Raw genomic sequence first — 57,671 nt, 5'->3', positions numbered from 1 at the left:
CCCATTACCGGAGGTACGTTTGAAGGGCCACGCATCAAAGGCGAAATCCTACCCGGCGGTGCCGATTGGCAAATCGTCCGGAAAGACGGAGTAGCCGAACTGGAAGCGCACTATCAACTCAAAACCCTTGATGGAACCACAATTTACATTACCAACACCGGTCTGCGAGTGGCAACGCCCGAAGTAGCTGCGCGTATTGGTCGTGGCGAACAGGTAAGTCCGAGCGAATACTATTTCCGAACGGTACCCAAGTTTGAAGCGCCAGCCGGTAAATACGACTGGATGAACAACGCCATCTTTATCGCTACGGCGATTCGGAATCCAGACAACGTACAGATCACGGTCTGGCAGGTAAAGTAATAGGAGTCATTGATAGCCATTCAGTGGTCATTTATCGATTTAGAAGCTGTTTAAACTTTTGATAATAAGCGAATGAATGCTTTTGTCATGCTGACGCAGGAAGCATCTTAAAGACTGCGTACCTGAGAGTAAAGAAACCTCAAGATGCTTCCTGCGTCAGCATGACAAAAGCACCCGTTTTGAGACTAGCGTCAATAATTTAAACAGCTAATTAACCGCAAGCAATGAATGACCATAAAATGACAACCTAATGACCACTTAATGACTATCAATGACCACAAAAAAATGGCTGCATTATTGGAAATAGAGCAGGACAACGAACTGTTTTTTGTCAAACTGAACCGTCCACAAAAACGGAATGCCGTCAATGATGCGCTCCTTCTGGCATTGGAATCAGCCTTTTCCAACATTCCAGACGGAGTAAAATGCGCTGTACTGCATAGCGAAGGCGACCATTTCAGCGCTGGTCTCGACCTGTCCGAATTACAGGAGCGGGACATCATTGAGGGACTGCATCATTCACGCATGTGGCACCGGGCGCTCGATAAAATTCAGTTTGGCAAGGTTCCGGTCGTGGCCGTACTGAAAGGAGCTTGTGTAGGTGGTGGGCTGGAAATTGCGTCGGCCTGTCATATTCGGGTGGCCGAAGCCAGTACGTTTTATGCTTTACCCGAAGGGCAACGGGGCATTTTTGTGGGTGGTGGAGCCTCAGTGCGGCTACCGAAGCTGATTGGTACGGCTCGTATGGCCGATATGATGTTTACCGGACGAACCATTTCGGCTGAAGAAGGCGTCTGGATGGGATTTTCACAGTACGTGACTATGGCTGATGAAGGACTGGCAAAAGGAATCGAACTGGCAAAAAAAATTGCACAGAACGCCCCCATGACCAACTACGCCCTGATGCACGTACTCCCCCGCATTGCCGATTCATCCCAATCGGAAGGACTATTAATGGAAAGTCTGATGGCCACCATTGCCCAGTCATCCCCCGAAGCCAAACAGCGACTGACCGATTTCCTGGAAGGACGCGCCAAAAAAGTTGGACAGTAAGCAAACCCTAACTCCTAAACCCAATGACATCTCCTTATAAAACCATCGCGTTCGGGCCGACGACTACCCGAAAACAGGTTGATGCCGATGGCTCCATCCGGTTAGAACTGGAACAGCCTTTGGGTTCTTACCCCACTAAACCGGGTGAAAAGTTGTTGTATTGGGCCACTCACCGCCCGGAGGCTACTTTTCTGGCTCGTCGCGCAGCAGATGGGGAATGGATTCGTCTATCGTATCGGACCACGCTGGAGCAGGTAAAAGCCATTGCCCAATATCTGCTTGACCAGAATATTAGCCCCGACGAGTCGATCGTCATTCTGTCGGAAAACAGTCTCGAACATGCCTTACTGGCGTTGGCAGCGTTGCACATTGGCGTTCCCTACAGCCCTATTTCACCACAGTATTCGCTGTTGTCGACGGATTTGGGACGGCTGAAGCATTGTTTGCAGGTGATGAGGCCCAAAGTCGTTTTTGTTCAGAACGAAACAGCGTATGCACGAGCCATTGCCTTAGCCAAATCGCTTTTCCCTGAAGTTCTCATCATCACAGCCACGCCCGGCAGCGAGACCGACTTTTCTGAGCTATTGATCACGCAACCGACCGAAGCTGTCGATCAGGCATTTGAGCGTGTCACCGCCGATACGGTTGCTAAAATTCTGTTTACGTCTGGCTCAACGGGACTGCCCAAAGGTGTAATCAACACAAACGGTATGTGGTGCGCCAATTTGCAGCAGATTACGCAGACGTTTCCCTTTATGGCTACCGAGCCACCCGTTTTTATCGACTGGCTTCCCTGGAACCACACCTTTGGCGGCAATCATAACGTTGGTTTGGCGCTCTACAATGGCGGTTCGCTCTATATCGACGATGGCAAACCGACTCCCGCCGGTATTGAAACGACGGTGCAGAACCTCCGGGAAATTTCGCCAACCGTTTACTTCAATGTTCCGAAAGGTTTCGAGATGCTTATCCCCTATTTTGAGCGCGAACCCGAACTACGGAAAACCTTTTTCGCCCGGCTCTCCATGCTGTTTTATGCCGGAGCCAGTCTGGCACAACCCATCTGGAATCGGCTGGAAGAACTAGCCGTCGAGACGATTGGTGAGCGAATTCCGATCATTACGGGTCTGGGTTGTACCGAATCGGGGCCATCGGCCCTCTTTGCCAACTGGGGCGGCAGCTTTTCGGGGCTTCTGGGCGTACCGGTTGCGGGTATGAGCGTAAAACTGGTACCCGACAATGGTAAACTGGAAGCCCGTTACAAAGCCCCAAACGTTACACCCGGCTACTGGCGCAATGAAGAAGCTAGCCGAAAAGCGTTTGACGAAGAGGGGTATTACAAAACAGGCGATGCGGTAAAATTTCTGGATGAAGCCGACCCCAGCAAAGGACTCGTCTTCGACGGACGGATTGCGGAAGATTTCAAACTATCGACCGGCACCTGGGTCAACGTGGGCATACTTCGCATGAAAATCATTGCCGCTGGCTCGCCCATTGTGCAGGATGCTGTCATCGCCGGACTCGACCGGGATTATGCCAGCGCCATTCTTTTCCTGAACGCCGACGCCTGCCGAAAACTAGCCAAGCTTTCTTCCGACGTTCACTACCGGGACGCTTTTCAGGCAATGGCTGTAACTGACTTTGTTGACCAACTGCTTGGCAAGCTTAACGAGACCGCGATGGGCAGTGCTGACCGACTGGGGAAAATCATTGTCGCCCACGACCCACCTTCCATCGACACGGGCGAGATAACCGATAAAGGTTCCCTGAACCAGCGAGCCATTTTAGCCAACCGACCTCATCTGATCCACCAGCTTTACAGCCCTGAATACAGTCATTCCATGATGGATAATGGATGATGAATAATGGATAATGTAAAATGAACAATGACTAATTGACCTTACACTCCATTATCCATCATTCATTATCCATTATTCATTTACATAATTTCCAACCTACAACATTATTAAATCACCTATTTCCGAATGAAAACTCCTCCTTTTCGTGCCGACCATGTGGGTAGCCTACTGCGCACCCCGGAAGTGAAAGAAAACCGCCTGAAATGGAAAAAAGGCGAAATTACGGCCGACGAGCTACGGGCCATTGAAGACCAGGCTATTGCCGAAACCGTTAAAAAACTGGAATCAACCGGCATGCGCTCCATTACTGATGGCGAGTTCCGCCGGGATTATTTCCACCTCGATTTTTTGAAAGAACTGGCTGGGGTGACAGTAACCGGTGGTATTGACGCGAATCCGAATGCGAAAGTGGCTGAAGATGGATTTAAACCACCCGTACTGAGTGTAACAGGCAAGCTCAAACACGTTAAAGACATTCAGGTAGCCGATTTTAACTTCCTGAAGTCCGTAACGACTCAAACGCCGAAAGTATCGATTCCGTCGCCCACGATGATTCACTTCCGGGGTGGCCGCAAATCCATCGACATCACATCGTACCCCGATATGGACGAGTTTTTTCATGACCTCTCCGTGGCTTACCGCGAAGAGATCGACCATCTCTATCAGGCAGGGTTACGGTACCTGCAACTGGACGACACTAACCTGGCATACCTATGCGACCCCAAAATGCGGGCTGCGGCTATTGAACGAGGTGAAGATCCCAACCTTCTTCCCAAAACCTACGCAGCGCTAATCAACTCCGTGATCGATGGGCGACCCGACGATCTGACGGTAGGTATTCACCTTTGCCGGGGCAATTACCGCAGCACCTGGTTTGCCGAAGGAGGTTATGAGCCGGTGGCCGAAGTGCTGTTCAACGAAATCAACGTCGATGCTTACTTCCTCGAATACGACGACGAACGCTCAGGTGATTTCGCTCCGTTGCGGTTTGTACCGAAAGACAAGATGGTAGTGTTGGGTATCATTTCATCGAAAGTGCGGGAGTTGGAAGATATTGACGATCTCTGCAAACGCATTGACGAAGCTGCTCAGTTTATGCCGCTGGATAACCTCTGTGTGAGTCCACAATGCGGATTCTCGTCAACGCACCACGGCAACGACCTGACCTACGACGACCAATGGCGCAAAATTGAATTGGTCGTTAGCACCGCCCAAAAAGTCTGGGGGACAGCGTAAAAACGGCTTTTTGTCATCCCGAGGAACGAGGGATCTTCGGGCGAGCCGATACAGTTACCCGAAGATCCCTCATTCCTCGGGATGACAAAAAAGCTTCTAAAGAAACTATGAAAACTGTCCTGAACTTTCTGATAATCTCAATCTTTTCCACCCAATCGTTTGCGCAAAGTTTGGTTGCGAAAGTCGATACGGGACGTATTAGCGGGGCGCGGTATGTGATTCTGTTTCCACAAGACTGGAAAGGGAAGCTGGTCATGTATGCGCATGGGTATGAGTTTATGGGTGCTCGCCCGTTGCAAAGCCAGAATCCAGATTTTGCCAACCGAATGAAACCCTTTCTGGAACGAGGTTTTGCGGTGGCTGCGTCGGATTATCAGTATCAGGGATTTGCCTTACCGCAAGGCGTAGATGATACGGAAGCCTTGCGACAACACTTTGTCAAAACCTACGGGAAGCCCGATTCAACGTTCATGGTTGGCCATTCGATGGGGGGCGGGGTTGCGCTGGCTACCATCGAAAACTTTGGCGCTACTTACAACGGGGGCCTGTCACTCTGTCCATTTGCAAGTCGACCGTATTTACAATGCCGCAAAGAGTTCGATATGTATGCTACCTTCAACGGGTTGTTTCCGGGCATCGTTACGTCATTAGCCGACATTTTTGACCTGTCGAAACCCTATCAGGCGAAACCCATACAGGCACTGGGCACAAAAGCAAAGGCGATTCGATCGGCTATTCTGGCTAAAGATTCCGCTCTGGCCGTTGCCTTTGCCAAACGCTTCGACTTACAACTTGACGACCTGCCCTCCTCGCTGTTCTTCAATGAAAATGTCCTGCGCGATCTGGCTCAAAAAGCAAAAGGTAATCCATTCGATAATACCAACACCGTCTACAGCGGTTTCCCGAACGACCTGGAAGTGAACCAGAAAGCAGAACGGCTAGCAGCAACGGCGGACCCCAATACGGTGTTCGCCAAATACGACCGGACGGGCAATATCAATAAGCCCGTACTATTGATGCATACGATTTACGACCAGTTGATTCCGCCCACGTATGGGGTCGTCAATTTCGAAAATATGGTGCATCAACAGCAGAAAGACGCCTACTTTACAGTTAAATACACCAACGGACGAGGTCATTGCCAGTTTACCCCAAAACAAACCGCTCAGGCTTTCAATTCACTTCGGAAGTGGGTAAAAACAGGCCAGAAACCGGCCGCAGGTTTTATAAACTAAACAGCGAAAGAGTGAATGAGCGAAAGAGTGGCTGACGCATCCCTTTCTCTTTTCGCTCTTTCACTCTTTCATTCTTTCGCTCTTTTATATGATCGATACACGTAAAATCGTCGCCATTGATGTCCATACACATGCCGAAGCCTCCTGCTGGCATCCGCATGACGACTTTCGGCCGGAACTTGATGAGGCTTTTGCCAAATATTTCAAATCGGATAAGCGCCCAACCATCCAGGAAACGGCCGACTATTACCGGTCGCAGAACATGGCCTTTGTTATGTTCACGGTCGATTCGGAGTTTAATGTTGGTAAGCGTCGGATTCCGAATGAAGAAGTGGCCGAAGGCGCTCGCAACAATCCTGATGTGATGATTGCCTTTGCCAGTATCGATCCCCACAAAGGCCGCATGGGCGCCCGTGAAGCCAGAGATCTGATCGAAAACCATGGCATTAAAGGCTTTAAATTTCACCCAACGGTACAAGGGTTTTACCCAAACGACCGAATGGCCTATCACCTCTACGAGGTCATTGCCGAATATAAGCTTCCAATGCTGTTTCATTCGGGACATTCCGGCTTCGGTTCGGGCGTACGCGGGGGCGGGGGACTGCGGCTGGAGTATTCGAATCCAATCCATCTGGACGACGTAGCCATCGATTTTCCCGACAACCCGATCATCATTGCCCACCCAAGCTGGCCCTGGCAGGACGAAGCCCTTTCGGTGGCCATGCACAAACCGAATATTTATATCGACCTGAGCGGCTGGTCGCCCAAATATTTTCCGAAACAGTTGGTCCAGTATGCCAATACGCTACTGAAAGACCGGATGCTGTTCGGCACTGACTTCCCCCTCATTACGCCTGAACGCTGGATTAAGGATTTCCACGAAGCGGGTTTCCGAGACGAAGTAAAACCCCTGATATTGAAAGAGAATGCCATAAAGCTATTAGGTTTAACCTGAGCGAAATCAGTTTCCATGGCCTGTGAGAACACAGGCCACTCTGCCAAAGGAAACACCTGGCTGTCGCACAAGTGGCCTGTGAGGATACAGACCACGGGAGTCGCCACAATGGATACCCTGAATCGAATGCCCTAAACCCCTCTAACCAATGGAAGTAAGCACTAAATCTCTGCTCGACCATCAGCCCCTCACGCGACTTCAATATACTACCATATTGATCTGCTTTCTGATGAACATGCTCGACGGTATGGACGTGATGGTGATTTCGTACGCAGCCCCAGCGATTGCCAAAGGCTGGAATTCCAGTCCCGAAGCTCTGGGTATTGTCTTCAGCTCGGGCTTATTTGGAATGACCTTTGGCGCATTGCTACTGGCTCCCCTGGCCGATAGTATTGGCCGCAAAACCATGATTCTGATCAGTGCGGCCATTATGGGATTCAGCATTTATTTGACGGCCCAGTCAACGGCAATCATCCATTTAATCGCGTTTCGGTTTGTCAGTGGATTAGGCATCGGTAGTATGCTGGCCAGTACGGCAGCGTTGGCGGCTGAGTACACGCCCGACAAAACAAAGGATTTCTGGGTAAGCTTCGCTATCGGCGGCTATCCGGTTGGGGCTGTGTTGTCGGGGTTGGTAGCCGCTCGGGTTATTCCAGAATCAGGTTGGCAAACCATGTTCCAGTTAGCGGGTTTGGCAACCCTGGGGGCTCTTCCCATTATCCAGTTTTTCCTGACCGAATCGCTGGAATTTTATTTGAAGTCGCAACCAACCGATGCTTTGGTTAAGGCGAATGTCATTCTGGACCGAATGCGTCTGAACACGCTGTCGGTACTGCCACCGAAGCCCACTCGACGACAGGGTATTCCGCTTACCTCGGTTTTAGATGGCGAATATAAAACCCCAACAATCCAGTTGTGGATTGCCCTGTTTCTGGCTTTTGCGACACTTTATTTTCTGACTAGCTGGATTCCAAAACTTGCGTCCAACGCAGGCCTTTCCATCGAATTAGCCATTTATGCCGGAACGGTGTTCAACGTAGGGGCCTTTTTCGGAATCATTACCCAGGGGTACTTTTCGAGCCGGGTCGGCCTCAAAAAAACGATTGGTATCTTCCTGATTATGACGGGCGTGCTGATGGCAACCTTTGGTCTGTTTATGGGTTCATCCTTACTATTACTCTTATTTGCTTTGTTAGGTTTTGGTATACAGGGGGGCTTTGTGGGGCTGTACGCCGTGGCCGCCCGTATGTACCCAACCGAGTTTCGCACGACGGGTGTAGGCTGGTCGATCGGTATCGGTCGGCTGGGAGGTATTATCGGGCCAGCCGTTGGTGGCGTCCTGATCGGCATGGGCCTGTCGATGGTCACTAACTTTCTGATTTATGCCGTTCCTACCATCTTCGCCGGTATTATGACGTTGTACATTTCGTCGAAAAAAATTCGTTAACGCGGGTAACTCGGGTGGAAACCCGTAATTTGGTTAAAAATCACGCGTTTCCACCCGAGTTACTAAAAAGCTGATTATCATGTCGATTCATGACTGCAATCATCGTTGAAAAAATCGCGCTCTGTACCTTTACAGTTGACTAATCAGCACCCGAAAAGCGTTGTAATACTATCATGAAAACCATTTTAGCACCGGTCGATTTCTCAAAAAATTCGGAGAACGCTCTGCATTTTGCCAGCAATCTCTCACAAAAACTACAGGCCCGGCTTATTATTTTTCATTCGTTCCATACCCATCATACGAGCGCCTATGTATCAGCGAACTCGTTTGACCATGAAATACGTACGATAAAAGAACATACCGACCAGAAATTAAAAGACCTGTATACGAGTGCCGGTTCCAGCGCCTATTCAACCCCCGAATATATCAGCAGTGATCATGAGTTTCATGAGGAACTGCTTCATCTGGTAGCTGAAAAAAACGTTGACCTGATTGTGATGGGCACGCAAGGTTCGGGCAGCAAACTGGAAGGAAAACTGTTTGGTACCACTACGTCGTGGGTGGTCGAAAAAGTGAAATGCCCCGTGATAGCTATACCAGAGAACCTACGGCTGCAAACCCTACAGAACATAGTGTATGCCAGCGATTATCTACCGGGAGATAGTAGTAATCTGCAAAAACTAGCCCCGATTGCCGAAGCATTCAAGGCTACCATCACGGTTATTCACATAGCCAAAGACGAATCGGAGGACGCTGTACAGACGCTGGAGAGTTTTGAACAGCAGGTAAAAACCGAAACCAATCTCTCCAACATCACTTTTCAACTCGTAAAAGGCAACAGCGTAGAAAAAACACTGGAGCAGTATCTGGACGAGAATAAGGTAGACTTACTAGTGATGTCGGCTCATCAACGCAGCTTAACCGAAAAGCTCTTTGGTAAAAGCATGACAAAGATTATGACGCTTCACTCCCATATTTCCCTAATGATTTTCCATCAACAGGTTAGCTAAAATAGCGCTGATCACTTAACATGTTGTGCTGTCAGATGAAAGCATCTGACAAGTTAGGTTTTGAGAAACCTAACTTGTCGGTTACTAATAACCGACATCACGAGACATCACGAAGACGCTTGTTAGCTAAAACCTCATAGTTCGAACGTCAAACTAACTCCGATGCCGTTTTTTAAACTGTAGCGGGTTTTCGCCCGTAACGCGCCGGAAAATCTTAGTAAAGTACGACAGGCTTTCGAAACCACAGGCAAAACAGGCTTCCGACACAGTCTGATCGACCAGCAATAATTTCTGCGCCTGATTGACCCGGTATTGGTTCAGAAATTGCGTGAAGGTCAGGTGAGTCATACGTTTAAAATACCGACAAAAGGCCGCTTTGGTCAGGTTGGCCACGGCCGCAACTTCATCGATCTCAATTTTGCGGGTGTACTGCTCCGCAATAAACTGATTTACCTTTTTGAGTCGCAACTGTTCCGTCAGGTTATACGCATTGGTCACGGCTTCGCCTTGCAGCGATGTCCATTCGGTACTGGTAGCCAGTTGCTGAAAAATAGTCAGCAGCTTCATCAATCGCTCAAATGGCGATAACTGAGTTAGTTTCTTCAATTGCTCACCCACGTCCTGCTTGGTCTGCCCGTAAAACGAAACCCCTGACTTGGCCCGCTCAAACAGGGTAGTAATGGCATTGAACTCGGGAGCCTGCCAAAGCGTATCGCCCAGAAAATTCTGCTTCAACTGCACAACCACTTTCTGGTGCTCTGTCTGAACGCCGTAGTCGAAATTGAGGTGCGGAATATTGGGCCCGATAAACACCAGATCACTGCCTTCGTAACGCGAAATATGGTCGCCCACATGGCGGGTCCCACTGGCTCCTTCGATATACACGATTTCGTATTCGGGATGATAGTGCCAGAGAAACACCTCACTCAGATGGGGCGTCAACAGCAGGTGGAATGAACTGTTGACATCGGGGCTGATCTCTTCTAAAACGACTTTCAACGTAGCCTTCTTTTTGCCAATAAATATCCAAACAAGGTGATAATACGGAAGCTAAGAGCAATATAGTACAAAAACTGGCAATTTCTGTCATAACACGTCTCCTATCAGCGACACTAACTTTGTTACAACAAAAAACACTAAAAATACAAACCGACTATGGAAGCGACGCAGACAATGGCCCCGACGATGATTCTGAACAACGCCCATAAAGACATTCCGGGCAATCCATCGACGGCTACCAGCAGCAAACTCAAACTAAGCGACCGTTCGAACCGTGGCGACGGACCGGGTCAACCGTTACGAGTACTTTCGGAAGAAGACTGGCAATTCTGGATCACGAACGGCTATGTGGTGATTAAACAAGCAGTCCCGAAGGAAAACGCTGAGCGTCTGGCAAAACTTCTATGGGAATTTGAAGAGAAAGACCCCACTGACCCAACCACCTGGTATGCGCCACCCCGCGCTGAAATGAAGATGAAAGAGCTGACGGGCAGCGGCATGGTCGAACTCTACAACCATCAATATGAGTGGGATAACCGGCAGTACCAGCGTGTTTACGATGCGTTTGTCGATATATGGGGCACCGAAAAACTTTGGGTCACCATCGACCGGGCCAATCTGAACTTCCCGCTACGGCCACAGGACACCTTCAAAGGCTTTATTCACTGGGATTACGACCCCGAAACTCGTCCACAAAATGTGCAGGGCGTACTGGCGCTGGCCGATCAGACCGACGAAAACATGGGCGGCTTTCAGTGCATTCCCGAACTGTATCGAACCTACGACACCTGGAAACTAACCCAACCTGATGATCGCGATCATTTTAAGCCGGATACAACGGGGTTCGAACTAGTAAAAGTAAAAATGGAAGCGGGCGATCTATTGATTTTCAATAGTACCCAACCACACGGCATTCGACCTAATCGCTCAGCCGACAAGGTGCGGATAGCGCAATACATCTCGATGATGCCTGCCGAAGAAGATAACGAAGCCCTGCGTCAGTGGCGAATCACCTCCTGGCGTGACCGCGTAGCCCCCGAAGGTTATGCTTTCCCCGGCGACCCACGCGGCTGGGAGAAAACCCGTTACCAAACCGCCGAACTGAGCCCGCTAGGCCGGAAGTTGCTGGGGCTGGATAAATGGGAGTAAATACTAGTCAGGGATGGTCAAGAGTGGACAGGGATTGTCCTCTCCGTGGCCTGTGTCCTCACAGGCCACTTGTGCGTCAGCCAGGAATAACCATCCGGTAGAGTGGCCTGTGTCCTCACAGGCCACGGAGAGACAAATTATTAATTCCTGACAATGCTTGTCAACCTTTGACCATTTCTGACAATACCCGGCCATTCTTGACCACATCTGACCATTTCAAACCGTCTGCGAAAATAGTCGGGTTTGTGGCTTAGCGTAGTTCAGTCGTTCATCGAACGCCATGCAGATATTCCGTAGAAAGGGGCGGCCTTCGGGCCGAACCTGTAAGCCTTCGGCATCGTAATCGATCAGGCCGTCGAGCCAGAAAGCCTCCAGCCGAGTTTCCAGCGCTTCCCACTCGCGCTTCGACCAGTTGCCCAGGTGCCAGCTCGTTTGTCCTTTGCACATAATGTTCAGAATCTGCCGACGCAGAAACTGATCCTGATCGTCCAGAACATGCCCGCGAAGGAGTGGCAATTCTCCAGCTAATACCCGATTCATATATACGTCCACATCTTTCTCGTTCTGGGCAAAAGCCGTCCAGACATCGCCAATGGATGAGGCACCCAGGCCAATCAACACCTGCGTTTGCGCGGTTGTGTAGCCCATAAAGTTTCGGTGGAGCGTACCGGCTTCCATTGCTTTGTACAGTGCATCGTGCGGACGAGCGAAGTGGTCCATCCCAATTTCGACATAGCCGCCCTCTTCCAGCAATGCCCGTCCGGTTTCGTAGAGAATACGTTTTTCTTCACCCGATGGCAAATCCTCGTCCCGAAATCCTCGCTGACCGTTTCCTTTTAGCCAGGGCACATGCGCATACGAGTAAAACGCAATGCGGTCGGGACGGAGAATCAGCGTCTGGTAAATCATGTCGATGATCGAATTAGTAGTCTGGAAGGGTAATCCAAACACCAGATCATGACTGATGGATGTATAGCCAATCTCCCTTGCCAGCTCCGTTACGCGTTCTACGTTCTCGACGGGCTGAATCCGATGAATGGCCTTCTGTACAACCGGATCGTAATCCTGAATGCCAAAACTCACCCGCCGAAAGCCGAAGTCGTATAATATCTGTAGGTGTTCGCGGGTTGTGTTGTTTGGGTGGCCTTCCCAGCCATAATCGGGCGATTCGGTGGAGGTAGCCTGATTAAAAATGCCAGAAAGCAGTCGTTTTAGTTGATCGGGCGAAAAGAAGCTCGGCGTTCCACCACCCAGATGTAACTCGGCAATGCGTGGCTTTTCGGGAAGCAGATCGCAGTAGATGTTCCATTCCGCCAGCAGCGCATCGATGTAGGGGTTTTCTACGCCATGGTTTTTGGTAATGCGTTTATTACAGCCGCAAAACGTACAAAGGCTTTCGCAATAGGGCAGATGGATATATAGGCTGATGCCCGTTTTGCTATTGCTCACCGAAAAAGCCCGATGCAGGTTACGTATCCAAGCGGTTTCACTAAATGTTGTTTCATCCCAGAAGGGCACGGTCGGATAGCTCGTATAGCGCGGACCGGGAACGTTGTATTTCTGAATGAGTTGCATAGGGGCTGGGAGCGAGGAGCGTGGTGCTGGGAGCAGGGTGCATGGAGTAAGTATACAGGTTTCAATGATGAACATCCCACCTAGCACCCAGCACCCAGCACCCTGCTCCCAGCACCACGCTCCTCGCGTTTTTGCAAATTTCTCTCCCCAATAACTCCAAAATCCTGAGCCCTATCAGGCTGATTCCTGATGATTATCAGGGTGCGCATCCTATCGCCGTGCCAATTTGCGTCCAAATTCTGAACGATGAGTACGGCAACGATTTCCCCAACGGTCTGCTACCACTGTGGCAATGAATGTCTGGACGAAGACCTTGTGTTCGATGATAAACACTTCTGCTGCGATGGCTGTAAAACGGTATACTCCATTTTGAGCCAGCATCAGCTTTGCCAGTATTATGCCATTGACCCAGGTGCCGACGGCCTTCGGCCAGGGAATACACAAACCAACGTTGCTCAGCAAACCCGTCTGGAATTTTTGGACCACCCCGACATCATCGCCCAATTACTGGAATTTTCGGGCGATTCTGTCGCGAAGGTCACGTTTTACGTACCCACTATTCACTGTAGTTCGTGCCTGTGGCTGCTGGAGCATTTGTACCGGATCAATCCGGCTATCCAGCAGTCGCGGGTCGATTTTTTGAAAAAGCAGGTTTTCGTAACCTACAATCCATCCGAGATTACGCTTCGGCAGGTGGTCGAATTATTGAGTTCGATTGGTTACGAGCCGCTGATCAGCCTGAACGATGTGGTGAAAGAAGGGCAGAAAGCTTCTAACCGACCGTTTCTGTACCGACTGGGTGTAGCCGGATTCTGCGCGGGCAACATCATGCTGTTCAGCTTCCCCGAATACCTTGGCCTCGACGATGTATCGTTTAAGCATATGTTCGGCATTCTTAACTTGCTACTGGCTATTCCGGTCGTTTTCTATTCAGCATCCGGCTATTTTGAATCCGTTTGGTCGAGTCTCCGCAAAGGGATTATCAACATCGACCTCCCGATTTTGCTGGGTATTCTGGTAGCTTTCTTCCGGGGGTCTTATGAAGTGCTGTTTCTCGATGGAGCCGGTTATTTCGACTCACTTACAGGGCTGGTTTTCTTTCTGTTATGTGGCAAATGGTTTCAGCAGCGTACCCATGAGTTTCTCTCTTTCGAACGAGACTACAAGTCCTATTTTCCACTGGCAGTTACGGTAGTTGGAAGCAAGGGGCAAGGGGCGGGGAGCGGGGAGCGCGTGATTCCAGTGGCCCAACTTCAGAAAGGGGATCGGATTCGGATTCGTAATCAGGAGTTAATCCCTGCCGACGGTTTACTCTACAAAGGCAATGCCCTAATCGATTATAGCTTCGTAACAGGCGAATCGGAGCCAGAAACTAAAGAACCTGGCGCGTTATTGTATGCGGGTGGCAAACAGGTGGGCGAAGCCATCGAACTGGAAGTTGTCCGTGATGTATCGCAAAGTTACCTGACCCAACTCTGGAACAACGATGCTTTCCAGAAGGATAATGAATCCCGCATCCGCACCTTTGCCGATGCGGTAGGCAAGTATTTCACCATTACGGTGATTACACTGGCTTCTGCCGCCGGGTTGTACTGGTACCTGCAACATGATCCTTCACGAGCCGTAAACGTGTTTACAGCCATACTCATCATTGCCTGTCCGTGTGCGTTGTCACTCTCCTACCCATTCGCACTGGGCAATGGGTTACGACTGCTGGGAAAACGGCATCTGTACCTTAAAAACGCCGACGTCATCGAACAAATGGCCGCTTGCGATACCATCGTATTCGATAAGACGGGTACGTTGACGGAAGTAAAGAGTGCCACAACGGATGTTGAAAGAGTGAAGACCGGGCTGGCGTTCCAGCGAAAGAGTGATGATTCGGGAGTAATTGAGGAGCTTTCGCCCAGGTTGACGTCTATTGAACGAAGTATGATTGCGTCGCTGGTGCGGCACTCGGCTCACCCGCTTAGCCGGAAACTGTCGACTCATCTGGCAGGCTGTTCATCGTTACCCATCGACCTGTTTACAGAAGTACCCGGACATGGCATTCAGGCTGTGGTCGATGGGCAGATTGTAAAACTAGGAACGCGTTCGTTCGTCAATGCGTCCGTGATGGCCTGTGAAGACGCTTTATCGGGGAGTATGTTTTCGTCTTCACTCCCTCGGGCTATGGCTTCGCAGCCCGAAACGAACATTGCCGCGCCCTCCGAGTCGGCAGTTTATGTCAGTATTGACGACGAATGTCGGGGTCGCTTCCGCTTCCCAAATCAATACCGTTCTGGTCTGGATAACCTGCTCGCTGGCCTGAACAAATCGTACCAGCTATATCTGCTGTCGGGCGATAACGACCATACAAAAACGGAACTGAAGCAGTGGTTTCCCGACGCTGGACAGATGCATTTCAACTGTCGACCTCAGGAGAAATTAGCTTTTATCAAGCATTTACAGGCTACCGGCAAACGGGTCATTATGGTAGGCGACGGCCTGAACGATGCGGGGGCGTTAAAGCAAGCCGACGTAGGTATTGCCGTCACCGACGACACCATTCAATTTACCCCCGCCAGCGATGCCATTCTTGAAGCAAACGCGCTGGTTCAGCTACCCAAATTTATGGACTTCAGCCGATACAGCATGCGTGTCATCCGGTTCAGCTTTGTGGTTTCGCTGCTTTACAATGGTATTGGCCTGAGTTACGCGCTGTTTGGCAACCTGTCGCCAGTTGTGGCCGCTATTCTGATGCCCATTAGTTCAGCGACGATGCTGGCCATTGCTACGTTTGGCATTCGGAGCTACCGGGGCTGGAAATGATTTTTTCGACAGGATTGACAAGATTTACATGTTTTTTATCCTGAGGCTGTTTAAACTTTTCGTTTTGTAGAAAATGTAAGACTCTTTTTGTCATTCTGACCGGGACGCGTAGTCGAAGGAGGAATCTCAAATCGCTCATTAGTCAAGCTTGAGATTCCTCCTTCGACTACGCGTCCCGGTCAGAATGACAAAAAATCGATCCAGTTATAGCGAAAATTAGAAAGTTTAAACAGGGAACCTGTTTATCCTGTAAATCCTGTCAAAAGAACCTAGAGCTTATCTTTGAGGATGCTCTCTTCCTCAAAGACCAATCTTCAACTAATCGTTGTCGTATTTGCCCAGTTTGCGGGTACGTCGCTCTGGTTTGCCGGAAACGCCATCCTGCCCGAACTGCAAGCCCTTCTGAAAACAACCGAATTTACGAGTTGGATCACCTCGGCCGTACAGATTGGCTTTATCTCGGGTACGCTCATCTACGCCCTGTTAGCCATTCCCGACCACTTTCGGGCCACGCAGGTCTTTCTGATTTCGGTCATGCTGGCGGCAACAGTCAACTTGCTCTGGCTTTTTCTTCCGATAAAACCTGTAACCGTACTGGTAAGCCGTTTTCTGACAGGTTTCTTCCTGGCCGGTGTTTATCCGGTAGGCATGAAAATAGCCGCCGACCGATTCAAACCTATCTTAGGAAAAGCGATGGGGTTTCTGGTCGGGGCATTGGTAGTAGGAACGGCCTTTCCGCACCTGATTCGAGGATTAGGCAGCAGCTTACCCTATCGCAGTCTGATGGTATCAGTAAGTTCGCTGGCGATTGGTGGTGGGCTTTTACTCGTTTTTCTGGTTCCGGCCAGCCCTGTTCCAGCTTCGAAAGCCCAATTTCGATTTCAGGCACTGCGCGCTTTGCTTCAACCATCCGCCTTTCGTCCGGCTATGCTGGGTTATTTTGGGCATATGTGGGAGCTATACACGCTATGGGCCTTTTTACCCGCGCTGATTAGCTATTACCAGCAGCAACACCCTGATGTGGTAATATCCACATCCCTTTGGGCATTTGGAGCCATTGGTGCAGGGGCTTTAGGCTGCATCGGCGGAGGCTATCTCGCCCTGCGGATTGGAAGCGCCCGTATAGCTCGGTCATTATTGATAACCTCTGGCCTATGCATTGTTCTGTTGCCTTTAGTATTGAAAGCTCCCGTAGCCGTATTTGGCCTTTTTCTGTTGATATGGGGAAGTTCCGTAGCGGGTGATTCACCCCAATTTTCAACCCTTGTAGCCAGTCATGCCGCCGTCGAAAACCGGGGCAGTATCCTTACACTAGTCACCTGCCTGGGGTTTCTAATTACGGTTATTTCGATTCAACTAATGGCCTGGCTCGTTATGAAAATCGGCCTATCCGGCTGGCTATTTTACATCCTGCTCCCCGGCCCCATATTAGGCGTCCTAGCCATGCGAAAGGAACGGTCGTAAAGACTATCTATTTCGTCGGGTATGGTATAACTTGTCGATTCCGGGCTTCTTAACACAGAATGCCCATTTCTAAAATTGCTCTGTCTATGCTCAAACACTGGTGGAAAGCCCTGACCGTTCTTATTCTGGCCTATGTGTTTATTGCGGGGCTGATGAGTCCCGTCCCCAAATTACCCATATTACACGAAGCCATCCGCAACACATTTTTCCACCCACCCCTTTGGATTGCCATGATGACCATGCTGCTAGGGTCGGCCATTTTTTCCGTTCGCTACCTGCGAAAAGGGAAACTGGACGACGATCTCATAGCCGTTGAGCTGGCTAACACCGCTCTGCTGTTCGGTGTGCTGGGCTGTATTACCGGATCGGTATGGGCTTACTTTGCCTGGGGTGATCTGTGGCCAAACGATCCCAAGACCAATGGAGTAGCTGTCGGCATGCTTTTGTACCTGGCCTATTTCATATTACGAGGATCGGTCGATGATGAGACCCGCCGAGCCAGACTATCTTCGGTCTACAATATCTTCGCGTTTGCGGTTTTCATTCCCCTCATTCTTATTCTGCCCCGATTAACTGATTCCCTACACCCTGGTAATGGTGGCAACCCCGGCTTTAATCAGTATGACGCCGACAACTCGATCAAACGCATCATCCGACCCGCTTTTGTTGGTTTTACCCTACTCGGTTTTTGGATTACCCAACTGCGAGTGCGCTTACGCCGGGTAGAAAGTCATTTAGACGAACAGCAAGAATTGGAAAAATCGGCCAGCAAACGCTCAGCCGATATACAAAATCTTACGAATTAATAAGCTTGTGTACCATGGATCAGTTAGCAGAAATCTTAAGGCAGGATGGCAAGATTTGGGTGGTTGTAGCCGTGATAAGCATCGTCTTAGCAGGTTGGCTATACTACCTGCTCCGAATTGGCAGTCGAGTAAGCAAAGTCAAGCGAAGGGTTACTGAGTAATCCCGTTAAAAAATACTTTCTAATCAACGTGAGAACTCATCGGTTCGCCCGTATTTATGTCGGCTTGACAAATTCACACCTGATTTTTCTGTAAAGGAAAAGTTTAAACAGTCAATAAGAACAGTCTAAGCCGAATTTACCAAAACTCTTTTATCTTATCTTAAAAAGCAGATGGCTCTAGCCAAGCCAGAGCTTGGACCCGACACATTACCGCCCCAGCCAGTCTTTAAAATCGGCGATGCGGCTTAGACTGACCAACACTTCCTGGCGGGAAACGGGACGGAGATCAACTTTTAACTTACCGGCAGAGTAAACGTGAATGTTCTGAATGGCTGTTCGAGCTACTAGAAACTGCCGGTTTACCCGGAAAAACTGCGACGGGTTCAGCATGCCTGTCAGTTGATCGAGGCTGTACTCAAGTGGCAACAGTTGTCCTTCTTTGGTGGTCAAAAAGGTGGCTTTTTCCTCAGAGAAAAAATACGCGATTTCGCCAGTTTCGATACTTCGGATTTTGGTGCCGATACTGACCATAAACCGCTCCTTAAACGGCGACTCCCGAAATTGTTGCACCACCTGAAGCAGTTTGGTCAGATCAGGGCTGGACGATACGCTTCGCAGGGTTTTAAACTTGTCGAGTGCGTTAATCAATTCGTCGTAATCAACGGGTTTGAGCAGGTAGTCGATGCTGTTGACCTTAAAGGCCTTGATCATGTACTCATCATAGGCCGTCGTAAAAATGATGGGTACGGTCAACTGAATCTGCTCGAAAATGCTGAACGCCAGCCCATCCTCCAAGTGGATATCCATCAGAATCAGATCGGGTACGGAATGCTGGCTAAGCCACGCAACCGACTCACTCACCGAGGGCAATTGCGCCAGCACCTGCACGCTAGGATCATATTTCTTGAGCATCCGCTCCAACTGTCGAGCCGAGCGGTCTTCATCTTCAATAATGATTACGTTCATGTTTTAAAGAGTGAAAGAGCGAATGAGTGAAAGAGTGAAAACCGGCTCGTCGCTCATTCACTCTTTCGCTCTTTCACTCTTTATGTTAAAAGTGGGATTTTGACGATAAACTGCCCTTGCTCTTCGCCGAACCAGACAGGTCGGTCAGTTAGGAGCGAATAGCGGTTGGCAATATTGGATAATCCGATACCGGTCGATGGTTCGGGCTGGTCGCGTGCCTGAATGGGGTTTTCGACCAACAGCCACTCCTGATCAGTATAGATGCGAACCTGAAGCTTTTCACGCTGCGACATCCGGTTATGCTTTACCGCATTTTCCACCAACAGTTGCAATGTTAAGGGGGCAATTCGGTATTGGAGCTGAGTGGACTGCGGCACATCGATCAGGACGTCGAATTTGTTCTCGAAGCGAATTTTGAGCAGAAAGGTATAGGCCTGAATAAAATCCAGCTCCGTTGCCAGCGGTACCAAATCCTGATCGCGCTGTTCGAGAATATACCGATACGCTTTGGACAATCGCTTGATAAACTGCTCCGACAAGTCGACATCTTCGTGGATTAACGAAGTCAGAATACTTAAGCTGTTGAACAGAAAATGAGGACTAAGCTGGCTTTTCAAGGCTCCAAACTGGCTCAACAAGGCCTCTTTCTCTAGCTTTTCTGCCTTTAGCTGAACATCTTTTAACTGCCGGAACGAGCGTTCGCTGATAGTTAGGTAAAAGGCCGTGAGCACAATAACGATGGAAAATACATTGTTAGCCCGACCAATGTAGGCCATCACTGCAGGTGGAAAAGGAGAAGGGCCACGGCTAGGCAGCAACGACGGCCAAATTTGCTTAACGACGCGCAACATCCCGAATAAAAGCATGGGGAATAGTTTCGTAAACAGAAGGGCTAGTGAGAACGAAATCAGTAAGGTAAGCAGAATGGATCGCCAATTAAACTGCATCAGGATGTCGCTGCTGAACCGATGTTCCAATTGCCGTTGGCACCAGTCAGTAGCACTGATCCAGAGATAATACAACCCTATATTGATTATGCTGAACAGGATAAAAAAAGGGATAGCATGAATCAGAGCCGTTGTGTTTCGAGCTGATTCCGGCAGATTGACGTAAAGCAACAAGGGCGAAAAAAGCACCAATAACCGAATGGCTAATTGCCACTTCTGGGTCGATGTAAGCCGGTTATCCATAAATAGACGAAGCGTATACTATTGAAAAACTAATGGTACCCATCAGCCAAACTACTATTCCCTAATTTAAGGGAATTGGTAGAAACACAAAAACCGGTACAGAAACCGGTTTTTGTGCATGGGTGCAGCCCAATAGATTACGATTCCAGCATGACGAACGTTTCGGCTGGGCGCTCCTGTACAACAAATGTTTTAACCGTATTTATATCGCCCACTTTAACATCTACACGATAGGTGCCTGTACTCAGTTCATCCAAAACAAACCGCTGCGTAACTCCCTGACGCAAGTCTATTGATTCAGTATATAATAAGTGGCCAGCCTGGTCGTGCAACGCTACCGTAGCTTTGGCTACTTCGGGAGCAATCACCAGTTTGAGTTTGTTATCACTAGTGATCGATATAGCCGCAGCAGGTGCTTCGTTGGTAGTTGTTTTGGCGAATGATGCGGTACCGGCTACCAGTCCTAGCATCAGAATGAATAACTTTTTCATGGTCTGTTCTCGATTTGTTTTCGTTTGACAGGAGCAAAGTTGTCGCCCGTTGAACAGACCAGAAAATCAATCACGACGAATGCAGGAAAAAGCCGGAAGAGCGTGGCGTTCAGCCGGATGAATACTGACTAATAAGTAGAGCACATCCTCACATGTAGGCTTCATCGCGCCCGAATCGTAGCTTGATTACGTGCAGCGCATTCAGCAATTTCAGCAGTGGATAGGCGGGGTCGAACTCATGCCAGCGGAAACCCCCGAAGTTGGCCCGACCGCCGTATTTGTGGTGATTGTTGTGATACGACTCGCCCATCATCAGAAAATCGAATGGGAGTAGGTTCTTGGCCGTATCATTTACTTGAAAATTGGTGTATCCATAGCGGTGTGCATACCAGTTGATAATAGCGCCGTGAACGGGACCCATCAGGAAATGAAAAGGCAGCAATAGGAAAAACCAGGGCGAAGGCGCAAACTGAATATAAAATAAGGTGTAGGCCGTACCCCAGGCCAGCCGGACAATCCATCGATCGCCGAACCACTCCATCCATGGCCAGTTCGGTACGCCTTTCTTAAACTTCGCCGGAATATGATCACGGTTATTAAGAATGTCATTATAGAAGATCCGGGTTTTCCACATCATATCGAACAGGTTTTTGGAAAAGTCCGGTGAGTGAGGGTCCTGTTCGGTGTCGGCATGGGCGTGGTGTAGGCGGTGCATAATTCCGTAAGCACGTGGGCTCAAAAACGACGATCCCTGGGACACAAAGGTCAGGACATAAAAAAACTTCTCCCAGCCTTTACTCATGGTAAACATCTGGTGAGCGGCATAGCGATGGAGAAAAAAGGTTTGCATCAATACAGACAGGTACCAATGCGCCAGAAAGAAAGCGAGGATGATCATAAAGGTTTGTGTAGCGCGGACCTCTGGTCCGCATAGCCGAATACGAATGAGCGATCCGTGATTACAAAAAAGAGCTATGCGGACCAGAGGTCCGCGCTACTTAATGACAGGATGTTTCTGCAAAGTTGACCTCTGCCTCATCCTCCCTACCTGACGCTCGTCAACTCCCAACCTGACGTTTGTCAGCTACTTGTCAGGACGGGCCAAAATCAGTCTTCGACCTGACGAAACTCATAATTCGCGTGGGCAAACCGTCTCAATTTTGAACCAGCAAAATCAGATACGGTGATGAGCATTATCTTCTTCATGATTGGTGTCAGCCTGATGATGGCACTGGGTTTTCTGGGGGCCTTTTTCTGGTCGATGCGGACCGGGCAGCAGGATGATTTGTACACGCCCTCGATTCGAATGCTTCTGGAAGACGACGCACCAGATACTACTGAACCTCAATCACGCGCATAATAACCCCTATCTCGTTCATTATGAATGTTTCGATTAATCAACCTGCCGAGGCAGCAGCGCCCAATCTGGTTAAGCCCGGCAAGGTATCCATTGGGCAACAACCACCCGGCGGTGAAACGCTTGTGGAGCGTTTCGCCTACGACAACAAAATTGTCCGTGACTTTGCCGTAGCTTCAGTTATCTGGGGCATCATTGGGATGCTCGTCGGCGTAATAGCCGCCACACAGTTGTTCGCCCCAGCTGCCAACCTGGGCAATCAGTACACGACGTTTGGCCGGATTCGTCCGCTGCATACCAACGCTGTCATCTTCGCATTTGTCGGTAATGCCATTTTTATGGGTGTGTATTACTCGCTCCAGCGGCTCTGCAAAGCCCGTATGTTTAGCGATGTACTGAGCAAAATCCACTTTTGGGGCTGGCAATTAATTATTCTGTCGGCGGTAGCCACATTGCCACTGGGTCTCACCAGTTCCAAAGAATATGCTGAGCTGGAATGGCCTATCGACATTGCCATCACCCTCATTTGGGTTGTATTTGGTATCAACCTGTTCGGAACCATCGTCAAACGGCGCGAGCGTCACCTGTACGTAGCCATCTGGTTCTACATCGCTACGTTCGTAACGGTAGCCGTGTTGCACATCGTCAATTCGATGGAGATGCCGGTTAGTTTCCTGAAAAGCTATTCGATGTATGCGGGTGTGCAGGATGCACTGGTTCAGTGGTGGTACGGACACAATGCCGTAGCGTTCTTCCTGACGACGCCATACCTGGGTATGATGTATTACTTCCTGCCGAAGATGGCCAACCGTCCGGTGTATTCGTATCGGCTGTCGATCCTGCACTTCTGGGCGCTGATATTCATCTACATCTGGGCTGGTCCTCACCACCTGTTATATAGCTCTTTACCCGACTGGGCACAATCGCTGGGTGTGGTATTCTCGATTATGCTGATTGCGCCATCGTGGGGTGGTATGATCAACGGCCTACTAACGCTTCGTGGGGCCTGGGATAAGGTACGGGAAGACACGCTGCTGAAATTCATGGTCGTGGCCCTGACCGCCTACGGTATGGCTACACTGGAAGGGCCGCTGCTCTCGCTGAAAAACGTAAATGCGATCGCTCACTTTACCGACTGGGTTGTTGCGCACGTACACGTAGGGGCATTAGGCTGGAATGGCTTCCTGACCTTTGCGATGCTGTACTGGTTAGTTCCACGTATTTATCGCACGCCGTTGTACTCGAAAAAACTGCTCAACCTCCACTTCTGGATTGGCACGCTGGGTATTCTGTTCTATGCCATTCCGATGTATATCTCCGGCTTCACGCAAGGTATGATGTGGAAAGAGTTTACGGACGCCAGCGTTCTGAAATACCCAACGTTCCTCGAAACGACCCTGCAAATTCTGCCCATGCACATGATGCGGGCACTGGGTGGAACACTCTTCTTACTGGGCGCTATTCTGATGGGCTATAACCTCTTCAAAACGATGGCCGCCGGTAGTCTGGTCGCGAATGAAGAAGCCGAAGCCTATGCACTCCCTGTCAATTATAAGCCAACCGGTAGCGAAACCTATTGGCACCGTTGGCTGGAACGCAAGCCTTTCCAGCTCCTGGTCGCTTCGCTGGTCGTTATCCTGATTGGCTCCCTCATCGAACTGATTCCAACATTCATGGTGAAGTCGAATGTACCCACGATTGCTTCTGTACAACCCTACACGGCACTCGAAGTACAGGGCCGCGACCTCTTCATTCGTGAAGGGTGTGTAGGATGCCACAGCCAGTTGGTACGGCCATTCCGCTCCGAAACCGAACGCTACGGCGACTACTCGAAGGCTGGTGAGTTTGTCTACGATCACCCATTCCTGTGGGGCAGCAAACGGACGGGTCCTGACCTTCATCGTGAAGGCGGCAAATATCCCGACTCCTGGCATTACCACCACATGAACGATCCAACATCGATGTCCCCAGGCTCTATTATGCCTGCATACCCCTGGCTGATTACGCAGCAGCTTGATGTTTCGACAACATCGGCCAAGCTTCGGGCGCTGAACAAGATCGGTGTTCCCTACGATGACCTCGCCATTGCCCAGGCCAATGAAGACCTGACTAAACAAGCTACCGAAGTTAGCGGTCGTCTGGCGAAGGAAGGTATCAACGTAAAACCTGACCGCGAAATCGTAGCCCTCATTGCCTACCTGCAACGGCTGGGAACGGACATCAAGAAAATGGAAACCGCACAGAAATAAGTAGTGGGAGTGAGGAGCGAGGAGTGAGAATGCTTGCGCAAAAACACGCCCGGATGGATTCTCACCGCGTCAGTCCTCCTCACTCCTCACTCCTACATACTCACTACTAAAAAGAGCCATGTTCAAGCAATTTATCTCAGCAATACCCGGAGCAGACGTCTATATGGTGGGCTCGTTCCTGACGTTTTTTACCTTTTTTCTGCTGGTAGGCCTGTATCTGATCCTCGCCGATAAACGCCATATGCAGCAAATGAGTCACCTGCCCCTCGACGAATCCAACGAGGTTTAATCGATCTACTTTTATGAATCTTCTCGTAACAACTTTGTTTGACCCGGCAACCGGCAAATCGATCTGGGATCTAACCTCTGGCGAAGACTTGCTATGGGTCACGGTGATGATCTTTGTAACAGTTGCCACCGGATTGTTATTAGTCATTACACTTTATCTGGCTTATGTATTGCGTCAGGCGCTTGGTCTGAAGCCAAGTACATCCACAAAGCCTGTCGATACACGCACAGCCTGGCAAAAATGGGCTGGCCTACACGCGCTGAACACCGAAAAGGACCTAATGCTCGAGCATGCCTACGATGGTATTGCTGAACTTGACAACCCTACTCCTCCCTGGTTTATGGGCTTGTTTTACAGTACCATTGGCTTCGCTGCTATCTATCTGCTGATTTTCCATGTGATCGGTACGGGGAATATTATGGAGCAGGAATACACGCAGGAAGTAGCCGTTGCCGAAAAACAGCGTGAGGCCTATATCAAGCTTGTAGCTGGTAAAATCAATGAAAATACAGTTACGAAGCTCACTGAAGCTAAAGGGCTGGACGCTGGCAAGACCCTGTTCAATCAATACTGTACGGCCTGCCACGGTCAGAATGGTGAAGGTAAAGTTGGCCCGAACCTTACGGATGAATACTGGCTGCACGGCGGCTCCGTAAAAGAGGTGTTCCATACGGTTACCGAAGGTGTTCCCGACAAAGGAATGATCTCCTGGAAAAAGCAATTGAACCCACTTCAGATTCAGCAGGTATCGAGCTACATCCTGTCGTTGCAAGGCACTAAGCCTATTGGCGCCAAAGAACCGCAGGGTGAAAAAGTAGCGATAAATTAAAAAATATTACACAGAGTTCACATAGGCAACCAGAGACTCACAGAGAAAATAATAGAAAAGTCTGTGGGTCTCTATAGCTCTCCGTGTAGCTCTGTGTAATAAACCACAACAACTACGATAATGAACACAACACTCAACGCCCCTCCTGTAAAGAAACCTACCCCAACGTTCGGTAAGCGGGAATGGCTCTACCCACGTGTGGTGAAAGGGCGCTATTTCCGCTGGAGGGAAGTGATGGCCTGGGTTTTACTGGCAGCCCTATTTTCCGGACCTTTTCTAAGTTACGATGGCCAGCCGCTGTTCCTGTTCAATATTCTGGAGCGGAAATTTAACTTCTTTGGCGTCACATTCTGGCCCCAGGATTTTTATCTGGTTACCATTGGGATGCTGGCCTTTATTGTCTTTATCGTACTGTTTACAACGATATATGGCCGTGTATTTTGCGGATGGGCCTGCCCCCAGACCATTTTTATGGAAATGGTTTTCCGGCGCATCGAAATCTGGATTGAAGGGGACCAAAACGCCCGCAGACGGTTGGATGCCTCTCCCTGGACTACCGAAAAAGCCCTCAAAAAGGCCGCGAAGTACAGCTTATTCTTCCTGATTTCTTTCGCTATCAGCAATACATTTCTGGCGTATATCATCGGCAAAGATGCGCTACTGACTATTATAACCGACAATCCGGCGAATCACCTGGCTGGACTGACGGCCATTCTGGTGTTTACCGGAGTTTTCTATACGGTTTTCGCGCATGTACGCGAATATGTATGCACCACCATTTGCCCCTACGGCCGCCTACAGAGTGTGATGCTCGATAAAAACTCGCTGCTGGTTACCTACGACGAAATACGGGGTGAGCCAAGAGGTAAAATGCAGAAGGATAAGGGAATGGAGCAGCGGGTACAAGCTGACACCAAGAGTTTTTACGCCCTGCCCCTCGCTCCCAGCTCCCAGCCCAAAGGTGACTGCATCGACTGTAAGCTTTGTGTGCAGGTTTGCCCAACCGGTATCGACATTCGAAACGGCAACCAGATGGAATGCGTGAACTGCACCTTGTGTATCGATGCCTGCGACGATATTATGGATAAAGTAGGTCGCCCGCGCGGCCTCATCCGGTACGATTCGCTCGAAGGAGTTCGGACGCAGAAACCCTGGCGTATGACTACCCGTATGGTGGCTTATAGTGTCATTCTGGTGTTACTCATGAGCGTATGGGGCTTCCTGCTGGTAAGCCGGAGCGACCTCGACACTACCATTCTACGAGCACCCGGACAACTCTTTCAGCGTGAACCGGGCGGTATGATCTCCGATCTGTATCTGGTCGAACTGGTCAACAAAACCCATAAAGACAAACCTGTTTCGTTCCGGGTGAACTATCCGGGAGCCAAACTAAAGATGGTACAACCCATCACCAAAGCACCTGCCGATGACCTGACCAAGGGCATGTTTTTTATTCTACTGCCTGAGAAATCAATTCACCAGAACAGCACCAAACTCGTTATTGAGGTGCTTTCCGAGGGCGAAGTCGTCGACAAAGTAAACACAACATTTTTAGGACCGGTACAATGATAGAATGAGTGAATGATAGAATGCCTCAATAGTTTCTATTCTATCATTCACTCATTCTATCATTCACTCATTAAAACTATGAACTGGGGTAAATCAATCGTTCTTGTTTTCGTGCTCTTTGCGAGCTTCATTGGCACACTGGTGTATCGGATGAGTCGCGAGCACATCGATCTGGTTAGTGAAAACTACTACCAGAATGAACTTGACTATCAGCATCAAATTGATCGGGAGAACAATGCCCGACAAAATACGGCCGCTGTTATCACAAATCAACTCGACCAGCAGCAGGTCGTTTGTGAACTGCCTAATACGCTGCAAAAAGGGCAACTGGTTTTTTACCGCCCCGGCGATCGTACACAGGATTTTAAAGTGACGATTCCGGCCAATCATGAGACACAACAAGTTGTTTCGACGGCTGCGCTGGCGCGTGGACGCTGGCGTGTGCAGTTTACCTGGTCGGATGGCACCCGCGAGTATTATCAGGAAAGTCCAATTAATTTATAAGTGATGTCGCCCTGGCTTGCTACCGCTTTTGTTACGGGTCTGATCAGTAGCCTGCACTGTGTAGGTATGTGTGGGCCGTTGGTAGCCGCTTTACCCGTCGGGCGAATTCCCAAAAACGCACGCTGGAAAGCTGTTGGGCTATATCATCTCGGTCGTGTAGCTACTTATAGTACGTTAGGCGCATTGGCCGGTACCATGAGCCTGGGGCTACACCTAATGGGCTGGCAACGTCCGCTAGCCGTTATTAGCGGCCTGGTGTTGCTGATCAGTTTTTTCTGGCGAAAAGGCTTGCCTGCCCGGTTGCGCTGGTCCTGGCTCGACAGTCAGATAACCCGCACGTTTCGCCAGCACATGCAGCAACCCGGCTGGATGGGTTTCAGTTTGCTGGGTATTCTGAATGGTCTGCTTCCCTGCGGATTTACCTATCTGGCCTTGGCCGGTACGTTAGCCACGAATACACCACTGGCAGGAGCTTCCTACATGCTCCTGTTTGGCCTGGGAACACTCCCTGCGCTACTAGGTGTCAATCTGATGACGGGCTGGTTATCCATCATTGGTCGTCAATACCTAAACCGCGCTCTTTCGCTGGCTACCGTAGTTATAGCATTGCTGCTCATCGGTCGTGGGATGGCTCATTATCAACTCCCTGTCAGCGTTCAGGACGCCATTCCGATGTGCCACAGCCTATTAGCAAAATAGGAAATAGTATTCAAGATACCTTACAAATCATCAATATTCCTGTGTGTAAGCACATTACCACTTTCATCCAGAGGCACAAAGGGGTTGTAAGCCACTTCAAGGATATTGTTTTCCGGGTCGGCGAAATAGAAGAAGTAACCGCCAAAGATTGTGTCGTGCGGCTCTTTCAGAATAGTAACCCTTTTCGCTTTCAACTCATCAAATAAGTCGTCGACTTCCTGTTTCGATCCGACATTATAGGCCATAGTAAAAGAGCGAAATCCAGCACCCTCGGCCGATACCCCAACACCCTCAGCCAGACTAGCTCGGTCGAAGAGGCTGAACAGAAAGCCATTCATTTTGTAAAAGACGATGTCTTTGTTTTCGGCTACGGGTTGCCAGCCCAGCGTTTCGGAATAAAATCGCTTCATGGCAGCCAAATCGTCCGTCCCTATCGTAATTACACTCAATCGCTGATTCACATTACAGGTTTTTGGGTTCCAGCAAGCGTTTTTCTCTTTTTTCTTTCATCGAGCATTGCAACCGAATCATGATCTCAGCTACGGGTGGGTTGTCCGTCTTAATCCACGCAACTACCTCATTGAAATCTATTTCTGTAACAGACACATTAATCAATTGGTACCCTAGAAACGATAAGGTTTTATCGCTAATACTCCTGTAACCATAGGAGGGTGACCACCGTTGTAGGCTGGCAAAAACGCCTGCAAACAATACTTTGGCCTTAGTTTCCGGTAAACCCGCCGTTAAACAGGCATCATAGAACATCTGATAAACCAAAAACCAGTTTTCCTTTTTGTAATTACAATAGTACGTGAGAAGGATTGCCGCACGTCGATAGGGTGCCAGTAATGGCGTACTATCCTGTACCCACAGCGGCTTTGGAATAGAAGCCTCTTCAATGATCGTTCCACTGGGCACCTGCCAGACTTTTCCTTTAGAATCGACATAGCCAAAGTCGTTCAGGAGCTTTAGATTACGGTGTCCGTTGTCCGTATCTATCCATTGCCCCAGAACACTACTCAGGAACCGCCCCGTAGGCTGAGCCCAGACCGAAGAGGCTGTTGCTATAAGAAAAACGCAGAAAAGTAGCCACTTAGGGAGGGTGGACTTAACCGAAATCATACTCTATAATCGCTTGTATTGTAAAGTGAGTATATCGGCAAGATATGCTACAGGAGACAGATTTTATATAGGATACTACGTCTTTTGTTGAATATAGGGCGAAACGAGTCTTCAAGACAAAGCAAACGGCTATTCCGCACGCTTAGTCTGGTTCCTGATGTCAGGAATGCACGATCAGTTGCTGGCTCAATTGCAAAGACAGGGATGAATTATCGATTGGTCCTGCATATCGCCATAGTTCAAACCCCTGCTGAAGCAATACAAAGGCAGGCAAGGTCGTAAAGCCAAAACTACGTACAACTTCAGGATGCGTTACATCGTCGATGTACATAATCTGTATGGTCGGTTTTATAAGCGATCGAAGTTTTACCACTAATCGATCAACTTCAGGACGTTGAGAAGCACTAGTCGCTGTACAGACCAATAAGATGGGGTGCTGCGGCAGAGCCGGGAAGGTGGAAGACGGAGGTACCATACGGCATAAGCGATTAGTGGCTGTAAAATTGGTGTTTCCTGCCCGCAAAATTCTTGAGACAGGTCAAGATAAAAGCAGATTTTTATCACTCAGGCTAACGGCATGCCTGACAAAACTCCTTTCGCAACAAGCTTTTCAGTACTGAAGCCGTGTAATTTGACAATCAGGCTACTGACTGACCATAATCAGGCTAGTGGCTAACCGTACTCATGACCCGTCGTAACCTACTGGTCTAATTTTGGAAGGAATACTAGCTACGATTACCCAATGAAAAAAGCACTTCTGCTCACGGATGGTTCTGTCGATATGGCCTTGTCGTTCAATCGCTGGATGGAAACCCAGTCAGAACCGATTGATTTGACGGTCGTCTACGCGTTTGATCTGGCTAAGGAAACAGACCAGCCACTAAAAGCTTCTATTTTTCGGGAAGCCAAACAAACGGCCAACAACCAATTGAATCGCTGGGTAGGCTTTTTATCAAAAACCGGACTGGCTGCTTTTCGTACCGAAATTTTACTGGGCGAACCCGAACTGGTCTTAACCATTCATTTGCTGTTGCGTCAGTACGATTATTTAGTGATCGATCTCAGCCAGAAAGATGCTTTATCAACCTATAGAGGGTGTCAACGCCAAATCAATACGCAACTGCGCTGCCTGAGTTTATCCCAATCTACCAACTGTCTGGTTGAGCCGGTACAGGGAATGGGGTACGCCTTTGCTGGCTAGGCAATGTGTTTGCGCCAGTAATATCAAGTTTTCATAGTGAGATAAGTTGAGTTTAGTGTTTGCGTTGCCATTTAACCAGCCTGATCATTTCGGGCTGGTTACTTTTTTTAATGAAAATTAAATCACGCTTCGGTCCCAGTAGAGCCCTACCAAGTGGCTAATGCGATAACCCATCAACTTGTAAGTACTCAAGCGTAAATAGTTTAGAGAATGCTACAAGGACGTTTCTGTCATCCCGACGCAGGACCGGGCCGCCGGAGCGGGGATCTTCGGAGACGGCATAAAAGCTAATCTCCGAAGATCCCCGCTCCGGCGGCCCGGTCCTGCGTCGGGATGACAGAAAATAACCTAATGTATTTTCAGGAGCCTACTTAATTAACAGTCGTTTATAGGGCAGCCAACATGACTATACGTAAGTTGGCTGCATCAATTTAACTAGATTTACGGATCGGGCCATTGTGACGAAGCAACAAATTCAGGTCTATACGGTTTAGTTCATCTGACGCTTATACCGATTTTTAGGTGGCTACCATTCGATTTACTTACACTACCAGTAACCTGCTTCGACGGCTCGGCTGTTCGGCTTTACTGCTCGGGCTGACTCCATTTGCCTTGGCTCAATCCAGCGATAGCTGGCCGTTGCAACCAGGCATTTATTTTCCGCAGGCTCCCCTACCCGGCAAATGGCGCAAGTCGGTCGGAGTAGTCTTTACCACGACACCTCCTGAACTTACGGAAGAAATCCGGGTAAGTGTACCGGCTATTGACTTTAACTTCCAACGCGGGCTATCGAAAAATTTCTTTCTAACAGGTCGCTTTCAGACTCAGTTCGTCCAAAGTAACATTGGTGTGGGTTTTCGCTGGGTCAAACCGTTTACGAACCGACTGTTTATGTCGGCCGGGTACGACATAACCGGCTGGCTGGGGGCGTTGCAGATCAAAGACGTTTTTAGCAGTCAGGCCTTTGGCGTTGAAACCTTCCCGAATGTATCGATCGGCTATAAACTCACCCGCGACCTCCGCTTCACGTTTCGAACCGAAGCCATTGTTGATCTGTATTATCGTTCGCAGGTGGGTTCACTGGCCGTAGTATATAACCGTCGGGAGGTGAATGGGGTAGCGTTTACGTTCATGCTCGAACAGCCGTTTTATCACCAGCGGCAGGTATCAGTCGGCATCCGGGGCGCCTATTCCAACTTCAACTGGCAACTTTGGTCGCTCTTCGACACCTTTGACCGCAACCTGTTTTATCCACAACTTATTTTTGGCTTTATCCTGTGAAACCGATCATCTATAGTCTGCTGATCCTGTTGCTGATAGCCTCCATCAGTTGTCGGAAAACGTACGAAGCTCCGGTTCCCTATGATTTTGTCAACCTTCCAGGCTCGGGTCAGTTTGGAACGTCGGTTCGGGCTGTTATGGACGGCGTTTATACCGTCTCGAACGGAGCCAGTGAGTTTGGCGATCAGGTGGCGCTGAAATGGACGTACCTGCATAACGGAACCGATACGAGCTATTATCTATCCGTTTTCACCGGGCGGGATGCAGCTTATTTTAACCTGGAAGGAACACCGCAAACGGATAGTATGGTACTAGGTGGCTATTGGCGCAAACTGGTAAATGATCAGATTGGTCTGGCTCAGTTGACCCTACGTGCGAAACATCAGGGCAAATTGCAACTGTTCAAAGGTACGCTGGCCCCCGGCGATACACTGGTCATCGACGGACTGTACGGTGATAAAAACAGTTCCCTAAGCCACCCTATTACCTTCACCTATAACCGGCCGCTCAACCCTCGACCTTTTTCCATCATGGCGCACCGAAGTGGAGGGCGAACGTCCGACCTGTTGCCCGCTTCCGAAAATTCGGTAGAAATCATCAAACTGGCGTCGCGCCTGGGTGCCACCGGCATTGAGGTAGATGTACGGTACACAAAAGATGGGGTTCCGATCCTGTATCACGACAACACGCTCAATCTGCGCCTTATCCAGAAAAACGGTCTGATGGGACCCGTCGAAGATTATACGTATCAGCAACTGAGCACCTTTGTCCGACTCATCAATGGGGAGAAAATACCGACGCTGGAAGAAGCACTGGAAACGGTGGTCAACAATACGTCGCTGAGTTTTGTCTGGCTCGACACCAAATACATCGGTCCAATGGATAAAGTGCAGGCGATTCAACAAAAATACCGTCAGAAAGCACTTCAACTGGGCCGCAACCTGCGTATTGTGATTGGTTTGCCCAGTACCGAAGCGGTCGATTCCTACAAAGCCCTGTCCAACAAAGAAAATACACCGATTCTTTGCGAATTGGATACGGCGCTTACCCGAAGTCTGGACGCTCGTATTTGGGCTCCCCGCTGGACCCTTGGCCCACAAACCGCCGAAGTGCAGGCCATGAAAGCCAGTGGTCTTACAGTATTCGTCTGGACCCTCGACGAACCTGAATTTATCCGGGAGTTTATTGGTCAGAATCAGTTCGACGGTATTCTCTCCAACTACTCGCCCGTGGTTGCCTTTTATCACTATACCGAACAACCATGACCATGAAACACTTCCGTTTACAGACAATTGGCTGGGTTGTTTTGTTACTACTGATAAACCTGAGCGTTCAAGCCCAGCGGACACCGTCGGCCCGTCGGCAGCGACGATTACAGGCTATACAAGCCGACTCGATCATCGATTCGCGTCGTGGCCCCTACACGGTGGTCGTGACGGCGGGTGGTGGACTGTCATACTATTCAACGCATCTGGGCATACCCGACGCCATTGAACAGCCCCACCTGAGCCGGTTTGGTACGCCTTCCTCACTCCGGGTAATGTGGTATCCCGATCATCGATTGCGGGTAGGGCTCGAAACCGGCTGGACAACGATGTATAGCTATCGCGGCCAGGTGGCAGGCGAAAACGCACATGTGTACGTGTCGGCCATTCCGATTCTGGTTGTTTTTTCGATGCCACTGGGCTGGCTTACCGGTACCGACCGGAGCGTGGCCCGCCGAATGGCCATAACGGCCGGAACGGGTTTGTACGTCACCCATTCCCGGCTCGATTATCAGAGTACTGTAATGACGAATACCAATAGTTTGGGCTGGATGGCGGCTGCTTCATACACCTATCCCATTGGCCGTCGTTTTCGAGTAGCAGGTGAATTAAAATGGTTCGATGCTGTAGCGGTTGAGAACGCAGCCTTCACAGCCGAAATACAATTAGTATGGCGGGCCTTTTCATGGTAAATGCATGAACGTTATGGAAACGGATACGAGTAAACGGGATATTTTATTTCTGAGCGATACACAAGCCCCCATGTGGGTAGAGCGCCTGGTGTTGCGGACACACCAGAACAAAAAAGCTACGCAGGTTATTTTCAACGAAATCCTGCGTATTCAACCGGCTGTATTGTACTGGCTGGGCGACATTGTTTCACTCGGCTATCGAAACAACAAATGGCGAATTATCGACCAGTTTCTGCTCAAATGTACGGAAGTACGAACGGCCGTTTATGCCATTATGGGAAACCACGATGTGATGGGACGCCCACGCAAAGGCGCCCAAAATTTTCAGCAGCGCTTTCCCGACCATATTCATACCGGCTATGTAAAAGTGACCGATGCCGTTGCCGTCATCATGCTGAACTCCAATTTCAGCATATTGTCGGTAGCCGATTTAGTGACCCAGCAAACCTGGTATCAGCAAACCCTGGAGGAACTGGACGACGACCCGGCTATAAAAGTCGTTATCGTAACCTGTCACCATGCCCCTTACTCCAATAGTAAGCTGGTCGGTTCATCGAAACTGGTTCAGCAGCGCTTTGTACCACCCTATCTTCGGTCGCAGAAAGCGAAATTGTTTATCACCGGTCATTCGCACGCGTTCGAACGCTATGAATTTGAGGGCAAAACCTTTCTGGTGATTGGTGGCGGGGGTGGACTACGTCAGCCATTGAATACCTCTCCCAGCCGACTCCCTGACCTCGCTGCCGACTATAAACCGCTGTTTCACTACCTGGCCGTTCGACGCGAAGGGGATGGACTGGTGCTAACGTCGTATTGCCTGAATAAAGATTTTTCAGGCTTTTCAGAAGGTTACCACTTCGAAATCCCAGCCGAAGCACCGTCTGCCATATAAGGTAACCTCCCGATTGGACCAGGTGTGGCCTAAACTGGCAACCAATCAGCTAAGACATTAAATCGCTTTAATTGTTTCCAGACAGTTGCCAGGCTACATACTTGCGCTTGCTCATCCAGTTGAAAATCTTCAGCCGATGGTGTAATTACAAGTATGGGTATAGCTCCGAGATCCCTGCTGGCAATGTAATTTCCCCGGCTTAATCTAGGAGCATTCGTGTATTTTATTTCCAATCCTACAACTGGCTGATTACCCCGGACTAAAAACAGATCCAACTCTGAGCCATCAGCCGTACGATAATAATAGGGGTGGATATCGTAGGCTAAATTAGCTACTACTTGCTGAATCACATAGCCTTCCCAAGAGCTACCCACATACAAGCTCCCCACTAATTGTTCTATTGAGCTTAGACCAGCTAATGCATGAAACATACCGCTGTCGCGCAGGTATAATTTAGGAGCTTTCACTAATCGTTTGCCTACATTGACAAAGTATGGTGCCAAACGGCGAATTAGAAAGGCATTCTCCAAAAATTCCAAATACCCCTGGATTGTTGGTACACTTAGCCCTAATGACCGAGACAACTCCGACATATTAAGCTGATTGGCATGAACACTTACCAGCATTGATAGTAATGTTCGTACACGAGTTGGAGAAGCCCCAAGTCCCAAAGCAGGTAAATCTCGCTCAACATAAGTCTGAATAAAATCATTCATACGTCGATTCGCAGAACGATCACTAGGGGCTGTCAGTATATCAGGATAACCACCTCTTAGCCAATGCTGTTCATAAAGAATCTGCTCCTTAACCTCAAACCAGGTTAATGGTTGCAACTCGATATAGGCAATCCGACCAGCCAGTGATTCAGAACTGTGTTGAAGCAATTGAGGAGAAGCAGACCCTAGAAGAATAAATCGACCCGGTACGCGATGGCGATCAATCAACGAACGCAGTAGTGGGAATAAACTGGGCATGCGTTGAATCTCGTCCAGAATAACCAGCTTATCTTGCCGTTCCGACAAATAAAGCTCTGGGTCTCGCAGACGATTAAGATCCTCAAGTGACTCTAAATCCAGATATAAGAATTGATCAGAAAATTGCCCTACTATTGATTTAACTAAGGTAGTTTTACCCACTTGCCGAGGCCCTACTACTGCTACGGCTGGCCGATCAGCAACTAACTCTAAAAGCTCTTGGCCAACAAAACGGTCGAACATAATACCGTAAATTTAAACTTTGACTTTAAATTTACGGTATTATGTTCGATAATTTATATTCTACTGTTCCTCCACGGTACCTACGCCCAGTTCCGAAAAGAGCGTTTGCCAGTACTGGGTAACGGCCGGGTTATTTTCTTTCACGGATGCATTCGGTTCGAAGGGCAGAATCATGGTGATCTCGGGACCTCCCAGCGTGTACTTTTTGAGTTGCTCGGCATCTTTCTTAGCCCATTCGTCGGCCTGGGCGTTGTCTTTGGGCGGGGTTACCTGAAAATCGCGTCGGTTGGCTCCTTTTACGCTCTCGATCATGTCGCTGAGGTAGTAGACTTTCACCGTCGCGCCCGATTCATTGGCTTTCGCGATAACGGGCAGACTGGCCCAGATGTCAGTTTCCCGATTCGACGAGCCTACATTTTGCGCTACCAACTGCTGCAACACCCGCTGCCGAATCTGGGCTTTTTCACGAGTAAGCGACAGATTAAACTCCGTTTCAGCCGCTTCCCGGTCGGTCGGACTGGCAGCCGACACATCCTCCATTTCGGAGCGGACGGTTATATTCAGCGCCCTGGCTTTAGAAGTGTTTTCATGGATAAAATACACTTCCAGTTTATCGCCCTTCTGCCGGATGTTCTGCTCGATGATGTCGGTCAGCGCCTGTTGGTATTTCTGCCCCACAAACGCCTTATTGATGTTTACGCTACGCGTTTTATCCAGGAAAATCAGCGTATACATAGGCTCTTCGGTGGCGGTTTTGGTCTTGTCGCCATCGCCTGAGCAGGCCATTATGAATAAAGTGAATAAGCAAAACGTGATAATACGATTCATAGTGTTAGTGAACTTAGCCATAGGCTACTCAGCAGGAGCCGTCTGGCAGAATATGTGTTTAGTGTACCAACTCCTTCCGTAATGTGCTGTCGGCCGGAGTCTTATGATTCCAGTAATCCGTTTGAATTGTCTTCGTTAAAACGGCTCTGGTGGTCAGAAGGTTATCTCGGGTATCGTAGGTTTCTTCCCAGCCGACAATTTTATGGGGGAAATCACGCTCAAAAATAATGATCAGCGTTCGGTCGTCGGTAGGGTATTCGATTGTGTACGATCTGAGGTACTTACCCGGATACAGCACCCCTTCGTAATTGGCCAGCGTCGCTTTGGCCGGTAACACACTGATGGATTTATGCCGAAGCCGGGCCGTCATCGTTCCGGCAATCAGTCGGGTTTCGCCAGTGGGTAGTTTATCGGGGTTAATGCGAATCTGATTCCAGAGTTCATCTTCCAGCATGGCTTTTTCAAGGGTAAACGCTTCGTCTACCTCTTTTTCCAGAAACGATTTTCCAATAACCTGATAGGCATTGTCGCGGTAGTTGATCTGCTGGTAATAATGCCCGTCCCACTCCTGCCCCACCATGCTAACTTTCAGCGTATTCGGAAACAGGGCTGGGCGGATACCACTTTTATCGACCGGCGTAAAGACCGAAGTAGACAGTGAATAGTCATAAAGCCCCGTCGCAAATTTCTTGAACAACCCAGCTTTCAGAACCGGAATCGATCCGTCCTGTTTATCCGCCTTTACCTGTTTAGCAGGTTGAAAATCTTCTGTCTGGAAAATGAGCGTGGCCTCGCCCGTGTGCAACGCACCACTCTTGGCCTGCTGAAGCCGGTAGCTGTTCAACTCGGCTTTGTTGGCAAACCAGTAGTTCCAGAAAACAGTGGGTGCCGTTTCAGCTGGCTTCGCTTTCGTATCGGGCTCTTTCTGAAAAATCGTTGCTTTCATGGCGAAGGCAAAGACCACGGCCATGGTCAGCACGATCAGCAGAAAATTATTGATAATGAATTGGCGCATATGATAAACAAGTAGATAGAATACGGATTGTTATGATCAATATGATTTGTTAAGATCTATGTCAATCATAACAATCGGCGTTCTATTAGCCTTAGCGCAAAAATCCGGCAGATTCGCTTATCTTACAACTGTTTATCAAAAACGATTTGCCCCGGCATGATACAACCTTATACACGGCTCCTCTTTATTCTTCACATTTCTCTCTTCATTACTTACTCCCTCTTTGGTCAGGTCGAAAAAGCCCCTGCTCGCCATGAAGGCGAAGGGCCATTTGGCAAACTGATCATTCGGGGGGTTACGCTGGTCAATAGTACGGGGGCTCCGCCGATAGGACCTGTCGATGTTGTGGTCGAAAAAAACCGGATTACCCAGATCAAACAGGTCGGTTATCCAGGTGTACCAATCGATGCCAGGAGTCGTCCCAAAGCTGATCCTGGCGACAAGGAACTGAATTGCGAAGGTATGTACCTGATGCCCGGCTTTGTAGATATGCACGGGCACATTGGCGGGCAGGCGCAGGGAGCCAACGCCGAATATGTATTTAAACTCTGGCTGGGGCATGGCATTACGACCATCCGCGATCCATCATGTGGGAATGGACTGGATTGGGTACTGGAGCATCGGGCGAAAAGCGAACGAAACGAGATTACCGCCCCCCGTATCAAAGCCTACACCGTGTTTGGACAAGGAGCTAAGGACCCAATCAGTACACCCGAACAAGCCCGCACCTGGGTACAACAGAATGCCAAACGCGGAGCCGATGGGATTAAATTTTTTGGTGCTGAACCCGCTATTTTCAGAGCCGCGCTGGAAGAAAACAAAAAGCTCGGTTTGCGGTCGGCCTGTCACCATGCCCAACTCGAAGTAGCCCGGATGAATGCCCTGGCGACGGCCAAAGCCGGTCTGACCTCGCTGGAACATTGGTACGGCCTACCCGAAGCGCTGTTCGACGACAAGACAATACAAAATTATCCGGCTACTTACAATTACAACAACGAGCAAAATCGCTTTGAGGAAGCGGGTAACCTATGGCAACAGGCTGCTAAGCCCGGAAGCGAACGCTGGAACAAAGTTATGGACGAACTCATCGCCCTCGACTTTACACTCGATCCGACCTTCAATATCTACGAAGCCAACCGCGAACTGATGCTGGCACGACGCGCCGAGTGGCACGACGACTACACCATGCCCAGCTTGTGGCGATTCTACGGCCCCAGCCGGATTTCGCACGGGTCGTACTGGCATTCATGGGGTACAGAGCAGGAAGTGGCCTGGAAGAAAAACTACCAACTCTGGATGGAATTTATCAACGAATACAAAAACCGGGGTGGCCGCGTAACCACCGGTTCCGACTCAGGCTTTATTTATCAACTCTACGGCTTCGCCTACATCCGCGAACTCGAACTCCTGCGCGAAGCCGGTTTCCATCCGCTCGAAGTGATCCGGGCCGCTACCCTAAAAGGTGCCGAAGCTCTCGGCATGTCCGATCAGATTGGCTCCGTTGAAGTAGGTAAACTCGCCGATTTTGTGATCATCGACCAGAATCCGCTGGCAAACCTGAAAGTCCTCTACGGCACCGGAGCCATCCATCTGAATGACAAAAACGAGGTGGAACGCGTAGGTGGGGTTACCTATACGGTGAAAGACGGCGTTGTTTACGACGCTAAGAAACTGCTAGCCGACGTTCGTAAAATGGTGGCCGACGCCAAGCAGAAAGAAAATTTCGAAATTACTCAACCCGGCGTTCCGGCTAAGCCTGGCAAGGTTTCGGGTGGGAAGAATTGAGATTGCAGGTTCATTGACTTGTCTGGAAATGTCAAATTTTGGGAACTTTTCCAGACAAGTCAAGGAAAGCCTCCTCTGAGACAGACTGATTGGCAAGTGCAATCAAATAACCTCAAGCTTTTTTATCAAACTGGATTTAGCGTTTAAATGCAGCAGTAGTTGATTTAGCGCACCCTTATATGAACTCCCCAAATCAATGTGAATAGTATAGTATTTACCTACTTTTTTAAGTTCTCCCGCATTGTGAATCAATCCTTGATCATTGCCTAAAAGAGTAGCTTTATTCCAACTTTCTACTGATTCATAAATCGTATTAGCGATCTCCGCTGAATGCCCAACTTCACTTTGAAATCGTAAAGTAATATCCAATCCATTTGTTGGATCAACTCTAGCTTTATAGTGAAGGGATTTTAGGAAAGGGTCTTTAGCTGCTTTTTGTTTTCTTTCTAATCGTCTCCTTAAATAGTCTATAAGGATCTGTTCTCTATGAAATTTTTCCCACCAACATTCGATAGACTGTGTAATCCCGTCTTTTCCATCAACTTGATTCACTAACCTCCAGCCTATCGTACAAGGAAATCCATAGATACCAATTATAAGATCCGTCTCTAGGTAAGTTATTTCCCCGTCAATTGTAATTTCCCGTTCATTATGGTTCAGACAACAATTAGTTATGGGTATTCGTAAACCATATGATTCAAAAAACTGACTCCGTAATTGCTTATCAATCGCTGGCAAATAACTAGCATCCAGCCCCGTCATGAAAGGAATACTATCTAACCAAGCTAATCCCATATTAATTCGTTTACTGTTTATGGCTATCGACTACTAATCGCTGGTCGCGGTTGGCGATGTCCCAGGCGGTATAGAAAACGAGCCGGGCGGATTTTTCAGCCAGATTGAAATCAATCTTTTCTATATCATCGGTCGGTTTGTGGTAGTCGGGATGCAGGCCGTTGAAATAGAAAATAATGGGGATCTGGTGCTTGGCGAAGTTATAATGGTCGGAGCGGTAATAAATGCGTTGCGGGTCCTGCGGATCGTTGTACTTATAGTCCAGCTCCATGTTTGTGTATTTCTTGTTCGTCTCTTCACTGATTTTGTGCAGGTCTGACGAGAGTTTGTCAGAGCCGATGACGTAGATGTAGTTGGATGACTTCCCCTGATGTAGATCATCGACCCGGCCCACCATATCGATATTCAGATCGGCGACGGTCTTGTCGAGCGGCAAGACGGGATCCATATCCGCATAGTACTGCGAGCCTAACAGTCCTTTCTCTTCGCCCGATACGGTTAGGAACAGGATCGACCGGCGCGGCCCTTTTCCAGCGGCTTTGGCTTTCGCAAATGCCTGCGCAATTTCCAGTACCGATACCGTACCCGACCCATCGTCGTTAGCCCCGTTGTTGATCTGCCCATCGGCACTGATGCCTATGTGATCGTAGTGAGCCGAAACCACCAGCACCTCGTCTTTTTTGTCGGTTCCTTCCAGAAAGCCCAGTACATTCGATGACTGCGTTTTTTCCTCAACCCGGTCGGCCTTCATGCTTACTTTGCCAGTCAAGGCCGAAGCCACAGGTTTGCTCGACTGAGCTAGTTGCTCAACCGTTTGATTGATTGTAGCCGCAGTCGTATTGAGCAGCGTCGATGCCATATCAGCCGTAATCAGAAACACGCCCACAGAACTTACATTTTCGGCACCTGGCTTCAACGTCAACCGATTCAAGCGCCCCAGCATAGCACCCCGTTGCGCCATGAGTTGTTTGAACGCTTCGGGCGAATCGGCCGAAATGATAAATACCTGAGCTGCTCCCTTATCTTTCGCAAGCAGACTTTTTGCCCGCCAGCCGTTCGTGCCACCCCATTTCGACGATTCAGCCGAGCCGCTCAGCAATTTTTTACCATCGGCTGTTTTCGGCTCATCGTCCAGCATCACAACCGCCTTCCCTGAAACATCACGCCCGGCATAGTCATCGTAATTGGCTTCGCCAATGCCATACCCGACAAAGACCGTCTCATAGGCCGTTTCGTTAGGTAGGTAAAGTAAGCCGTTCGGCATAAAGTCTTTCTGTGGCTCAAAGCGTTTACCGCCCGCATTGACGTAGAAATCACCCCATGTTTTTCTGTAGAGTGTAAACGCCTGCTGGTAACTCATTTTGCCATCCTCGGCCTTAACAATGGGCTTTAAGCCTTCGGCCGCAAACTGACTGGCAATGTAGTCGGCGGCTTTCCGCTGACCTCGTGTGCCGGTTTCGCGCCCTTCCATGTCGTCAGCCGCCAGCACTTTAAGGTTTTTTTCGAGATCAGCAGCGGTAATGGTATTGGCAAATTTGTCCTGGGCCAAACACAGGCCGGGCAGCACAAGCAGACCGGCCGCCAGCGTAAGTTGATGAGATGTCATTAACTAAATGTGATTGAGATGTTTGAAACGACGAATTTACAAAAACTAAGTTTGATTAGGATTTTGTAAAGTATATGGTTTAAAGATAACATGTGTTTAACCGATTCGCCAACAGTAAACTGCCTATTTTTGTAGGCTTTCGGTCGGCTTTAGCGATCGTTTCGTAATCAGGATAGGAATAATAAGAAAACTCAGACTGCTTAGCAACAACGAAAAACCAACCTGCACCCCGTGTAGAAATGTGGCCACTACTACGCCCTGCGTAAGGGTCATACCATAAAGTACTAACGCACGACTGACTAAAAAATGATAGGTGCCCAGACCGCCCTGGGTTGGCACAGCCAAACCGCCCAATGAACTCACTGCCAGTATAGTCAAAACAGCCGTTGGAGGGAGCTTTGCCGTCTGAGAGGTCGAAAAAAATAACGCATAATTAAGCAGAAAGATCAGGACATAACTCACAACCGTTAAAGCAATAAACAGTCCGGGTTGTTTTAGTTGCCGAATACTCAGGAAACCTCGCTTTACGTTACTGATAATATCGACAACCCGAATGACGAATCGATGACGCCAGAACGCTTCACTTTGGAGTAGACGATATAAAAAAATAAGAAGCCCTAATCCGATTAGTGCCCCAACTATAAGCGATTTATTAGATGAACCATCCGTCGAAAGCTGGGGAAATAAAGGCGATAAGACATCAATAAAATAGGCACTCACTCGATTGAACTCGAGCAGTACTGTCAACGTAATTATTACCAACAAACTAATTAAATCAACAACACGCTCTGCCACAACGGAGCCAACGCCCTGAGCCAGCGGAACGCCATCTGTACGTTGCAACGTACCACAACGGGTTACTTCACCTGCACCAGGAATAATCATACTCGCTAATGCGCCAGCTAGCATAGCAACAGTTGTCCGAAAGAGCGAAGGAGAATATCCCAACGCCTGTAAAGCCAGTCGCCAGCGCGCTGCCCGCGACACGTGATAAAGCAGGATAAGTATCGTTGTAATCCCGATCCAGTATGGATTGGCCTGTAAAAACTGTGTAGTCAGTTCGGTTAAAGGAACTCCTTTCAACACGTACCAAAGAAGCCCTACTGCAATGATAACGGAGATTAGCTGCCGAACAAGACGTTTCACCATGGGGGCAAATTAGCTATTTTACGAAACAAAATGCCAGATGTTGGCAAACTGGCACGGTATTAGTAAGTTTGACTGATGAGCCTTGCTCAATAATCAACCCAATTTGAAAACCCGTCCGTATTCTTACCCATGTCGAAGAAAAGGAAAGGCCAGTCTGGCGGTGCTACACCCAATCCGGTAGCGCAGCAACAGCCCAAGCCTCAACCAGCCCCTGTTCGTTCTCAGCCTGTTATACCATCTAAGGCCGTTGAATCAACGCTTACAGAGCAATCATTTCAGCTTATCCGGTTTGACAAACGGCTGAAGTGGTTTATGGGTATTTGTGTCGGTTTGTTTTTATTACTCACCCTATCTAAAATTCATTCGATTTCACTAGCTCTGTGGAATCAGCTAATGCCTGATGGAAGTAATCCTAAGCGTGGCCTAATCTCGGGTGAACCACGCCGTATTCGTATGGACGATTATGCCGTGGGTACTCCCTGGATTCTGTCGCAGGCCAACAAAGGCTTCCCAACTGAAAATTTGACCATTGGTGGCGAAAAAGCCCCTATTCTGGTCACGCCAACCAAGCATTTCAGCGTCTTATTCAAACCCGATCAATGGGGTTTTTTCATCTTTGATGTTGAGCGAGGCTATGCTTGGATGCATAATTTCAGGGTAATGTTTGCCCTTATCGGCGCTACGCTGATGTTGTTATTACTGACCCGGAATAATTTCTGGTTATCAGTCTTTGGCAGTGTATGGCTCTTCCTATCGTCGGGCACGCAATACTGGATGTACATTCCCACGCCCATGATAGCGGCCATGAGCCTGATTTTTGTTGCGTCGGTCTATCTGATTTACAGTGATAATCCCAAAGCAATCCTACTCAGTGCAGTTGCACTAGCCTGGTTACTTATGGACTATGCCTTGATTCTGTATCCACCGTATGAATTACCCTTAGGCTATGTACTGGTATGCCTATTGTTGGGCTATATCCTGAATAACATCGAGCTAAATCGAATGGCAAAACGCTGGCCAATCAAAGCAGGAGCGGCCGTATTAGCCCTTGGATTAACAGGAATTGCTTTTTGGTCTTTTTACTCTGATGTGAAGCCCACGCTGGATGCTATCATGAATACGGTGTACCCAGGGAAACGGAGCGAATTAGGTGGTACAGGTTTTATCGCCAACTGGTTTTCAGAGTACTTTAGTTGGATGGTATCCGACACCAAGCTGCCCAGCAACTGGCTAAATAGCTGTGAGCAATCTCACTATATAACCTTTGCTCCCATCATTATCCCCTGCGCGCTTATCAGCTTTAGCCTCTACCGAAAAATTGACTGGGTGGTACTACTCTTAATTACCTTTGTGATTTTTGGGTATATCTGGATCGAAGTTGGCTTCCCCGAATGGTTGGCCAAACTTACCCTCTGGAGCATGAGCCCTACTCGTCGAACGCAGATTCCTTTTGGCATTGGCAACGTTTTACTTACTCTGGCTTATCTGTATTACCTAAGTACACTACCAATAAAAGCCAATACCCTATACACAGCCATTGGTGTTGCTGGGGTGCTCGCTTACATGATTTACGCAGCCAATGTAAACGTTGACGACTCGGCTGGCTTTTTCAAAATGGGACAGCTTATTATGCCAACGGTGTTTTTTGCGGCTGTAGGCTCGTTGCTCTTATTTAGCTGGGATGTTCCTTACCGAAACTTGTTGTTCGGCAGTGCCATTACCTTGTTTTTGCTACCAAATCTTAGGATAAATCCTGTTTCGAAGGGGATGGCACCTATTACGGACCATCTGCTGTATAAAACGGTTCAGTCAATCCATGCCCAGGAGCCCAATGCCAAATGGGTCGTGTTTGGTGGCCAGTATGTGGCTTATATGGTCACGGCGACGGGTGTAGATGTCTTGAGTGGGGTTAAATACATTCCGCCCCGTTCGGTCTTGAAAGTGCTTGACCCGACTATGAAACGGGATTCGGCCTATAACAGGTTTGCCCATACGATTTACACCAGTTACGTAGATGGCCGCGATTCGGTCATCATCCAGAATACGTTTGAAGATGGCTATACAGTAGCCATGGACCCTTGCTCACCAAAGCTGAAACAACTTAATGTGAAGTATGTGGTCTTTGACCATACGCTGCATCCGGCCGAAAACCGCTGCATGAAACTGGTATCGACGCTCGGCTCGCTAACCATTTACCGGATCAATGACTAATGGAAACCCAGGCTCTCACCGATCCCCGCATTCTGATTGTGGTGCCCTGCTTCAATGAAGAAGCCGCTATAGCGACCGTTGTTCGGGAGATTAATCAGGTAAAACATCAGTTCGAGCTGCGGCTGGACATCCTGGTGGTTAACGACTGTTCGACCGACAACTCGATGGCGATCATTCGAAATCTGAACTGTTTATACCTTGATTTGCCGGTCAATCTGGGTATTGGCGGGGCCATGCAGGCAGGCTACAAATACGCGTATCGAAACGGTTACGACATTGCTGTACAGATGGATGGCGATGGCCAGCACCCCGCCAACGAGTTAATCAAGATTCTGCAACCGTTGATCGATGGCCGTGGAGATGTAGTTATTGGCTCCCGTTTTCTGGAGAAATCTGGCTTTCAGTCGACCGCAATTCGGCGTATCGGTATCAACTATTTCCGTCGACTCAATTATATGCTGATTCGCCGGGCCATTTATGATAGTACGTCGGGCTTCCGGGCATTTAACCGACGAACGCTGAAAATCGTGAATGACTACTATCCCGACGAATATCCTGAACCCGAATCGATTGTGCAGTTTGGGTTGTATAACCTACGTATCCTTGAAGTTCCGGTTACGATGCGGGAGCGACAGGGGGGCGTTTCGTCGATCAATACGGGTCAGGCGGTTTATTACATGCTCAAAGTGACGCTTGGAATTTTGTTTGTCTACATCCGTCTACTGAATAAGCGGGTAAGCTTAGCAAACTGATATGGCCTCTTTATCCATCACGATCCAGATCATCAGCCTGCTGGGAGCCGCGCTGTTTATGGTCATGATTTTCCGACTAATCGTTCGGGGGCGACTTCGGGAAGAGTATTCCATCATCTGGATACTTTGTACCGTTATCCTGATCGTCTTTGCCATCTGGCGAAAAGGACTGGAACAGATCTCGTTATTGCTGGGTGTATACTATCCACCATCGCTGATCTTTCTGGCAGCCATTTTTGCCATCATTGTTTTTCTGGTTCACCTGTCGGTCGTTAATTCCAAACTACAGAATCAGATCAAAGATTTGACGCAGGAAATGGCGATGCTCAAAAAAGAAATGCGAGATCTGCGTGCTACCCTACCGATCAACCAACCGGATGAGTCGGTTGTAGTGCATGAGAAATAACACGAGTTTTGGAAAATACGCCCGCCGATACAGCCGTAGAGTTAACTATTGTTATTGTATCCTACAACAGCCGAGCCGATTTAGCCCGCTGTCTGCCAACCATATACAGCCAATCAACTGACGCTACGGTTGAGATTATTGTGGTCGATAATCATGGACGCGATGGGGTAGCTTCATTTTTGCAGACATCTTTTCCTGACGTTCTGCTGATAAAAAATCCAGCCAATACAGGGTATGCCGGAGGAAATAATCTGGGCTTAGCCGAAGCCAAAGGTAAGTGTATACTCTTCCTTAACCCTGATACCGAACTCTGGCCAGAATGTCTGGAACAATTACTGACAACAGCCCGAAAACATCCTAAGGCCCTTATTACGCCGAAGTTATTAAATCCAGATGGTACCATCAATGCCTGTGGCAATCAAATGCAGTACACGGGTATCACCACCTGCCGGGGGCTGAATCAATCGGCGGACAGCTATAAAAATCAACAGCAGATCCCATTAGTATCAGGGGCTGCGCTACTGGCTCCAGCGTCTGTACTTCAGCAAATTGGCGGGTTTGATGAGTCATACTTTATGTATTTTGAAGATACGGAATTGTCGCTACGAGCACGGCTGGCGGGTTACGAACTCTGGTGCGATGCAGATGCCGTAATTACCCATTATTATAAATTAGGGTTCTCTCCAACTAAGTTCTACTACCTCGAACGAAACCGGCTGCTGACCTTTCTGACCATATTTTCGCGGTCAACATTACTGAGCTTGCTACCTGCCCTGCTGCTAACTGAGCTGCTAATGTGGGGATTTGCCTTGCGGGGGTGGCGTTATGTACGAACGCGCTTCCAAACATATGCCTATTTGTTCGAGAATTGGTCCAGTATCCGCAAACGACATCATCAGACTCAACAACTTCGGCAGGTATCAGACGTGGATTTACTACAAGGTAGCCTATTATCACTACCTTTTGACCAACTGGTGAGTGGAAAGGTAGGGCGTTGGTTAGATGCCTTAATACGCCCCTTTTATCGGCTACTAAAACCAGGCGTAGTCAGGTTTGGTCAAGAGTAGTCAGACATGGTCAAAAATCGTTTTTGCAATTCTTGACCACTCTTGGCTATACCTGACTACTCTTGACCATCTTTTACACATCCAACACGCCGGTCAGGGGAAAATACGATTGGTTGGTCTTATTAGTCAGATGGAGCCAGAGTTTGTACTGCCCTGGCTTCAAATCGGCCTTTCGAATCACGCAGGAGAATCCGGCATGGATGTATTGCATGGACTGAAGCTGATTCACTACATCGTAGCGAATATGTCGGCTCGTTGAAAAGGCGTAAATGTTCTGGGGCGACTGCGCAATGACCTCAATCTGGGTATCTTCTGAAGGGATGCCATTCATGACCGCCCAGGCCTGATACATCACCAGAAATCCGTTGGTCAGAAAAGGCTGTGCCTGTGCCGTTACGTCGTTAGTAGCCACTAACTGGCTCCCATCAACCGGTTTTGGCTTACTGCTTAGATCGGACAGTGTAATCGACGGAACCTGATAAATGCCTTTTTTTAAGGCATCAGGAAAGATGGTTTTCGCATCGTTGTTTCCCTCGCGATACAAAATCAGGTTTGCTTTATTGTCGTTATACAATGCACTACTGTATTTCAGCAGGGCTGTGCGGTCCTCCACTTTAGGCAGATTCTGTCTGTACGAATACTGGCACAGGTAAACAGCCGTGGCTAGCCCAAGCACCGCCAGAATGGGTCGAACAAGCTGGTGCTTTACCGTTTCGATGGTCACTATATACAAACTGATCAGCAGCATAACCGGCAAGATGCCATACCGGGGACTTAGCGCCTGCTGAATACCAAAGCCCGACCGCGCCATGGTGACCGAAAGGCTAGTTAGATACATAAAAGCCAGCAATGCCAGTATCGTCAGGTTCGTTGTCAATTGCCGTTTAGCCGCTTTCCAGGCCAGTAAACCGATGAAAAGAGCTAGCATCCATTTCCCGGCCCGAAGGGGCCAGTTAGGTTGCGAGGCAAAATCAGAACCCGTTAGCGTAAAGAAGTAGTCGAAAAACTGACCGGGTGTTTTTGTCAGTGTCTCGAAAATGGGTGGATGATGGCCGGGTTTTGCGTACCCCCAGAAATAGATGGCTGCTGTTAGCACGCCGATTCCCACCCAAATACCCAACTGCCGATAGGATTTTTGCAGAAAAAGTACGGGCAGACCAATGATAAACGTGAAGATACCGTTGCCGCTGGTGAACGACGCCATAAACGCACTGGCTACCGCTACCCAAAACCAGGCGGGCTGCTGTTTACTGCGGTCTAGCGCATAAAAGCTTAGGAGTGCAAATGCGACAATATACAGGTTCTGAATCGACGCCATGCCCCAAACAGTCAGTTCCCAAAAGTGCAGTTGGAAAAGCAGGAACGGAACAGGCAGAAAATAAACGACCTGCTGGAGAAGCGTTAGACTACGGAACGACGAGACGAATAATAACCCGATCACAATCAGTAACGACAGATTACCGAAAAGAATCAGGTGACGAAAATTAATGCTCCCGGTAAGTGCATAATCAGTCAGAAAAGCCAGCCGGTCCAGCACAATCCGGTGCTCGTTATGCTGCGAAAAAATCCGCTGTATTTTTCCGACAAGCGTGGGCGTTTTATATAAATAATTACTCGCAAATGCTAAGGCGCTGTCGAAATCATCTTCAAAAGGTACATTTACCGCATTACCCCAGACTACTTGATAGTAGTGGTAAATAGGCCATATAATTGCCAATACGACTATACCGATTAGCCCGTAGCGCAATGCCGGAGGGAGCGTTATCGATTTAGGTGCTTTCGGTGTAGAAACAACCGAAGCAGGCTGAGAATCTGCTTTCGCAGTAGGAGCCACCGACGTAATTCGACCAGAATCGCTACTCGATTTCGGGTTATGTTTTTCAGGCTGGCCTTGCGAGCGGCCTTTGGGTTTGGTTTTCACGGATAAGTAGACGAATAAGACCGATATTGGCCCGTATATTGATTATTGATCGTTAGATTCAGAAGAATCTATTTTACAAAAACAAGTTTACAAATTGCTGGTCAGATCAGCAACGACTCGGAACGATAGCTGCCATGCTACTAAAAAATATCATTCGATTTCTAAAAACTTCTCCTCTGCTAGTCCCATTACTGGCTCTAATTGACCTTATTTTATACATTGTGGATCGACTGGCTGTTCAGGCGGCTGGCCCTATTCAGCAGAAAGCCAATAAGCTGCTCATTATGCGAATCGACGTGCTGGGCGATTATATGCTGTTTCGTCCTTACCTAAAGGCGATTCGACAATCGGCACAATACAAAGACTATGCCATCACCCTATGCGCTAATCATGCCATTCGGACAGTAGCTGAGGGGTTCGATGGCAACCTGATCGATAATTTTATCTGGACAGATATTTACAAATTAAGTACTCGGCCGCTCTACCGCTTTCGATTTGTCCGGCAACTTCGGCAGCAGGGTTTTTCAGTCGTTTTTTGCCCGACATACAGTCGCGTACTGGTGCTGGACGATTTTTTATCGTATGCAACAGGGGCACCCAAACGAGCTGGTTGCGTAACTGATTTTGTGAACATAAAACGTTGGGAAGCCTGGTTTGGAGATAAACTATATACTCGTTTGCTGCCCACAGGGTCCGGGTTTGTCTTTGAAATGGAACGAAATCGTCGCGTAGTAGAAGCTTTTCTGAATCAAGTAGTACCTTTTGAACTACCCAGATTAGACCCCAACTTCACTAAGCCGGTTCCAATTCCGGAGCGCTTTGTGGTTTTATCGCTGGCAGCCGGTCAGGATTTTAAAATATGGCCTGCCGAAAATTTTGCCGAAGTCGCCCGATTTATCTTGGCCAACTATCCCTCCTGTAAACTGGTACTGACAGGCATGAAGAGCGAGATACCCTACGCCGAGGCTTTCAAAAAACATATGCCAGACACCACAAACGTACTGGATTTGACCGGCAGTTTATCGATCCCAGAACTGGTTTACGTGGTCATGAAGGCGGAACTCCTGATTGCCAACGAAACCGGCGTTGTCCATATTGCTGCATCAACACAAACACCAGCACTGGTTATTTCGCAAGGCAAAGCGCTGGTTCGCTGGCATCCTTATCCGCTTCCTATTGGCAAGTATATACACTATCTATATCCCCCCTTTATTGAAGCGAATCGGCATCGGCTGGAAACCATAGCCCCCATGTTTAAGCCCGAATCGCCTTACTCAATCAAAGACGTCTCTGTGGAACAGGTAATTACTTCACTGAAAGCTGTTATTTCCCTGCCCATCCATTAAATTATTTCTTCAGCAACTCCTGATCCGATAGGGTTCGGCTTTTCATCAACAGGTTCACCAGCAGATTCAAGCCGAATCGTCCTGCTGCTACTAGAAACCAGAAAACTGGCGCCGACAGCCTCCGTTTCGTCAGCAAATGATAATTCAGTAGATTGTAGTAGTGCAAACCATACTGTTTGCCTAAGTATTCCAGCGTTTTAGGGCGATACAAAGCTATATGCTGCCCATGATGTGGCGAATAGTACCACCAATTACTAATAGCAGGAGCGGGTTTGGGGCAAGGCTGTGTAGTAAAGAAAATACTATCAGAATAAGCCAGAATCTTCTCTAACTCCTGTGCAGGTTGTTCAAAATGCTCGAAGCATTCAAAAGCGGTGGCCATCTCATACCGACCAGGCTGAGCATCAAAGCCACGCGCCATGAAATTAGTAGCATACAAATCAGTTGTATAATAATCGAATCCAATGTCACGCATGTATCGGGCCAGTGTACCGTACCCGCCCGCGTAGTCGATAAACCGAGCATTTCGATCAAAGGCGAAAAAGGCTAGTGTTGCGGCCGATTTTCCCAGAATTAAACTCCGCTGAAGTGTTCCTGTATCCGTTGATGTAAAAGCATGACTATACGCTTCCTCGAGCCAATAGGGGGTTTCGGTCTGTACAAAATCGCAGGTAGGGCATTCATAATAAGCAACGCTGTATTTATTTAAAACAGTCGTTCGAAACAAAAAAGATGTTTCACTTTCGCAGACACGGCAATTCATAGATGGCTCTTATCGGTTATCGAAGATATGGGCAATTGCAATCAAAAATAGGGCCAGCTTTCAGGTAGCCTCAGTCGGGAAAGGCAAATTCCATTATTGATCAGGCATCTACCGTCAATGTAAGCGGTTGATAAACTTTGGTCGCTCCATTTGCGAGGCAAAGCCAGAGTTCATAATGCCCTGGCTTCAGGTCTTTTTTGTCCAGAACGCACGAAAAGCCGGGTTGCTTGTATTGACCGCCTAACGTATGGTCGACCGCATCATCCCAGGTATGCCGGTATGCATCAAACGCATAACAGGTCGTTGCCGATTTCGCAATGAACTGAGCAGACATCCCGCGCGGAAACTCATTATTCAGGAAGGCAGCCGCCCGGTATATAACCAGAAAATCACCAAACCGATACGGCTTTACTTCCGAACGAACCGCCGATGATGCTACTAACTGGGTACCATCGCACGACTGGGGGATATTGCGCAGGTCGCGAAACGTAGTTGGTGGAACCTGAAACACGCCTTTTGGGGTAACCTCTCTGAAAATAGCAACCGCAGTCTCCGGATTGCCCCAATGCAGCGAAACCATTGTCGGCTTTTCATGGAAAATAGCGCTGTTATACTTCATTTGCAGGGTCCGATCGGCCAGACGATGACGATTCCCCTGGTTATTACCCGACCCGTAAAAGAAAACACTAACCAGCGAATAAATCCCAAAAACGCCCAGCCGCCCATAGCGATTTGGTATGGTTTCGATAGCCAGTAAGGCCTGTGTGGCAAACAGCATGACCGCCACAATGCCGTATCTCGGCGTAAACGCCTGTTCAACTCCCATCCCCGACCGCGACGCCATCAGCGACAGGCAGGTCAGGTAGAGAAAAGCAATCCAGCCCAGGAGCGGTAAATGATCAATCAGTTTTTTCTGATACCACAAATAACCCAATAAGCCCAGTGTTACACTCAATGACAAGACACCAAATACTAATGCCATTTTCGCCCGACCAGGGCCTATCATCGACCCAATGAGCGTAAAGAAATAATTGATGGCCCGACCTGTATGATTGAACAGCGAATCCGCAATATCGGGATGATAAGGCGGTCGGATGTAGCCAATAAAATAACACCCAATGGTGATGGCTGCGACAAGAACCCATAGGCCTAATCGTTGGTACGATTTCATCAGCAGCAACACACCCATCCCCGCCACAAACGTAAATAGGCCATTGCCGCTCGTATAAGTAGCCAATACAGCACCTAGGCAGGCGGCTGTAAAAGCCCCTTTTCCTAACCGGCTCAGACTGTATAGGCTAAACATAGCAAACGGAATCACATACAGGTTCTGTAGAGCCGCCATGCTCCAGGTCGATAATTCCCAGTACTGGAACGAGAATAGCGAATACGCTACGGGTAGTAAATACAGGAGTTTCTGATTCAGCGGTAACCCCCGAAATACCACCTTCATAAATAAATACCCGATCAGCAAAGGAGCCAGGTTACCAATCAGAATCAAATGCCTGAAATTCAGCTGCCCAAACAGCGCGTAATCGAGCAGAAAAATAAGCCGATCGAAAACGATGCGGTGTTCATTATACTGCGAGAAAATAAGTTTTAGTTTGCCCCAGAAACTCAATCCACCAAAGTGATAGTCGGCAATGAACGAAAGTGCACTGTTCAGATCATCTTCATACGGAAAATTATAGGCATTCTGGTAGATGGTCACATAGTAAATAGCGACTGGAATAGCCAACAAAACCACCAGAACGAAATACTGAACGAGCAAGGTTGCCGACAATGGCTTACTCGCCCCCGATATAAGGGTGGGCAATTGTGGCCCCCTTGAACGGGAGGCTGACCGAGCTTCATAAACGGATTTTTGGGTAGATGATCGGACTGGAAAAGAGGGGAAAAAGTTGGCTGCAACCGTTGCCATCGAGCGCACTTATCGGAAGTTGAGCTGTAAGTATAGTGCATTCCTGCCGATTAGACAAGCCACTTCTTCTTAACATTAATTACATAATTGGTTCAACCATACGGCTTTTCTAGCCTTATTGGTGTAAATTTGCAATAGACATAACAGAAGCCATTCTTCAATGAAGTTAACTCTTCAGCAAACAGACATATTTGAAGACCGTCACCACGGTCAGACCGAAGCGGCTCAGGCCGACATGCTCAAAACAGTAGGCGTTACTTCCATCGACCAACTCATTGATCAGACCGTTCCCGAAGCCATTCGGCTCGAAAAACCGCTCAACCTGCCCCAGCCAAAGTCAGAAATGCAGTTTCTGACCGACTTTAAAAAACTAGCGGGTCAGAACAAGGTGTTCAAATCGTATATCGGTACGGGGTATTACGATACCATCACGCCCAACGTCATTCTTCGTAATATTCTGGAAAACCCTGCCTGGTACACGGCTTACACGCCCTATCAGGCCGAAATCGCTCAGGGACGGCTCGAAGCGCTGCTGAATTTCCAGACGGTCGTATCCGATCTGACAGGTATGGACCTGGCCAATGCCTCATTGCTGGATGAGGGAACGGCTGCCGCCGAAGCCATGCACATGCTCTATGCACTACGTCCGGCTGCACGAAAAAACGCGACCACCATTTTCGTTTCGGAACGCTGCCATCCGCAGACGATCGATGTGGTACTGACGCGGGCCACTCCGCTGGATATTAAAGTACTGGTTGGCGATCACCGGACTGTTGATCTGACCAATAGCGAAATTTTCGGTCTGTTGCTTCAATACCCGGCTACCGATGGGGAAGTCTTCGACTATACCGACCTGATTGCCGCAGCCCACGAGTTAGGCATCACCACAGCCGTAGCTGCCGATTTACTGGCACTTACCTTGCTTAAATCACCGGGTGAAATGGGTGCCGATGTTGTTGTAGGTTCGTCGCAACGGTTTGGTGTTCCCATGGGTTACGGTGGTCCGCACGCAGCCTTCTTTGCTACCCGTGATGCCTACAAGCGGCAGATTCCTGGCCGGATCATTGGTGTGTCGCAGGATGCCGAAGGCAAGCCAGCGTTACGTATGGCGTTACAGACGCGCGAACAGCATATTCGTCGGGAAAAAGCAACGTCAAATATCTGTACAGCGCAGGTTTTGTTGGCCGTAATGGCCAGCAGTTATGCCGTATATCACGGTCCAAAGCGTCTTCGCACCATTGCTGAACAAGTTCATGCGCTCACCAAAGCGTTTGCTACGGCCCTTCGGTGGAGCGCTCATGAAGTAAGCACAGAAAATTATTTTGATACAGTTACGGTTCGGGTCGATGATGTTGAATCGCTGAAAAAATCGGCGAAAGCGGCTCAGATAAACCTTCGTTACCTGCCTGATGAAGAACATGTCAGCGTATCGTTCGACGAAGCTAAAACCTTACACGACCTGACTGAACTTCTGACCGTATTCGGTGTAAAAGCCGACATGGAGGTGGTGCTGGAGAGTCTGGCAATCACCTGGCCTGAATCACTCGTTCGTACGACCGACTACCTGACGCATCCAGTGTTCAATACGCACCATACCGAACACGAAATGCTGCGTTACCTGAAATCGCTGGAAGAAAAAGATCTTTCGTTGGTACATTCGATGATTTCGCTGGGCAGTTGCACCATGAAACTCAACGCCACAGCTGAGATGATTCCTGTAACCTGGCCGGAGTTTGGAAAAATCCACCCCTTTGCGCCGAAAGACCAGACCGTTGGCTATCAGCAACTTTTCACAGACCTGAACGCCTGGCTTTGCGAGATTACCGGTTTTGCGGCCATGTCAATGCAGCCCAACTCAGGTGCGCAGGGCGAATACGCGGGTTTAATGGTTATCCGTGCCTACCACGAAAGCCGGGGTGATTCCCATCGGAACATTTCGTTGATCCCCCAATCGGCACACGGTACCAATCCAGCCAGTGCGGTTATGGCGGGTATGAAAGTGATTATCGTGAAATGCGATGATCGCGGAAACATTGACGTTGCCGACCTGAAAGCTAAAGCCGAACAGTACAGCAATGATCTTTCCTGCCTGATGGTCACCTATCCATCAACTCATGGCGTATTCGAGGAAAGTATCAAGGAAATCTGTACTATCATCCATCAACATGGCGGACAGGTATATATGGACGGGGCCAACATGAACGCACAGGTTGGTCTGACATCACCCGCAACCATTGGTGCTGACGTTTGCCACCTAAACCTCCATAAAACCTTTTGCATTCCACACGGTGGTGGCGGTCCGGGCATGGGCCCAATCGGCGTTGCTTCGCAACTGGTGCCATTCTTGCCAGGCCACGTGACTAACAGTCGTGGGCTCAAATCCTATGGCGCAGGTGCTGTTTCAGCAGCTCCGTATGGCTCGGCCAGCATTCTTACCATCTCCTACGCGTACATAGCGATGATGGGCGGTGAAGGACTGACCAATGCCACGAAACGAGCTATTTTGAATGCCAACTACATCAAAGCTCGTCTGGAAGGTCAGTACGATACACTCTATACAGGAACAAACGGTCGTTGTGCTCACGAAATGATCATCGATTGTCGGCCGTTCAAATTAGCTACGGGCGTTGAAGTCGAAGATATTGCTAAACGGCTAATGGATTATGGATTCCACGCACCAACGGTTTCATTCCCGGTAGCTGGTACATTGATGGTTGAACCAACAGAATCCGAGTCGAAAGCAGAGCTGGACCGCTTCTGTGAGGCTATGCTTGCGATTCGTAACGAGATTCGTGAAATTGAAAGCGGTGCAGCCGATAGAGCCAGTAATGTCCTGAAGCATGCTCCTCATACCGCAACCGTAGCCCTAAGCAATGACTGGAATCGCCCATATAGCCGCGAAAAGGCCGTATATCCATTGCCTCAGGTACGCGCCCGCAAGTTCTGGCCAAGTGTTAGTCGTATAGATTCAGCATATGGCGACCGCAATTTGGTTTGTGCCTGTGTACCCATAGAAGCGTATGCCAGTGAAGCCGTCGAAGAAGTCAGCGTAGCGCAGTAAGTTTAACTGGTTACCCAAGTACAAACGAAATCCCCTCAAGTCTGTAAGTGACTTGAGGGAATTTTCAGTTTAAAGAAGCTCGACACGGACATGTAGCGTAAGAAAATGCGTTGAATCTATCCACGAAGCAATCATATAAATAGCTGTTCAAATCAATCAAATAACATACAGACTGCTTTCGACTGGCGATAGATAAATAACCTGACACTCAAAATTTTAAAGAGTTTTTCAATAACATTATGTGTTATCTTAACGCACAATTTCCTCTTGACTCATCAATATGCCTAACCTCTACGCCTTACTTGTGGGGATTGGCGCTTACGAACGGGTACGCTCTTTACGCGGACCAGTCAATGACGCGCTTTCCGTCAATGATTACTTAGGGCTATTAGCCCCCCATTTCACCCTGAACGTACAGGTCCTGATCGACCAGCAAGCTAATAAACCCGCTATAATTGATGGGTTTCAGACCCATCTGGCTCAGGCAGGTCCGGATGATACAGTACTATTTTATTTTGCCGGGCATGGCACGCAGGAAACTGCCGATCCAACAATCTGGCTCACCGAAACTGATGGCCAGCTCGAATGTCTGGTTTGCCATGATGCGGGCGCTGCCAATACCTGGGATTTTCTGCTGGCCGATAAAGAACTGCGCTACCTGATTGGTCAGGTCGGCGCGACAGGTGCGCATGTTGTCACCGCATTCGATTGCTGCCATTCGGGCGATAATACCCGCTCAGATGTGTTGCTGACGGCTGCACTGGCCGAGCAGGATGTGCGCGAACGACGACTGGCCTTCAACGCTCCTCAACGTCCATATAATGGTTTCTGCTTTCACACGACTGTACCGGTTGAATCGATCAGAAGCCAGGGTATTGACACCGTTCTCCCTCAGGGCGCGCACATACAGATGGCGGCCTGCGAGTCGGATGAGAGTGCAGTGGAAGTTAACGGCGAAGGTGTTTTTACCAAACATCTATTGGCGACACTGAGAGCAGCCCACGGGCAGTTATCCTATGGCGATTTGCACAACCGCGTTCGGCAAACAATGCGATTTGGCTACGAACAGCATTTACGCATATATACGCCAGCCGTAAACCAAACCAGCGAGT

The 57,671-nt window shown here is 48.9% G+C and carries 51 protein-coding genes (2 of these 51 running past the window's edge); 33 read left to right on the top strand and 18 right to left on the bottom strand.

Features of this window, described 5'->3' with window-relative positions; genetic code table 11:
- The 8 genes from ACYVFD_RS28375 to ACYVFD_RS28340 all read left to right on the top strand — a co-directional run.
- Nucleotides 1-360 carry the 3' portion of a DUF3237 domain-containing protein gene (locus tag ACYVFD_RS28375; RefSeq protein ID WP_461093900.1) on the top strand. Its footprint begins 243 nt before the window's first position, so only the last 360 of its 603 coding nucleotides appear in the window; its start codon lies off the left edge, out of view; it ends in the stop codon at nt 358-360.
- Nucleotides 361-645: 285 nt separating this feature from the next.
- Nucleotides 646-1,413 (top strand): crotonase/enoyl-CoA hydratase family protein, encoded by a 768-nt coding sequence (locus tag ACYVFD_RS28370; RefSeq protein WP_461093899.1) that lies wholly within the window; start codon nt 646-648, stop codon nt 1,411-1,413.
- A gap of 23 nt (nt 1,414-1,436) precedes the next feature.
- The gene (locus ACYVFD_RS28365) at nt 1,437-3,272 is read left to right on the top strand and encodes a feruloyl-CoA synthase (protein ID WP_461093898.1); all 1,836 of its coding nucleotides are present in this window, start codon (nt 1,437-1,439) and stop codon (nt 3,270-3,272) included.
- 126 nt (nt 3,273-3,398) lie between these two features.
- Nucleotides 3,399-4,508, top strand: coding sequence for a 5-methyltetrahydropteroyltriglutamate--homocysteine S-methyltransferase (locus ACYVFD_RS28360; protein WP_461093897.1), 1,110 nt, complete (start codon nt 3,399-3,401; stop codon nt 4,506-4,508).
- 107 nt (nt 4,509-4,615) lie between these two features.
- Entirely contained in the window at nt 4,616-5,743 is a 1,128-nt protein-coding gene (locus ACYVFD_RS28355) for an alpha/beta hydrolase family protein (RefSeq protein ID WP_461093896.1), read from the top strand.
- 88 nt (nt 5,744-5,831) lie between these two features.
- Entirely contained in the window at nt 5,832-6,698 is an 867-nt protein-coding gene (locus tag ACYVFD_RS28350) for an amidohydrolase family protein (protein WP_461093895.1), read from the top strand.
- 148 nt (nt 6,699-6,846) lie between these two features.
- Nucleotides 6,847-8,145 (top strand): MFS transporter, encoded by a 1,299-nt coding sequence (locus ACYVFD_RS28345; protein ID WP_461093894.1) that lies wholly within the window; start codon nt 6,847-6,849, stop codon nt 8,143-8,145.
- Between the two features lie 173 nt (nt 8,146-8,318).
- Nucleotides 8,319-9,155 carry a universal stress protein gene (locus ACYVFD_RS28340; RefSeq protein WP_461093893.1) on the top strand — a complete coding sequence of 279 codons (837 nt, stop codon included), beginning with the start codon at nt 8,319-8,321 and terminating at the stop codon, nt 9,153-9,155.
- A 153-nt stretch (nt 9,156-9,308) separates the two neighbouring features.
- Here ACYVFD_RS28340 and ACYVFD_RS28335 read toward each other — a convergent pair whose 3' ends face one another.
- Nucleotides 9,309-10,154, bottom strand: coding sequence for a helix-turn-helix domain-containing protein (locus ACYVFD_RS28335; protein WP_461093892.1), 846 nt, complete (start codon nt 10,152-10,154; stop codon nt 9,309-9,311).
- A gap of 156 nt (nt 10,155-10,310) precedes the next feature.
- Here ACYVFD_RS28335 and ACYVFD_RS28330 point away from each other — a divergent pair, with 156 nt between their 5' ends.
- Nucleotides 10,311-11,303 carry a phytanoyl-CoA dioxygenase family protein gene (locus ACYVFD_RS28330; RefSeq protein WP_461093891.1) on the top strand — a complete coding sequence of 331 codons (993 nt, stop codon included), beginning with the start codon at nt 10,311-10,313 and terminating at the stop codon, nt 11,301-11,303.
- A gap of 216 nt (nt 11,304-11,519) precedes the next feature.
- Here the strand turns inward: ACYVFD_RS28330 and hemN are convergent, their stop codons facing one another.
- The gene (gene hemN / locus ACYVFD_RS28325; RefSeq protein ID WP_461093890.1) at nt 11,520-12,878 is read right to left on the bottom strand and encodes an oxygen-independent coproporphyrinogen III oxidase; all 1,359 of its coding nucleotides are present in this window, start codon (nt 12,876-12,878) and stop codon (nt 11,520-11,522) included.
- A gap of 246 nt (nt 12,879-13,124) precedes the next feature.
- Between hemN and ACYVFD_RS28320 the strand changes: the two genes are divergently transcribed.
- The 4 genes from ACYVFD_RS28320 to ACYVFD_RS28305 all read left to right on the top strand — a co-directional run bounded on the left by ACYVFD_RS28320 (nt 13,125) and on the right by ACYVFD_RS28305 (nt 18,120).
- Nucleotides 13,125-15,689, top strand: a complete 2,565-nt coding sequence (locus tag ACYVFD_RS28320; protein ID WP_461093889.1) for a heavy metal translocating P-type ATPase — start codon at nt 13,125-13,127, stop codon at nt 15,687-15,689.
- Between the two features lie 288 nt (nt 15,690-15,977).
- Nucleotides 15,978-17,153, top strand: coding sequence for an MFS transporter (locus tag ACYVFD_RS28315; protein WP_461093888.1), 1,176 nt, complete (start codon nt 15,978-15,980; stop codon nt 17,151-17,153).
- 86 nt (nt 17,154-17,239) lie between these two features.
- Nucleotides 17,240-17,959: a cytochrome c biogenesis protein CcsA gene (ccsA, locus tag ACYVFD_RS28310; protein ID WP_461093918.1), complete on the top strand. Its 720-nt coding sequence runs from the start codon at nt 17,240-17,242 to the stop codon at nt 17,957-17,959.
- Between the two features lie 14 nt (nt 17,960-17,973).
- The gene (locus ACYVFD_RS28305; RefSeq protein WP_461093887.1) at nt 17,974-18,120 is read left to right on the top strand and encodes a CcmD family protein; all 147 of its coding nucleotides are present in this window, start codon (nt 17,974-17,976) and stop codon (nt 18,118-18,120) included.
- 207 nt (nt 18,121-18,327) lie between these two features.
- On the opposite strand, the gene ACYVFD_RS28300 is transcribed toward ACYVFD_RS28305, so the two are convergent.
- From ACYVFD_RS28300 to ACYVFD_RS28285, 4 genes are all read right to left on the bottom strand, one after another.
- Nucleotides 18,328-19,086: a LytR/AlgR family response regulator transcription factor gene (locus tag ACYVFD_RS28300; RefSeq protein WP_461093886.1), complete on the bottom strand. Its 759-nt coding sequence runs from the start codon at nt 19,084-19,086 to the stop codon at nt 18,328-18,330.
- An 80-nt stretch (nt 19,087-19,166) separates the two neighbouring features.
- Nucleotides 19,167-20,276 carry a sensor histidine kinase gene (locus ACYVFD_RS28295; RefSeq protein ID WP_461093885.1) on the bottom strand — a complete coding sequence of 370 codons (1,110 nt, stop codon included), beginning with the start codon at nt 20,274-20,276 and terminating at the stop codon, nt 19,167-19,169.
- Nucleotides 20,277-20,413: 137 nt separating this feature from the next.
- Nucleotides 20,414-20,767 carry a T9SS C-terminal target domain-containing protein gene (locus tag ACYVFD_RS28290; RefSeq protein ID WP_461093884.1) on the bottom strand — a complete coding sequence of 118 codons (354 nt, stop codon included), beginning with the start codon at nt 20,765-20,767 and terminating at the stop codon, nt 20,414-20,416.
- A gap of 148 nt (nt 20,768-20,915) precedes the next feature.
- The gene (locus ACYVFD_RS28285; protein WP_461093883.1) at nt 20,916-21,665 is read right to left on the bottom strand and encodes an acyl-CoA desaturase; all 750 of its coding nucleotides are present in this window, start codon (nt 21,663-21,665) and stop codon (nt 20,916-20,918) included.
- Nucleotides 21,666-21,953: 288 nt separating this feature from the next.
- Between ACYVFD_RS28285 and ccoS the strand changes: the two genes are divergently transcribed.
- From ccoS to ACYVFD_RS28250, 7 genes are all read left to right on the top strand, one after another.
- On the top strand, nt 21,954-22,127 hold the full coding sequence (gene ccoS / locus ACYVFD_RS28280; RefSeq protein ID WP_461093882.1) for a cbb3-type cytochrome oxidase assembly protein CcoS: 174 nt from the start codon (nt 21,954-21,956) through the stop codon (nt 22,125-22,127).
- A gap of 20 nt (nt 22,128-22,147) precedes the next feature.
- Nucleotides 22,148-24,373: a cytochrome-c oxidase, cbb3-type subunit I gene (ccoN, locus tag ACYVFD_RS28275; RefSeq protein ID WP_461093881.1), complete on the top strand. Its 2,226-nt coding sequence runs from the start codon at nt 22,148-22,150 to the stop codon at nt 24,371-24,373.
- A gap of 118 nt (nt 24,374-24,491) precedes the next feature.
- Entirely contained in the window at nt 24,492-24,662 is a 171-nt protein-coding gene (locus tag ACYVFD_RS28270) for a hypothetical protein (RefSeq protein ID WP_461093880.1), read from the top strand.
- Nucleotides 24,663-24,675: 13 nt separating this feature from the next.
- On the top strand, nt 24,676-25,491 hold the full coding sequence (locus ACYVFD_RS28265) for a cbb3-type cytochrome c oxidase N-terminal domain-containing protein (RefSeq protein WP_461093879.1): 816 nt from the start codon (nt 24,676-24,678) through the stop codon (nt 25,489-25,491).
- A gap of 120 nt (nt 25,492-25,611) precedes the next feature.
- Nucleotides 25,612-27,060: a cytochrome c oxidase accessory protein CcoG gene (ccoG, locus tag ACYVFD_RS28260; protein WP_461093878.1), complete on the top strand. Its 1,449-nt coding sequence runs from the start codon at nt 25,612-25,614 to the stop codon at nt 27,058-27,060.
- Nucleotides 27,061-27,138: 78 nt separating this feature from the next.
- A complete protein-coding gene (locus ACYVFD_RS28255; RefSeq protein ID WP_461093877.1) occupies nt 27,139-27,564 on the top strand; it encodes a FixH family protein in 426 nt (141 codons plus the stop codon).
- Between the two features lie 3 nt (nt 27,565-27,567).
- A complete protein-coding gene (locus tag ACYVFD_RS28250; RefSeq protein WP_461093876.1) occupies nt 27,568-28,263 on the top strand; it encodes a sulfite exporter TauE/SafE family protein in 696 nt (231 codons plus the stop codon).
- A 20-nt stretch (nt 28,264-28,283) separates the two neighbouring features.
- On the opposite strand, the gene ACYVFD_RS28245 is transcribed toward ACYVFD_RS28250, so the two are convergent.
- From ACYVFD_RS28245 to ACYVFD_RS28235, 3 genes are all read right to left on the bottom strand, one after another.
- Nucleotides 28,284-28,724 (bottom strand): VOC family protein, encoded by a 441-nt coding sequence (locus ACYVFD_RS28245; RefSeq protein ID WP_461093875.1) that lies wholly within the window; start codon nt 28,722-28,724, stop codon nt 28,284-28,286.
- Nucleotide 28,725: 1 nt separating this feature from the next.
- Nucleotides 28,726-29,385 carry a DUF1353 domain-containing protein gene (locus ACYVFD_RS28240; protein WP_461093874.1) on the bottom strand — a complete coding sequence of 220 codons (660 nt, stop codon included), beginning with the start codon at nt 29,383-29,385 and terminating at the stop codon, nt 28,726-28,728.
- A 160-nt stretch (nt 29,386-29,545) separates the two neighbouring features.
- On the bottom strand, nt 29,546-29,860 hold the full coding sequence (locus tag ACYVFD_RS28235) for a thioredoxin domain-containing protein (RefSeq protein ID WP_461093873.1): 315 nt from the start codon (nt 29,858-29,860) through the stop codon (nt 29,546-29,548).
- Between the two features lie 267 nt (nt 29,861-30,127).
- On the opposite strand from ACYVFD_RS28235, the gene ACYVFD_RS28230 reads away from it, so the two are divergent.
- The 5 genes from ACYVFD_RS28230 (at nt 30,128) to ACYVFD_RS28210 (ending at nt 34,716) form a co-directional block, all read left to right on the top strand.
- A complete protein-coding gene (locus tag ACYVFD_RS28230; RefSeq protein ID WP_461093872.1) occupies nt 30,128-30,586 on the top strand; it encodes a hypothetical protein in 459 nt (152 codons plus the stop codon).
- A 522-nt stretch (nt 30,587-31,108) separates the two neighbouring features.
- A complete protein-coding gene (locus ACYVFD_RS28225) occupies nt 31,109-31,867 on the top strand; it encodes a hypothetical protein (protein WP_461093871.1) in 759 nt (252 codons plus the stop codon).
- Nucleotides 31,864-33,132 (top strand): glycerophosphodiester phosphodiesterase, encoded by a 1,269-nt coding sequence (locus tag ACYVFD_RS28220; RefSeq protein WP_461093870.1) that lies wholly within the window; start codon nt 31,864-31,866, stop codon nt 33,130-33,132. Before ACYVFD_RS28225 ends, ACYVFD_RS28220 begins: the two co-directional genes overlap by 4 nt.
- Before the next feature lie 2 nt (nt 33,133-33,134).
- The gene (locus ACYVFD_RS28215; protein ID WP_461093869.1) at nt 33,135-33,824 is read left to right on the top strand and encodes a hypothetical protein; all 690 of its coding nucleotides are present in this window, start codon (nt 33,135-33,137) and stop codon (nt 33,822-33,824) included.
- 13 nt (nt 33,825-33,837) lie between these two features.
- Nucleotides 33,838-34,716, top strand: coding sequence for a metallophosphoesterase family protein (locus ACYVFD_RS28210; protein WP_461093868.1), 879 nt, complete (start codon nt 33,838-33,840; stop codon nt 34,714-34,716).
- A 29-nt stretch (nt 34,717-34,745) separates the two neighbouring features.
- Here ACYVFD_RS28210 and ACYVFD_RS28205 read toward each other — a convergent pair whose 3' ends face one another.
- From ACYVFD_RS28205 to ACYVFD_RS28195, 3 genes are read right to left on the bottom strand one after another with little or no spacing between them, the layout of a single operon-like run.
- Complete coding sequence (locus tag ACYVFD_RS28205; protein WP_461093867.1) at nt 34,746-35,933, bottom strand: ATP-binding protein; 1,188 nt, start codon at nt 35,931-35,933, stop codon at nt 34,746-34,748.
- A 60-nt stretch (nt 35,934-35,993) separates the two neighbouring features.
- Entirely contained in the window at nt 35,994-36,761 is a 768-nt protein-coding gene (locus tag ACYVFD_RS28200) for a hypothetical protein (protein WP_461093866.1), read from the bottom strand.
- Between the two features lie 58 nt (nt 36,762-36,819).
- Nucleotides 36,820-37,776 (bottom strand): hypothetical protein, encoded by a 957-nt coding sequence (locus tag ACYVFD_RS28195; protein ID WP_461093865.1) that lies wholly within the window; start codon nt 37,774-37,776, stop codon nt 36,820-36,822.
- 156 nt (nt 37,777-37,932) lie between these two features.
- Here ACYVFD_RS28195 and ACYVFD_RS28190 point away from each other — a divergent pair, with 156 nt between their 5' ends.
- Nucleotides 37,933-39,561 (top strand): amidohydrolase family protein, encoded by a 1,629-nt coding sequence (locus ACYVFD_RS28190; protein WP_461093864.1) that lies wholly within the window; start codon nt 37,933-37,935, stop codon nt 39,559-39,561.
- A gap of 102 nt (nt 39,562-39,663) precedes the next feature.
- On the opposite strand, the gene ACYVFD_RS28185 is transcribed toward ACYVFD_RS28190, so the two are convergent.
- The 3 genes from ACYVFD_RS28185 to ACYVFD_RS28175 form a co-directional block, all read right to left on the bottom strand.
- Nucleotides 39,664-40,356: a hypothetical protein gene (locus ACYVFD_RS28185; RefSeq protein WP_461093863.1), complete on the bottom strand. Its 693-nt coding sequence runs from the start codon at nt 40,354-40,356 to the stop codon at nt 39,664-39,666.
- 10 nt (nt 40,357-40,366) lie between these two features.
- Nucleotides 40,367-41,962 carry a M28 family peptidase gene (locus ACYVFD_RS28180; protein ID WP_461093862.1) on the bottom strand — a complete coding sequence of 532 codons (1,596 nt, stop codon included), beginning with the start codon at nt 41,960-41,962 and terminating at the stop codon, nt 40,367-40,369.
- A gap of 123 nt (nt 41,963-42,085) precedes the next feature.
- Nucleotides 42,086-43,111, bottom strand: a complete 1,026-nt coding sequence (locus ACYVFD_RS28175) for a lysylphosphatidylglycerol synthase transmembrane domain-containing protein (protein WP_461093861.1) — start codon at nt 43,109-43,111, stop codon at nt 42,086-42,088.
- A gap of 129 nt (nt 43,112-43,240) precedes the next feature.
- Between ACYVFD_RS28175 and ACYVFD_RS28170 the strand changes: the two genes are divergently transcribed.
- From ACYVFD_RS28170 to ACYVFD_RS28155, 4 genes are read left to right on the top strand one after another with little or no spacing between them, the layout of a single operon-like run.
- Nucleotides 43,241-45,322, top strand: coding sequence for a DUF7657 domain-containing protein (locus ACYVFD_RS28170; RefSeq protein WP_461093860.1), 2,082 nt, complete (start codon nt 43,241-43,243; stop codon nt 45,320-45,322).
- The gene (locus ACYVFD_RS28165; protein ID WP_461093859.1) at nt 45,322-46,074 is read left to right on the top strand and encodes a glycosyltransferase family 2 protein; all 753 of its coding nucleotides are present in this window, start codon (nt 45,322-45,324) and stop codon (nt 46,072-46,074) included. The genes ACYVFD_RS28170 and ACYVFD_RS28165 overlap by 1 nt, the downstream gene beginning before the upstream one ends.
- A 1-nt stretch (nt 46,075) precedes the next feature.
- A complete protein-coding gene (locus ACYVFD_RS28160) occupies nt 46,076-46,480 on the top strand; it encodes a DUF2304 domain-containing protein (protein WP_461093858.1) in 405 nt (134 codons plus the stop codon).
- 8 nt (nt 46,481-46,488) lie between these two features.
- The gene (locus ACYVFD_RS28155; RefSeq protein ID WP_461093857.1) at nt 46,489-47,547 is read left to right on the top strand and encodes a glycosyltransferase family 2 protein; all 1,059 of its coding nucleotides are present in this window, start codon (nt 46,489-46,491) and stop codon (nt 47,545-47,547) included.
- A gap of 73 nt (nt 47,548-47,620) precedes the next feature.
- Here the strand turns inward: ACYVFD_RS28155 and ACYVFD_RS28150 are convergent, their stop codons facing one another.
- Entirely contained in the window at nt 47,621-49,468 is a 1,848-nt protein-coding gene (locus ACYVFD_RS28150; RefSeq protein WP_461093856.1) for a hypothetical protein, read from the bottom strand.
- A gap of 134 nt (nt 49,469-49,602) precedes the next feature.
- Between ACYVFD_RS28150 and ACYVFD_RS28145 the strand changes: the two genes are divergently transcribed.
- Complete coding sequence (locus ACYVFD_RS28145; RefSeq protein ID WP_461093855.1) at nt 49,603-50,814, top strand: glycosyltransferase family 9 protein; 1,212 nt, start codon at nt 49,603-49,605, stop codon at nt 50,812-50,814.
- A 1-nt stretch (nt 50,815) separates the two neighbouring features.
- Here ACYVFD_RS28145 and ACYVFD_RS28140 read toward each other — a convergent pair whose 3' ends face one another.
- Nucleotides 50,816-51,577: a class I SAM-dependent methyltransferase gene (locus tag ACYVFD_RS28140; protein WP_461093854.1), complete on the bottom strand. Its 762-nt coding sequence runs from the start codon at nt 51,575-51,577 to the stop codon at nt 50,816-50,818.
- A gap of 100 nt (nt 51,578-51,677) precedes the next feature.
- Nucleotides 51,678-53,498 carry a hypothetical protein gene (locus ACYVFD_RS28135; protein ID WP_461093853.1) on the bottom strand — a complete coding sequence of 607 codons (1,821 nt, stop codon included), beginning with the start codon at nt 53,496-53,498 and terminating at the stop codon, nt 51,678-51,680.
- 160 nt (nt 53,499-53,658) lie between these two features.
- On the opposite strand from ACYVFD_RS28135, the gene gcvP reads away from it, so the two are divergent.
- Together gcvP and ACYVFD_RS28125 are read left to right on the top strand one after the other, a co-directional pair.
- Complete coding sequence (gene gcvP, locus ACYVFD_RS28130) at nt 53,659-56,559, top strand: aminomethyl-transferring glycine dehydrogenase (protein WP_461093852.1); 2,901 nt, start codon at nt 53,659-53,661, stop codon at nt 56,557-56,559.
- A gap of 280 nt (nt 56,560-56,839) precedes the next feature.
- On the top strand, nt 56,840-57,671 hold the 5' portion of the coding sequence (locus ACYVFD_RS28125; protein ID WP_461093851.1) for a DUF5995 family protein. The gene runs 4,184 nt beyond the window's last position; 832 of the gene's 5,016 nt are visible here — the first part of the coding sequence; it begins with the start codon at nt 56,840-56,842; its stop codon lies off the right edge, out of view.

It is taken from the genome of Spirosoma gilvum (genome assembly GCF_054776815.1).
The sequence above is the reverse complement of the archived record's forward strand: the minus strand, read 5'-3'. Positions and strand labels throughout refer to the sequence as shown.

Coding starts and splice junctions, on each gene's coding strand:
- ACYVFD_RS28370 (WP_461093899.1), top strand. CDS start 646: ATGGCTGCATTATTGGAAATAGAGCAGGACAACGAACTGTTTTTTGTC.
- ACYVFD_RS28320 (WP_461093889.1), top strand. CDS start 13,125: ATGAGTACGGCAACGATTTCCCCAACGGTCTGCTACCACTGTGGCAAT.
- ACYVFD_RS28165 (WP_461093859.1), top strand. CDS start 45,322: ATGGAAACCCAGGCTCTCACCGATCCCCGCATTCTGATTGTGGTGCCC.
- ACYVFD_RS28265 (WP_461093879.1), top strand. CDS start 24,676: ATGAATCTTCTCGTAACAACTTTGTTTGACCCGGCAACCGGCAAATCG.
- ACYVFD_RS28240 (WP_461093874.1), bottom strand. CDS start 29,385: ATGATTTCGGTTAAGTCCACCCTCCCTAAGTGGCTACTTTTCTGCGTT.
- ACYVFD_RS28210 (WP_461093868.1), top strand. CDS start 33,838: ATGGAAACGGATACGAGTAAACGGGATATTTTATTTCTGAGCGATACA.
- ACYVFD_RS28205 (WP_461093867.1), bottom strand. CDS start 35,933: ATGTTCGACCGTTTTGTTGGCCAAGAGCTTTTAGAGTTAGTTGCTGAT.
- ACYVFD_RS28295 (WP_461093885.1), bottom strand. CDS start 20,276: ATGGATAACCGGCTTACATCGACCCAGAAGTGGCAATTAGCCATTCGG.
- ACYVFD_RS28145 (WP_461093855.1), top strand. CDS start 49,603: ATGCTACTAAAAAATATCATTCGATTTCTAAAAACTTCTCCTCTGCTA.
- ACYVFD_RS28355 (WP_461093896.1), top strand. CDS start 4,616: ATGAAAACTGTCCTGAACTTTCTGATAATCTCAATCTTTTCCACCCAA.
- ACYVFD_RS28190 (WP_461093864.1), top strand. CDS start 37,933: ATGATACAACCTTATACACGGCTCCTCTTTATTCTTCACATTTCTCTC.
- ACYVFD_RS28365 (WP_461093898.1), top strand. CDS start 1,437: ATGACATCTCCTTATAAAACCATCGCGTTCGGGCCGACGACTACCCGA.
- ACYVFD_RS28175 (WP_461093861.1), bottom strand. CDS start 43,111: ATGGTGAAACGTCTTGTTCGGCAGCTAATCTCCGTTATCATTGCAGTA.
- ACYVFD_RS28300 (WP_461093886.1), bottom strand. CDS start 19,086: ATGAACGTAATCATTATTGAAGATGAAGACCGCTCGGCTCGACAGTTG.
- ACYVFD_RS28350 (WP_461093895.1), top strand. CDS start 5,832: ATGATCGATACACGTAAAATCGTCGCCATTGATGTCCATACACATGCC.
- ACYVFD_RS28360 (WP_461093897.1), top strand. CDS start 3,399: ATGAAAACTCCTCCTTTTCGTGCCGACCATGTGGGTAGCCTACTGCGC.
- ACYVFD_RS28270 (WP_461093880.1), top strand. CDS start 24,492: ATGTTCAAGCAATTTATCTCAGCAATACCCGGAGCAGACGTCTATATG.
- ccsA (WP_461093918.1), top strand. CDS start 17,240: ATGCTCAAACACTGGTGGAAAGCCCTGACCGTTCTTATTCTGGCCTAT.
- ACYVFD_RS28180 (WP_461093862.1), bottom strand. CDS start 41,962: ATGACATCTCATCAACTTACGCTGGCGGCCGGTCTGCTTGTGCTGCCC.
- ACYVFD_RS28195 (WP_461093865.1), bottom strand. CDS start 37,776: ATGCGCCAATTCATTATCAATAATTTTCTGCTGATCGTGCTGACCATG.
- ccoG (WP_461093878.1), top strand. CDS start 25,612: ATGAACACAACACTCAACGCCCCTCCTGTAAAGAAACCTACCCCAACG.
- ACYVFD_RS28330 (WP_461093891.1), top strand. CDS start 10,311: ATGGAAGCGACGCAGACAATGGCCCCGACGATGATTCTGAACAACGCC.
- gcvP (WP_461093852.1), top strand. CDS start 53,659: ATGAAGTTAACTCTTCAGCAAACAGACATATTTGAAGACCGTCACCAC.
- ACYVFD_RS28235 (WP_461093873.1), bottom strand. CDS start 29,860: ATGGTACCTCCGTCTTCCACCTTCCCGGCTCTGCCGCAGCACCCCATC.
- ACYVFD_RS28135 (WP_461093853.1), bottom strand. CDS start 53,498: ATGGCAACGGTTGCAGCCAACTTTTTCCCCTCTTTTCCAGTCCGATCA.
- ACYVFD_RS28315 (WP_461093888.1), top strand. CDS start 15,978: ATGCTCTCTTCCTCAAAGACCAATCTTCAACTAATCGTTGTCGTATTT.
- ACYVFD_RS28290 (WP_461093884.1), bottom strand. CDS start 20,767: ATGAAAAAGTTATTCATTCTGATGCTAGGACTGGTAGCCGGTACCGCA.
- ccoS (WP_461093882.1), top strand. CDS start 21,954: ATGAGCATTATCTTCTTCATGATTGGTGTCAGCCTGATGATGGCACTG.
- ACYVFD_RS28255 (WP_461093877.1), top strand. CDS start 27,139: ATGAACTGGGGTAAATCAATCGTTCTTGTTTTCGTGCTCTTTGCGAGC.
- ACYVFD_RS28285 (WP_461093883.1), bottom strand. CDS start 21,665: ATGATCATCCTCGCTTTCTTTCTGGCGCATTGGTACCTGTCTGTATTG.
- ACYVFD_RS28215 (WP_461093869.1), top strand. CDS start 33,135: ATGAAACACTTCCGTTTACAGACAATTGGCTGGGTTGTTTTGTTACTA.
- ACYVFD_RS28345 (WP_461093894.1), top strand. CDS start 6,847: ATGGAAGTAAGCACTAAATCTCTGCTCGACCATCAGCCCCTCACGCGA.
- ACYVFD_RS28140 (WP_461093854.1), bottom strand. CDS start 51,577: ATGAATTGCCGTGTCTGCGAAAGTGAAACATCTTTTTTGTTTCGAACG.
- ccoN (WP_461093881.1), top strand. CDS start 22,148: ATGAATGTTTCGATTAATCAACCTGCCGAGGCAGCAGCGCCCAATCTG.
- ACYVFD_RS28305 (WP_461093887.1), top strand. CDS start 17,974: ATGGATCAGTTAGCAGAAATCTTAAGGCAGGATGGCAAGATTTGGGTG.
- ACYVFD_RS28170 (WP_461093860.1), top strand. CDS start 43,241: ATGTCGAAGAAAAGGAAAGGCCAGTCTGGCGGTGCTACACCCAATCCG.
- ACYVFD_RS28340 (WP_461093893.1), top strand. CDS start 8,319: ATGAAAACCATTTTAGCACCGGTCGATTTCTCAAAAAATTCGGAGAAC.
- ACYVFD_RS28200 (WP_461093866.1), bottom strand. CDS start 36,761: ATGAATCGTATTATCACGTTTTGCTTATTCACTTTATTCATAATGGCC.
- ACYVFD_RS28250 (WP_461093876.1), top strand. CDS start 27,568: ATGTCGCCCTGGCTTGCTACCGCTTTTGTTACGGGTCTGATCAGTAGC.
- hemN (WP_461093890.1), bottom strand. CDS start 12,878: ATGCAACTCATTCAGAAATACAACGTTCCCGGTCCGCGCTATACGAGC.
- ACYVFD_RS28230 (WP_461093872.1), top strand. CDS start 30,128: ATGAAAAAAGCACTTCTGCTCACGGATGGTTCTGTCGATATGGCCTTG.
- ACYVFD_RS28160 (WP_461093858.1), top strand. CDS start 46,076: ATGGCCTCTTTATCCATCACGATCCAGATCATCAGCCTGCTGGGAGCC.
- ACYVFD_RS28185 (WP_461093863.1), bottom strand. CDS start 40,356: ATGGGATTAGCTTGGTTAGATAGTATTCCTTTCATGACGGGGCTGGAT.